60 protein-coding genes and 2 tRNA genes (2 of these 62 only partly in view) are annotated in these 54,404 nt (G+C 62.7%); 22 read left to right on the top strand and 40 right to left on the bottom strand.

Annotated features, from left to right (window positions below; translation table 11 throughout):
* The 4 genes from V1279_RS35385 to V1279_RS35370 all read right to left on the bottom strand — a co-directional run.
* A protein-coding gene (locus tag V1279_RS35385; RefSeq protein ID WP_334445406.1) for an ammonium transporter crosses the window boundary here: on the bottom strand, positions 1-376 show its 5' portion. It extends 1,067 nt beyond the left edge of the window; only the first 376 of its 1,443 coding nucleotides appear in the window; it begins with the start codon at positions 374-376; its stop codon lies off the left edge, out of view.
* A gap of 38 nt (positions 377-414) precedes the next feature.
* Positions 415-753 carry a P-II family nitrogen regulator gene (locus tag V1279_RS35380; protein ID WP_008142813.1) on the bottom strand — a complete coding sequence of 113 codons (339 nt, stop codon included), beginning with the start codon at positions 751-753 and terminating at the stop codon, positions 415-417.
* Between the two features lie 307 nt (positions 754-1,060).
* The gene (locus tag V1279_RS35375) at positions 1,061-2,368 is read right to left on the bottom strand and encodes an ammonium transporter (protein ID WP_334445405.1); all 1,308 of its coding nucleotides are present in this window, start codon (positions 2,366-2,368) and stop codon (positions 1,061-1,063) included.
* A gap of 89 nt (positions 2,369-2,457) precedes the next feature.
* Complete coding sequence (locus V1279_RS35370; RefSeq protein ID WP_028348351.1) at positions 2,458-2,796, bottom strand: P-II family nitrogen regulator; 339 nt, start codon at positions 2,794-2,796, stop codon at positions 2,458-2,460.
* Between the two features lie 245 nt (positions 2,797-3,041).
* Between V1279_RS35370 and V1279_RS35365 the strand changes: the two genes are divergently transcribed.
* Entirely contained in the window at positions 3,042-3,929 is an 888-nt protein-coding gene (locus tag V1279_RS35365) for a DUF4339 domain-containing protein (protein WP_334445404.1), read from the top strand.
* Between the two features lie 4 nt (positions 3,930-3,933).
* Here V1279_RS35365 and tesB read toward each other — a convergent pair whose 3' ends face one another.
* Positions 3,934-4,794, bottom strand: coding sequence for an acyl-CoA thioesterase II (gene tesB, locus V1279_RS35360; RefSeq protein WP_057853741.1), 861 nt, complete (start codon positions 4,792-4,794; stop codon positions 3,934-3,936).
* Positions 4,795-4,997: 203 nt separating this feature from the next.
* Between tesB and V1279_RS35355 the strand changes: the two genes are divergently transcribed.
* Positions 4,998-6,215, top strand: coding sequence for a ubiquinone biosynthesis hydroxylase (locus tag V1279_RS35355; protein WP_334445401.1), 1,218 nt, complete (start codon positions 4,998-5,000; stop codon positions 6,213-6,215).
* Positions 6,216-6,325: 110 nt separating this feature from the next.
* Here V1279_RS35355 and V1279_RS35350 read toward each other — a convergent pair whose 3' ends face one another.
* Both V1279_RS35350 and V1279_RS35345 read right to left on the bottom strand, forming a co-directional pair.
* Entirely contained in the window at positions 6,326-6,523 is a 198-nt protein-coding gene (locus V1279_RS35350; RefSeq protein WP_212417270.1) for a Trm112 family protein, read from the bottom strand.
* Positions 6,524-6,573: 50 nt separating this feature from the next.
* Positions 6,574-7,110, bottom strand: coding sequence for a TetR/AcrR family transcriptional regulator (locus tag V1279_RS35345; RefSeq protein WP_334445399.1), 537 nt, complete (start codon positions 7,108-7,110; stop codon positions 6,574-6,576).
* 77 nt (positions 7,111-7,187) lie between these two features.
* On the opposite strand from V1279_RS35345, the gene V1279_RS35340 reads away from it, so the two are divergent.
* A complete protein-coding gene (locus V1279_RS35340) occupies positions 7,188-7,538 on the top strand; it encodes a hypothetical protein (RefSeq protein WP_247522825.1) in 351 nt (116 codons plus the stop codon).
* Positions 7,539-7,542: 4 nt separating this feature from the next.
* On the opposite strand, the gene V1279_RS35335 is transcribed toward V1279_RS35340, so the two are convergent.
* Together V1279_RS35335 and trxA are read right to left on the bottom strand one after the other, a co-directional pair.
* On the bottom strand, positions 7,543-8,217 hold the full coding sequence (locus tag V1279_RS35335; RefSeq protein ID WP_334445395.1) for an LON peptidase substrate-binding domain-containing protein: 675 nt from the start codon (positions 8,215-8,217) through the stop codon (positions 7,543-7,545).
* 40 nt (positions 8,218-8,257) lie between these two features.
* On the bottom strand, positions 8,258-9,181 hold the full coding sequence (trxA, locus tag V1279_RS35330; protein ID WP_334445393.1) for a thioredoxin: 924 nt from the start codon (positions 9,179-9,181) through the stop codon (positions 8,258-8,260).
* Positions 9,182-9,678: 497 nt separating this feature from the next.
* On the opposite strand from trxA, the gene V1279_RS35325 reads away from it, so the two are divergent.
* Positions 9,679-9,753: transfer RNA gene (locus tag V1279_RS35325), tRNA-Gly, on the top strand.
* 253 nt (positions 9,754-10,006) lie between these two features.
* On the opposite strand, the gene V1279_RS35320 is transcribed toward V1279_RS35325, so the two are convergent.
* On the bottom strand, positions 10,007-10,243 hold the full coding sequence (locus V1279_RS35320; RefSeq protein WP_334445392.1) for a hypothetical protein: 237 nt from the start codon (positions 10,241-10,243) through the stop codon (positions 10,007-10,009).
* Between the two features lie 541 nt (positions 10,244-10,784).
* On the opposite strand from V1279_RS35320, the gene V1279_RS35315 reads away from it, so the two are divergent.
* The gene (locus V1279_RS35315) at positions 10,785-12,047 is read left to right on the top strand and encodes a PQQ-dependent sugar dehydrogenase (protein WP_334445391.1); all 1,263 of its coding nucleotides are present in this window, start codon (positions 10,785-10,787) and stop codon (positions 12,045-12,047) included.
* A 181-nt stretch (positions 12,048-12,228) separates the two neighbouring features.
* Entirely contained in the window at positions 12,229-12,813 is a 585-nt protein-coding gene (locus V1279_RS35310; protein WP_334445390.1) for a c-type cytochrome, read from the top strand.
* A 104-nt stretch (positions 12,814-12,917) separates the two neighbouring features.
* Here the strand turns inward: V1279_RS35310 and panE are convergent, their stop codons facing one another.
* The 3 genes from panE to V1279_RS35295 form a co-directional block, all read right to left on the bottom strand.
* Positions 12,918-13,838, bottom strand: coding sequence for a 2-dehydropantoate 2-reductase (gene panE, locus V1279_RS35305; protein ID WP_334445389.1), 921 nt, complete (start codon positions 13,836-13,838; stop codon positions 12,918-12,920).
* 153 nt (positions 13,839-13,991) lie between these two features.
* Positions 13,992-14,624, bottom strand: a complete 633-nt coding sequence (locus V1279_RS35300) for a 2-hydroxychromene-2-carboxylate isomerase (RefSeq protein ID WP_334445388.1) — start codon at positions 14,622-14,624, stop codon at positions 13,992-13,994.
* A 112-nt stretch (positions 14,625-14,736) separates the two neighbouring features.
* A complete protein-coding gene (locus tag V1279_RS35295; RefSeq protein ID WP_334445387.1) occupies positions 14,737-15,345 on the bottom strand; it encodes a DUF2239 family protein in 609 nt (202 codons plus the stop codon).
* Positions 15,346-15,494: 149 nt separating this feature from the next.
* Here V1279_RS35295 and V1279_RS35290 point away from each other — a divergent pair, with 149 nt between their 5' ends.
* The gene (locus V1279_RS35290; RefSeq protein ID WP_334445386.1) at positions 15,495-16,160 is read left to right on the top strand and encodes a glutathione S-transferase family protein; all 666 of its coding nucleotides are present in this window, start codon (positions 15,495-15,497) and stop codon (positions 16,158-16,160) included.
* 28 nt (positions 16,161-16,188) lie between these two features.
* Here V1279_RS35290 and V1279_RS35285 read toward each other — a convergent pair whose 3' ends face one another.
* The gene (locus tag V1279_RS35285) at positions 16,189-17,085 is read right to left on the bottom strand and encodes an SDR family oxidoreductase (protein ID WP_334445385.1); all 897 of its coding nucleotides are present in this window, start codon (positions 17,083-17,085) and stop codon (positions 16,189-16,191) included.
* A 100-nt stretch (positions 17,086-17,185) separates the two neighbouring features.
* On the bottom strand, positions 17,186-18,928 hold the full coding sequence (gene ggt, locus V1279_RS35280; RefSeq protein ID WP_334445384.1) for a gamma-glutamyltransferase: 1,743 nt from the start codon (positions 18,926-18,928) through the stop codon (positions 17,186-17,188).
* A 128-nt stretch (positions 18,929-19,056) separates the two neighbouring features.
* On the opposite strand from ggt, the gene V1279_RS35275 reads away from it, so the two are divergent.
* Positions 19,057-20,442 (top strand): MFS transporter, encoded by a 1,386-nt coding sequence (locus V1279_RS35275; protein WP_334445383.1) that lies wholly within the window; start codon positions 19,057-19,059, stop codon positions 20,440-20,442.
* Between the two features lie 457 nt (positions 20,443-20,899).
* Here V1279_RS35275 and purH read toward each other — a convergent pair whose 3' ends face one another.
* The 3 genes from purH to V1279_RS35260 form a co-directional block, all read right to left on the bottom strand.
* Complete coding sequence (purH, locus tag V1279_RS35270; protein ID WP_334445382.1) at positions 20,900-22,492, bottom strand: bifunctional phosphoribosylaminoimidazolecarboxamide formyltransferase/IMP cyclohydrolase; 1,593 nt, start codon at positions 22,490-22,492, stop codon at positions 20,900-20,902.
* Positions 22,493-22,733: 241 nt separating this feature from the next.
* The gene (locus V1279_RS35265) at positions 22,734-24,449 is read right to left on the bottom strand and encodes a heparinase II/III family protein (protein ID WP_334445381.1); all 1,716 of its coding nucleotides are present in this window, start codon (positions 24,447-24,449) and stop codon (positions 22,734-22,736) included.
* 160 nt (positions 24,450-24,609) lie between these two features.
* Entirely contained in the window at positions 24,610-25,959 is a 1,350-nt protein-coding gene (locus tag V1279_RS35260; RefSeq protein WP_334445380.1) for an RsmB/NOP family class I SAM-dependent RNA methyltransferase, read from the bottom strand.
* Positions 25,960-26,117: 158 nt separating this feature from the next.
* Between V1279_RS35260 and V1279_RS35255 the strand changes: the two genes are divergently transcribed.
* Together V1279_RS35255 and V1279_RS35250 are read left to right on the top strand one after the other, a co-directional pair.
* Positions 26,118-26,327 carry a DUF1674 domain-containing protein gene (locus V1279_RS35255; RefSeq protein WP_334445379.1) on the top strand — a complete coding sequence of 70 codons (210 nt, stop codon included), beginning with the start codon at positions 26,118-26,120 and terminating at the stop codon, positions 26,325-26,327.
* 74 nt (positions 26,328-26,401) lie between these two features.
* On the top strand, positions 26,402-27,001 hold the full coding sequence (locus V1279_RS35250; protein ID WP_334445378.1) for a thermonuclease family protein: 600 nt from the start codon (positions 26,402-26,404) through the stop codon (positions 26,999-27,001).
* Between the two features lie 47 nt (positions 27,002-27,048).
* Here V1279_RS35250 and V1279_RS35245 read toward each other — a convergent pair whose 3' ends face one another.
* Together V1279_RS35245 and acs are read right to left on the bottom strand one after the other, a co-directional pair.
* Positions 27,049-27,561: a L,D-transpeptidase gene (locus V1279_RS35245; RefSeq protein WP_334445377.1), complete on the bottom strand. Its 513-nt coding sequence runs from the start codon at positions 27,559-27,561 to the stop codon at positions 27,049-27,051.
* A gap of 355 nt (positions 27,562-27,916) precedes the next feature.
* Positions 27,917-29,869 (bottom strand): acetate--CoA ligase, encoded by a 1,953-nt coding sequence (acs, locus tag V1279_RS35240; protein ID WP_334445376.1) that lies wholly within the window; start codon positions 29,867-29,869, stop codon positions 27,917-27,919.
* Between the two features lie 372 nt (positions 29,870-30,241).
* Between acs and V1279_RS35235 the strand changes: the two genes are divergently transcribed.
* Positions 30,242-31,414, top strand: coding sequence for a DNA topoisomerase IB (locus V1279_RS35235; RefSeq protein WP_334445375.1), 1,173 nt, complete (start codon positions 30,242-30,244; stop codon positions 31,412-31,414).
* A 97-nt stretch (positions 31,415-31,511) separates the two neighbouring features.
* Here V1279_RS35235 and V1279_RS35230 read toward each other — a convergent pair whose 3' ends face one another.
* The 3 genes from V1279_RS35230 to tsaD are packed head-to-tail and all read right to left on the bottom strand — an operon-like array spanning position 31,512 to position 33,983.
* Positions 31,512-31,925, bottom strand: coding sequence for an EVE domain-containing protein (locus tag V1279_RS35230; RefSeq protein WP_334445374.1), 414 nt, complete (start codon positions 31,923-31,925; stop codon positions 31,512-31,514).
* Between the two features lie 2 nt (positions 31,926-31,927).
* Complete coding sequence (locus V1279_RS35225; protein ID WP_334445373.1) at positions 31,928-32,908, bottom strand: NAD(P)H-dependent glycerol-3-phosphate dehydrogenase; 981 nt, start codon at positions 32,906-32,908, stop codon at positions 31,928-31,930.
* A 1-nt stretch (position 32,909) separates the two neighbouring features.
* Positions 32,910-33,983, bottom strand: coding sequence for a tRNA (adenosine(37)-N6)-threonylcarbamoyltransferase complex transferase subunit TsaD (tsaD, locus tag V1279_RS35220; RefSeq protein WP_334446719.1), 1,074 nt, complete (start codon positions 33,981-33,983; stop codon positions 32,910-32,912).
* A gap of 144 nt (positions 33,984-34,127) precedes the next feature.
* Between tsaD and V1279_RS35215 the strand changes: the two genes are divergently transcribed.
* The 6 genes from V1279_RS35215 (at position 34,128) to V1279_RS35190 (ending at position 39,865) form a co-directional block, all read left to right on the top strand.
* On the top strand, positions 34,128-34,883 hold the full coding sequence (locus V1279_RS35215; protein WP_334445372.1) for a uroporphyrinogen-III synthase: 756 nt from the start codon (positions 34,128-34,130) through the stop codon (positions 34,881-34,883).
* A 110-nt stretch (positions 34,884-34,993) separates the two neighbouring features.
* A complete protein-coding gene (locus tag V1279_RS35210; RefSeq protein ID WP_334445371.1) occupies positions 34,994-36,196 on the top strand; it encodes a COG4223 family protein in 1,203 nt (400 codons plus the stop codon).
* An 8-nt stretch (positions 36,197-36,204) separates the two neighbouring features.
* Positions 36,205-37,974, top strand: coding sequence for a heme biosynthesis protein HemY (locus tag V1279_RS35205; RefSeq protein WP_334445370.1), 1,770 nt, complete (start codon positions 36,205-36,207; stop codon positions 37,972-37,974).
* Positions 37,975-38,070: 96 nt separating this feature from the next.
* Positions 38,071-38,146: transfer RNA gene (locus V1279_RS35200), tRNA-Thr, on the top strand.
* 246 nt (positions 38,147-38,392) lie between these two features.
* On the top strand, positions 38,393-38,965 hold the full coding sequence (locus V1279_RS35195; protein ID WP_334445369.1) for a Panacea domain-containing protein: 573 nt from the start codon (positions 38,393-38,395) through the stop codon (positions 38,963-38,965).
* Between the two features lie 573 nt (positions 38,966-39,538).
* Positions 39,539-39,865, top strand: a complete 327-nt coding sequence (locus V1279_RS35190; RefSeq protein WP_334445368.1) for a hypothetical protein — start codon at positions 39,539-39,541, stop codon at positions 39,863-39,865.
* Between the two features lie 192 nt (positions 39,866-40,057).
* On the opposite strand, the gene V1279_RS35185 is transcribed toward V1279_RS35190, so the two are convergent.
* Entirely contained in the window at positions 40,058-40,321 is a 264-nt protein-coding gene (locus V1279_RS35185; protein WP_334445367.1) for a hypothetical protein, read from the bottom strand.
* Positions 40,318-40,854, bottom strand: coding sequence for a hypothetical protein (locus V1279_RS35180; RefSeq protein ID WP_334445366.1), 537 nt, complete (start codon positions 40,852-40,854; stop codon positions 40,318-40,320). The genes V1279_RS35185 and V1279_RS35180 overlap by 4 nt, the downstream gene beginning before the upstream one ends.
* Positions 40,855-41,136: 282 nt before the next feature.
* On the opposite strand from V1279_RS35180, the gene V1279_RS35175 reads away from it, so the two are divergent.
* From V1279_RS35175 to V1279_RS35155, 5 genes are all read left to right on the top strand, one after another.
* Positions 41,137-41,514, top strand: coding sequence for a hypothetical protein (locus V1279_RS35175; protein WP_334445365.1), 378 nt, complete (start codon positions 41,137-41,139; stop codon positions 41,512-41,514).
* Between the two features lie 497 nt (positions 41,515-42,011).
* Positions 42,012-42,221 carry a hypothetical protein gene (locus V1279_RS35170; protein ID WP_334445364.1) on the top strand — a complete coding sequence of 70 codons (210 nt, stop codon included), beginning with the start codon at positions 42,012-42,014 and terminating at the stop codon, positions 42,219-42,221.
* 196 nt (positions 42,222-42,417) lie between these two features.
* Positions 42,418-42,990, top strand: coding sequence for a hypothetical protein (locus tag V1279_RS35165; protein WP_334445363.1), 573 nt, complete (start codon positions 42,418-42,420; stop codon positions 42,988-42,990).
* 218 nt (positions 42,991-43,208) lie between these two features.
* Positions 43,209-43,454: a hypothetical protein gene (locus V1279_RS35160; protein ID WP_334445362.1), complete on the top strand. Its 246-nt coding sequence runs from the start codon at positions 43,209-43,211 to the stop codon at positions 43,452-43,454.
* A gap of 142 nt (positions 43,455-43,596) precedes the next feature.
* Positions 43,597-45,024: an SEFIR domain-containing protein gene (locus V1279_RS35155; RefSeq protein WP_334445361.1), complete on the top strand. Its 1,428-nt coding sequence runs from the start codon at positions 43,597-43,599 to the stop codon at positions 45,022-45,024.
* 284 nt (positions 45,025-45,308) lie between these two features.
* On the opposite strand, the gene V1279_RS35150 is transcribed toward V1279_RS35155, so the two are convergent.
* The 15 genes from V1279_RS35150 to V1279_RS35080 all read right to left on the bottom strand — a co-directional run.
* Positions 45,309-45,662 carry a hypothetical protein gene (locus V1279_RS35150; protein ID WP_334445360.1) on the bottom strand — a complete coding sequence of 118 codons (354 nt, stop codon included), beginning with the start codon at positions 45,660-45,662 and terminating at the stop codon, positions 45,309-45,311.
* A gap of 131 nt (positions 45,663-45,793) precedes the next feature.
* The gene (locus V1279_RS35145; RefSeq protein ID WP_334445359.1) at positions 45,794-46,399 is read right to left on the bottom strand and encodes a hypothetical protein; all 606 of its coding nucleotides are present in this window, start codon (positions 46,397-46,399) and stop codon (positions 45,794-45,796) included.
* A gap of 2 nt (positions 46,400-46,401) precedes the next feature.
* The gene (locus tag V1279_RS35140; RefSeq protein ID WP_334445358.1) at positions 46,402-46,614 is read right to left on the bottom strand and encodes a hypothetical protein; all 213 of its coding nucleotides are present in this window, start codon (positions 46,612-46,614) and stop codon (positions 46,402-46,404) included.
* Positions 46,615-46,619: 5 nt separating this feature from the next.
* Entirely contained in the window at positions 46,620-47,507 is an 888-nt protein-coding gene (locus V1279_RS35135) for a hypothetical protein (RefSeq protein ID WP_334445357.1), read from the bottom strand.
* A gap of 27 nt (positions 47,508-47,534) precedes the next feature.
* Positions 47,535-48,032 carry a Bbp16 family capsid cement protein gene (locus tag V1279_RS35130; protein WP_334445356.1) on the bottom strand — a complete coding sequence of 166 codons (498 nt, stop codon included), beginning with the start codon at positions 48,030-48,032 and terminating at the stop codon, positions 47,535-47,537.
* An 11-nt stretch (positions 48,033-48,043) separates the two neighbouring features.
* Positions 48,044-48,538, bottom strand: coding sequence for a hypothetical protein (locus tag V1279_RS35125; RefSeq protein ID WP_334445355.1), 495 nt, complete (start codon positions 48,536-48,538; stop codon positions 48,044-48,046).
* Positions 48,539-49,012: 474 nt separating this feature from the next.
* On the bottom strand, positions 49,013-49,495 hold the full coding sequence (locus V1279_RS35120) for a hypothetical protein (protein ID WP_334445354.1): 483 nt from the start codon (positions 49,493-49,495) through the stop codon (positions 49,013-49,015).
* 263 nt (positions 49,496-49,758) lie between these two features.
* The gene (locus tag V1279_RS35115) at positions 49,759-51,018 is read right to left on the bottom strand and encodes an AAA family ATPase (protein ID WP_334445353.1); all 1,260 of its coding nucleotides are present in this window, start codon (positions 51,016-51,018) and stop codon (positions 49,759-49,761) included.
* On the bottom strand, positions 51,012-51,533 hold the full coding sequence (locus V1279_RS35110; RefSeq protein ID WP_334445352.1) for a hypothetical protein: 522 nt from the start codon (positions 51,531-51,533) through the stop codon (positions 51,012-51,014). The genes V1279_RS35115 and V1279_RS35110 overlap by 7 nt, the downstream gene beginning before the upstream one ends.
* Complete coding sequence (locus tag V1279_RS35105) at positions 51,530-51,811, bottom strand: transcriptional coactivator p15/PC4 family protein (RefSeq protein ID WP_334445351.1); 282 nt, start codon at positions 51,809-51,811, stop codon at positions 51,530-51,532. The genes V1279_RS35110 and V1279_RS35105 overlap by 4 nt, the downstream gene beginning before the upstream one ends.
* On the bottom strand, positions 51,808-52,026 hold the full coding sequence (locus V1279_RS35100) for a hypothetical protein (RefSeq protein ID WP_334445350.1): 219 nt from the start codon (positions 52,024-52,026) through the stop codon (positions 51,808-51,810). Before V1279_RS35100 ends, V1279_RS35105 begins: the two co-directional genes overlap by 4 nt.
* On the bottom strand, positions 52,023-52,358 hold the full coding sequence (locus tag V1279_RS35095; RefSeq protein ID WP_334445349.1) for a TSCPD domain-containing protein: 336 nt from the start codon (positions 52,356-52,358) through the stop codon (positions 52,023-52,025). Before V1279_RS35095 ends, V1279_RS35100 begins: the two co-directional genes overlap by 4 nt.
* A gap of 79 nt (positions 52,359-52,437) precedes the next feature.
* Positions 52,438-52,677: a hypothetical protein gene (locus V1279_RS35090; RefSeq protein ID WP_334445348.1), complete on the bottom strand. Its 240-nt coding sequence runs from the start codon at positions 52,675-52,677 to the stop codon at positions 52,438-52,440.
* A 99-nt stretch (positions 52,678-52,776) separates the two neighbouring features.
* Positions 52,777-53,451 carry a hypothetical protein gene (locus tag V1279_RS35085; protein ID WP_334445347.1) on the bottom strand — a complete coding sequence of 225 codons (675 nt, stop codon included), beginning with the start codon at positions 53,449-53,451 and terminating at the stop codon, positions 52,777-52,779.
* A gap of 2 nt (positions 53,452-53,453) precedes the next feature.
* Positions 53,454-54,404: the 3' portion of a tyrosine-type recombinase/integrase gene (locus tag V1279_RS35080; protein WP_334445346.1), read on the bottom strand. Its footprint extends 387 nt past the window's final position; the window shows 951 of its 1,338 coding nt (coding positions 388-1,338); the start codon falls outside the window, past its right edge; it ends in the stop codon at positions 53,454-53,456.

Raw genomic sequence — 54,404 nt, 5'->3', positions numbered from 1 at the left:
TGTTGGCGTCGACGCTGAAGGTCGCGGCTTTCGAATCCGTCGTCACGCCCATCAGGAAGGCCTTGGAGAAGCCGCCGATGAAGTCGGAACCGCCGGTGAACGCGAGGCTGTAGCCATAGAGCGTCCAGAGAAGGACGACGATGCAGACGGTGTAGAAGACCTGCATCAGCACCGAGAGCATGTTCTTGGAACGGACGAGACCGCCATAGAACAGCGCCAGGCCCGGGATGGTCATCAACAGCACCAGCACTGTCGACGTCAGCATCCAGGCGTTGTCGCCCTTGTTGACGGTTGGCTCGGCGTAGGCAGCGGTCGCGGCGAACAGGCCGACTGCGAGGGCTGCCAATCCCGCGCTATAGGGACGTTTAAACGTCATTTGGTTTTACTCCTAAGTGGTAAGGTTTGAGCGCGAAATCAGAGGGCCGCGGCATCCGCCTCACCCGTGCGGATGCGCACCGCATGGTCGAGGTTGATGACGAAGATCTTGCCGTCGCCGATCTGGCCGGTCTTGGCAGCGGAGGTGATGGCGTCGATGGTCTTGTCGACCTGATCCGAGGCGACAGCGACCTCGATCTTGATCTTGGGCAGGAAGCTCACGGCGTATTCGGCGCCGCGATAGATTTCCGTGTGGCCCTTCTGGCGGCCATAGCCTTTGACTTCCGTCACCGTGAGACCATGAACGCCGATGGCGGTCAGGGCATCCCGGACTTCTTCGAGCTTGAATGGCTTGATGATCGCCATAACAATTTTCATGGGTATTGTCCCCGCTTGGGCCCGGTTCAGACCGACCGGGCGTTCTCGACTGAGATTCACCACGCGGAGATGTTCACTACGCGGGCACAGCCAGGACCCTTAGAATCAAATGCCGTGCCAGATCGAAGCCGTTCCCTAACAGACTATGAATCCGGCCCTTTTCGCCCTTTGCGGGAATTGCACGTTCCTGCGCCATTCCGTCGCGCCCAAAGCGTAGTCAGGCTTGCCCAAATCGTGGGCAGGCGCTGTTCAGCGACGCAATCCCTGCTCAGAGGCAGTGCAAGGAAGTGGTAACGGGGTGGGTGGCCTATTGCAGCGCTTCGCCGTGCTGCGAGATATCGAGGCCTTCCAGCTCCTGCTGCATCGACACCCGTAGCGGCGCGAACATGCCCACCAGCTTGAGCAGCACAAAGGTCATGCCGCCGGACCACACCAGCGTGGCGGCGATCCCATAGAGCTGGATCAGGACCTGCTGCGCATTGCCCTCGATCAGGCCTGCGGTGCCGCCGATCGCGTTCACCGCAAAAACGCCGGCGAGCAATGTGCCGGTCAGTCCGCCAACCCCGTGGACGCCGAACACGTCGAGCGAGTCGTCATATTTGAAGCGCTGCTTGAGCCAGGTGCAGGCCCAGAAGCAGAGGGTTCCCGCGACGACGCCGATGATGACGCCGTGCCACGGCGCAACGAATCCGGAGGCCGGCGTGATGGTGCCAAGACCGGCGATGGCGCCTGAGATCATGCCGAGCACCGATGGTTTGCGCCGTGTCGCCCATTCGATCGCGGCCCAGGTCAGCGCGCCGGCGCAAGCCGCCAGATGCGTCGCGGTGATCGCCATGACCGCGCGCGAGTTCGCGGCCAGCGCCGATCCGCCATTGAAGCCGAACCAGCCGACCCACAACAATCCGGTGCCGATCACGGCAAGCGACAGATCGAATGGCGCGAGGTTCTCGCTACCATAGCCTTGGCGCCGGCCGATCACCATCGCGGCAACCAGACCGCCGATGCCGGCGGAAAGATGCACGACGAGGCCGCCGGCAAAATCCAGCACGCCCATGGTGCCGAGGAATCCGCCGCCCCACACCCAGTGCGCGAGCGGCACATAGACGAACGTGAACCAGCCGACGGAAAAAAGCAGATAGGCCGAGAACCGCATCCGGTCCGCCACCGCACCCGCCACCAGCGCCACCGTGATGATCGCAAACGTCATCTGGTACAGCATGAAAAGCGCTTCCGGTATCGTCTTCGCCGCCGGGTTGACGCTCTCCATCGTCATTCCGATCAGGAACCAGCGATCGAGCGTGCCGATCCATGGACCATCGCCGACGAAGGCCAGCGAATAGCCGAACGCCACCCAGAGGATCGAGATGATCGCAACGGCAGCGAGGCTCTGCGCCATTGTCGCCAGCACGTTCTTCTTGCGCACCATCCCGGAATAGAACAGCGCCAGACCCGGTATCGTCATCATCAATACCAGCGCGGTGGCGACGATCATCCACGCGGTGTCGGCGGCATTGATGGTGGACGTTTCGGCGGCCACGGCCGGCGTCGCGAGCGAGCTCGCCGCAAGAGTGATGAGCGCAGCATTCCCCGCTGCACGATACGATGGTGCCCCCATGGAATTCCCCCGGCGTGTTGTCGTTTCGTTGTCGTTTCTTGGCTTGCCCGTCAGCGTCGTTGCCGCCGCGCCTTCAATTCAGTGATGTCTCAGAGCGCGTCGCTATCGGTCTCGCCGGTGCGGATTCTCAGTGCATGGTCGATCGGCGTGACGAAGATCTTGCCGTCACCGATCTGTCCGGTGCGCGCGTTCGCGGTAATGACTTCGACCGCCTTGTCGGCGACGTCCGAGGCGACCGCGATTTCGATTCGGAGCTTGGGCAGGAAGTTCACGACGTATTCGGCGCCGCGATAGATTTCGGTGTGGCCCTTTTGGCGGCCGTATCCCTTGACCTCGGTCACCGTCATGCCGTGGACGCCGATGGCCGTCAGCGCCTGGCGCACCTCGTCAAGCTTGAAGGGTTTGATGATCGCGACGACGAGTTTCATGGTCAGGCCTTCATTTCCCTGGATATCTTTTGAGCACTCGGCATGCTGACCGCCCGGCGGCTCGCTGCCCACGCAAATCTGGCATCTTTCCGGGCAAATGGCACAAAAAAGTTGCAGGTAGAAGGGAAAACATTTCGGGCTGGTGACATCGATCACTGTACAGGCGGTAGGATCGTCCGCCAAAATGCGGTTTCACCGCCAGCCGTCCGGCTGGCTTCCCCCTCTCCACGGCTCAAGGGACAAAAATGTCGAACCGATCGTGGTTTTATGCATCCAGCGGCCAGCAACAGGGCCCCTATCCCGAGGCGCAGCTCCGCGACCTCGTTACCCGGGGCATGGTTGGGGCGGACACGTTGGTCTGGACCGAGGGGATGTCGGGCTGGCAGCGGGCCGGAGACATTCCCGGCTTGGTTCCCGGCGGATCAGCCCCGCCCGCTTTCGCACAGCCCGGTGGCCCGCCACAAATGGCCGGAAGCTATAGCGGGGGCCCGCTGTCGATCGATTTCGGAATCTTGGAGTTTACGTGGCGCAGCCTCGTGCTTGTGATCGGGCTCATCCTCATCATCCCGGCCCCGTGGGCCCTGGTGTGGTACCTCAAGTGGATTGTACCGTGTGTGCAAGTGCCGGGACGGCCGAACCTTAGCTTCGCAGGCGAGGCGATGACGATCGTTCCGTGGTATTTCGGGGCCCTCGTGCTCATTGTCGGCGCGGGCCTGACCGGCATTGACTTGCTCAGCAACCTGATGAGTCTCGCTCAGATCGTTCTCTACTGGCTTTTCCTGAGATGGTTCGTCGCGAACCTTGCGTCCAACGAACAGCCGCTCGGGCTCAGCTTCTCCGGCTCGTTTTGGGTCTATCTCGGATGGACCATTCTGGCGGTTGTCTCCATTATCACCATAATTGGCTGGGCGTGGGTTTACGTAGCCTGGATGCGCTGGTTTTCCCGGAATATCCAGGGCACGCGGCGCGAAGTCGTCTTCATCGGCACCGGCCTGGAGTTTCTGTGGCGTGCGATCGTGACTGCAATCGCCAGCAGCTTCATCATCCCAATTCCATGGATGTATCGCTGGATGTGGCGCTGGCTGGCGTCGCAGACTGTTTTGGCCGAAAGAGGCACGCAGGTAAACGCGTAAAACATCACTTGCGCTGGCGCACCGAGCCTTCCTGGGCCACCGACGCCACCAGCGTGCCGTCGGGCTTGAAGATCAGGCCGCGGGTCAATCCGCGGCCGTCTTGCGCGCTCGGCGAGTCCTGCGCGTAGAGCAGCCATTCGTCGGCGCGAAACGGCCGGTGAAACCACATCGCGTGATCGAGGCTGGCCGGCATCATGCGCTTGTCGAACAGCGTGCGGCCATAGCGCGCCATCACCGCATCGAGCAGCGAGAAATCCGACGCATAGGCCAGCGCGCACAAATGCAGCGCCGGATCGTCGGGCAGCTTGGCCGCGGTGCGAATCCAGACATGGATGCGTCCATCATCGATCTTCTGGCCGAAATATCGGCCGAGCTCGACCGGGCGCAGCTCGATCGGCCGGTCGGATTCGTAATAGCGGCGGATGAACTCCGGCATCTCCTTGAACATCGGCTGCTTCGACACCTCTTCCGCCGTGAGCTTTTCCGGCGGCGGGACATCCGGCATCTTGTCCTGATGGTTGAACGCGCCTTCCTCTTCCGCATGGAACGACACCATGATCGAGAAGATCGCGTTGCCATGCTGGATCGCGGTGACGCGACGGGTCGAATAGCTCTTGCCGTCGCGCAGGCGTTCGACCTGGTAGATGATCGGGATCTGCGGATCGCCGGGCAGGATGAAATAGCAATGGATTGAATGCGGCAGGCGGCCCTCGACGGTGCGGCAGGCCGCGACCATCGCCTGCCCAATCACCTGGCCGCCGAACACCCGCTGCCAGCTCGTCTTCGGGCTGTTGCCCCGGAACAGGTTCACCTCGAGCTGTTCGAGATCGAGAATGGAAATCAGGTCAATCAGGCCCTTGGACATGGCGGTGCTTTCATTTCGTGGCGCGCCTCGAAGAGGGCGAATCCGGAATCTCGTGCCAAAACCTCTGGATTCCGGGTTCGCACTGACGCGCGCCCCGGAATGACGGTCCGCTTACGTGCCCTTGTTTCGAAACCCTGTTTCGCCCAGCTAATATCAGGTAGCAAGTCTGGTCTAATGTGACGGCGTAACCGGGTAAGGATCGCATGGCGGCACAGCGAAGCATTGTCATCTGCGGCGGCGCCTTTGCCGGGCTGGCGCTGGCGCTGGCGCTCCGTCAGGGCCTTGGCGCGGATATTCCCGTCATCGTGGCCGATCCGGCCCTGGCAGTGCGGCCGAGCCGCGATCCGCGGGCGACCGCCATTGTGGCCGCGTGCCGGCGGTTGTTCGAGGCGCTCGGCGTCTGGGGCCAGGTATCGGACTCCCAGCCGATCCTCGACATGGTCGTCACCGATTCCAGGCTGGAAGATGCCACCCGTCCGGTGTTCCTGACCTTTGCGGGAAATGTCGAACCCGGCGAACCCTTCGCCCACATGGTCGAAAATCGCCGGCTGATCGATGCGCTGGTCGCCCGCGCCGAGGCTGAAGGCGTCGATCTCTGGGCCACGGCGGTTTCGACCTACGATTCACGTTCCGACGGCGTCACCGTGACGCTCGCCGACGGCAATGTCATCGAAGCAAGCCTGCTGATTGCCGCGGACGGCGCGCGCTCAAAACTGCGCGAGCGCGCCGGCATTGCCACCCATGGCTGGGACTACGATCAATCCGGCATCGTCGTTACCGTGGGTCATGAGCGGGATCATCACGGCCGTGCCGAAGAGCATTTTCTCCCGGCGGGTCCATTCGCGATCTTGCCGCTGACCGGAAAGCGCTCGTCGCTGGTGTGGACCGAGAATCGCACCGAGGCCGCACGCATCACCGCGCTTGGCGAAGCCGAATTCCACGACGAGCTGGAGAAGCGCTTCGGGCTGCAGCTCGGCGAGATCAAGGCGCTCGACAAGCCGCGCGCGTTTCCGCTCGGCTATTTCGTCGCGCGCTCATTCATCGCCGAGCGGCTGGCGCTGGTCGGCGACGCCGCGCATGTGATCCATCCGATCGCCGGGCAGGGGCTCAACATGGGCCTGAAAGACGTTGCGGCGCTTGCCGAAGTCGTGGTCGACGCGGCCCGGCTCGGCATCGATCCCGGGCAGGCCGATGTGCTCGACCGCTACCAGCGCTGGCGGCGCTTCGACACCATGGCGATGGGGCTCGCCACCAATTCGCTGAACTTCCTGTTCTCGAACGAATCGACGCTGCTGCGTACCGTGCGCGATATCGGGCTTGGCCTCGTCGATCGCGCGCCGCCGCTGAAGAACCTGTTCATCCGCCAGGCTGCGGGACTGTCCGGCGAAGTGCCGCGGCTGTTGAAGGGCGAGGCATTGTAGTTTCTCTTATCGTAGCCCGGATGGAGCGGAGCGAAATCCGGGAACGGTCTCGCAAGTCGATCGGACCAACCCGGATTGTGCTTCGCTCCATCCGGGCTACGCGATTTCCCTCACTCAATCTTCCGCGCCTCTTCCGGCAGCATGATCGGGATGCCGTCGCGGATCGGATAGGCGAGCTTGGCGGAGCGCGAGATCAGTTCCTGCCGGGTCGAATCGAATTCGAGCGGGCCCTTGGTCACCGGACAGACCAGGATCTCCAGCAATTTCGGATCGACGGTGCCGTCGAGGCGTTCGGGCGTGGCATTCATTTGCAGTCTCCGGCTAGGCGCTGGTGCTTAGCATATCGGATTGCAGCCTGTCATGACGCGGCCATCCGGACCAGTTCGTCGAGCACGGTCTGTTGCCGTGCTTTCGGCAAGGGCTGGTCCGACAGAGCAAAGCCGAGAAAAGCCCAATATAGAATTTGCGCCCGGGCGCGGGCAATCTCCGCCGATAATCCGGACTGCGCCAGAAGGCCCTCTACATAGCTCAGCCGGCGCCGGTCGATCGCCTGCACGGCGGCGCGGGCAGCGGGATCGACGCTTGCCCAGGTGCGGACTGCCCGTTCCAGCGTCAAGCGTTCGCCGAACACGCGGCGCAGCAGCAGCGCGAGCGGGTTCTCGTTGTTCGAGGCCGCCTCGACATTGGCGATGATCTGCTCGGCCGCAACTTCGTGCCAGCGCGCGAGGATCGCGGCATGAAACGCGCCGATATCGGCAAAGTGCCAGTAGAAGCTGCCGCGCGACACGCCCATCGCCTTGGCCAATGGTTCCGCCTTCAGCGCGGTGAAGCCGCGGCCCGCCAATGCTTTCAGGCCCTGGTCGAGCCAGTCCTTTGCCGACAGCTGATTGTTCATGTTCCCACCATACACTACTGTATTGACAAGCGCCAGAACGTGGCGCACAACCATACAGTAGTGTATGGAGACATCGGATGCGCGATCTCATTTTGCAATGCGCTGGCGTCGCTGGAATAGCGGTGGCCCTGATTCACGGCGTGCTGGGGGAAACCAAGGTGTTCGCTAGGGCGACCATCCAGCCGGAGAGCCTGCGGACCCTGATCCGCCTTGTATGGCAGGCGGGTACGGTGGCCTGGATCGGCGGCGGCGTGCTGCTGATTGCCGCGCCCTCGTTTGGATCGGAGAGCGCGCGGCACTGGATCGTCGTGACGATCGTCGCGGTCTACGCCTTTGCTGCCGCCGCCAATGCCTGGTGGTCGCGCGGCCGCGGCTTCGGCTGGAAAGCGCTCGGCGCCGTCGTCGTGCTCGCGGTGGCGGGGTACTGAAGCGCTACTGCAGCCCGGTGTCACCGCTGGTGCGCTTCTTGGCGAGGTCCATTTCGGTCACCGCGATCAGAATTTCGGCGCGGGTTTTCAGGTCGGGCGCCTCCAGCATCGCCTGCTTCTCCGCCGGACCATAGGGCGACATCATGGCGAGCGCGTTGACCAGTGCCTCGTTCGGCGCGCTCTCGATACCTTCCCAATCCACTTTCAGATTGTTGGCTTCGAGAAAATCCGTCAGCACATCGAGCAAGGCCGCGCGGTCGACGGCTTCTTCGCCTTTGCGCGCCACGAAATCGTCGGCATAGGGAAAGAAATCCACCTTGCATTGCCGATATGCGGTCAGTGCCGAGATTTCTTCGACCACCTTGAAGCGCGCGACGCCGGTCAGTTCCAGGATGTAGCGGCCGTCGCCGGATTCGGCGAGCTGCGTTATGCGGCCGACGCAGCCGACCCGGAACAGCTCCGGCCTTACCTCGTCCCTGCTGCGGGAACTATCCGGCTGGATCATCCCGATCAGCCTATGGCCGTCGCGTAGCGCGTCATCCACCATCGCCAGATAGCGCGGCTCGAAAATATTGAGCGGCATCTGGCCGCGCGGCAGCAGCAGCGCGCCCGGCAACGGAAACACCGGAATGATTTCGGGTAGCTCGCCGGGTCCGCGGTATTCGGCATTGATCGGCATCTGCAGTCCCGGTCAGTTCGTTGGTTCGGTGGAATACGCCTTACGAGAAGAGAACCGTCGACAGCCGCTTTCGTCCCTCGACGGTGGCTTCGTCGGCGCCGCCCCACGCCTCGAAGAACTGCACCAGCTGCTTGCGCGCGCCGTCATCGTTCCACTTGCGATCGCGCTTGACGATCTCCAGCAACTGGTTGGTCGCCTCCGAGCGCTTGCCGAGCGCGTTGAGCGCGGTCGCCAGGTCGAATCGCGCCTGATGGTCGAGCGGGTCTGCGGCGACCTTCTGTTCCAGTTCGGTCACAGGACCGACCGCCTGGGCCTGCTCGGCAAGGTCGATCGAGGCCTGCACTGCCTTGACCGCCGCGTCGTTGCGCTTCGATTCCGGCACCATCGCCAACGTCTGCTTGGCCTGCTCGACGGCACCCGTCGTCACATAGCATTTCGCCAGCCCCGCGAGCGCCGCGATATTGGTGGCATCGAAACCCAGTATCTCGGCATAGATCCGGGCTGCCGCGGCGGGATCGCCTTCCGCCAGCACGGCCTCGGCCTCTTGCAGGATCTCTGCGATATTCGGCTCGCCCGGCGCCGTCATGCCCTTGGTGAGTTTGTCGATGAAGGCGTTGATTTGGCTCTCCGGCACCGCGCCCATGAAACCGTCGGCGGGCTGGCCGCCCACGAACGCGATCACGGCCGGGATCGACTGAATGCCCATCTGGCCGGGGATGGCCGGATGCTCGTCGATATTCATCTTGACCAGCTTGACCTTGCCCTTGGCCGCGCGGACCGCCTTTTCGAGAACGGGCGTGAGCTGGCGGCAGGGTCCGCACCAGGGCGCCCAGAAATCGATCAGCACCGGCTGACGCTTCGATTCCTCGATGACATCCTTCACGAAGGTCTGGGTGGTCGTCTCCTTGATCAGATCGGGTGCTGCCTGCGGCGCCGGGCCGCCGCCCTGCTCAACTATCGTCACGGTATCCTCGCCTGATGTCTTGAGAAGATGTCTCGGAATTCGGCCGTTCTAGCACGGCTAGGAGCGAAGTTCCTCCTCCGCTAGATGGCGGCTTGGTCACAAAATTCAATCGGCAGGCGTCTTTCGGATCACCGAAGACCGGATCGGCCGGAACCCTCGGGACGTCGATGGCCCGTCGAGGCAAGCCAAGGGACTTTGCAAGGGACTTTCGATTGCGACTGCGGCGTGTGGGATGAAATGACAGGGGACGTTGGAAGGCTGGTTCGAAAATGGGCGAATCGCCCCGCGTCGCGCTGACGGCCTGGCCTTGGGTTCCCGGCGTGGGCTCAAGGGGCCGACAAAGCCCGTTTAGGCGTTGTTTCGGACCGATTCGCTCCCATTTGTTAATGAAATCGGATTATCCGCGTGACATCGGATCGCACGCGGACTGTTGCATTCACGGTCCGCATTTGGCATAGGTCTGCCGTTGACGGCGAACGTTTGCCGCCATCTCGGATGCGGGTGTAGCTCAGTGGTAGAGCACGACCTTGCCAAGGTCGGGGTCGAGGGTTCGAGCCCCTTCGCCCGCTCCAGATTTCTTCCATGGCAAATTACCGGATCATCGACAGGCCGCCTTTTGGCGGCCTTGTCGTTTGTGGGCCAACGCTCGCATAACAGACGATGGCCTTCACGACGACAAGGCGCGGTGCCGGCCCGGCCCTTACTGAACATCACCTGTTCCGAATACGGACGACCCGAACCCTTGCCGCTCCCGTGTTCACGTCACTGAAGAGGCCGGCCCAGAATCCGCTCACCGGCTTGTTCAAATAGACGTAGAGCTCGCCGTCACTTTTCGGCTTGAACGCCTCGCTCAAATACTCGACCGTTCGAGGATCGTCGCGCGTGTCGATGAAATTTTTCCGTATTGCCGGTCTCTCCGTAGCGCGTAATGACCCGTCCAAACGGACGATCGAAAGTGCGCTTGATCGGATACGCGGCAGCCAAGGCCGCCATTTGGGCCAAAGCGACGGCTGAACCCCACCAGCCATTGTCCTTGTGATGCCAGAACTCGTGCAGCGGCATGCCACCCGGGCCAGAGGATGCGCCAAGAAATGACCAGTCATCCTTGTTGCTGATCTCGAACGTATAAGTCTGCGAGGCAAGAACCTTGACCTTGGTCGACGTGGAACATTACGCGTATCGAACTCAGTTCTCACGGCACAGAGTTTCGTGCACGTGTCCGGAAGCGTGCCGTCGCGATCAGGATTTGGCCCCCTCCACTATGAAGTTGGCCACAACTGCATTGTTCGTTTGCCCATCAGGAAAAATAACGCGCGCGATCCGCTGATGTGGAACGCCGCCCACTTACGCGCCTTGCAATGAGGCGCATGCGTTCGCTCGACACGAATATTGCGGTGCAGCGGGCGCAACTGCAAATGCAGCTGCTTAGCAATCCGTCTCACAATTTGCTTTGGTCTGACGGAGCGGCGCCGCCCGCGCTTCTCACGCGCATCGAATGTGCTACCATTTTCCGGTCTGTTTCCCTTCACCAGACCAAGTTCGCCTCTCGAACGTTTCAAAATAATAACAGGCGCAGCCGCCAGGCTGCATAGGGAGTGACGCGATGAAATCGGCTTTCAATCGATCTATTCTTGCGCTCGCGGCTATCCTTGTTGTCGCAGGGGCCACCCAGGCCGACGCGCAACAAAAGGCCCTGAAGAAATACGAGTCCGGCACCAAGGACTTCTGGAACAACCCGCCGCCGGACTGGTTCCTCGGCGACGAGATCGAAGAACAAAAGGGCCTCGCTCCGCCGTCCGGACCGCCGACCGGCGCCTCGGAAGCGGAGCTGGCGGCAATGATGAAAAAGATCAAGCTGCCGGACGGCTTCAAGATCGAAGTCTATGCATCCAATGTACTGTCCGCGCGGCAGATGGCCTGGGGCGACAAGGGCACGCTGTTTGTCGGCTCGTTCGAGCTCGGCAATGTCTATGCGATCAAGGACAATGGCGGCAAGAAGGAGGTCAAGACCATCCTCAAGGGCCTCAAGATGCCGACCGGCCTCGCCTTTCTCGATGGCGCGCTCTACGTCATCGCGGTCGACAAGCTGATCAAATACGAAAACGCCGAAGCCAATCTCGATAATCTGGGCGCCGGCAAGGTCGTGTATGACGACATGCCGTCTTACATCGCGCACGGCTGGAAATATATCACGGTCGACAAGGATGGCTGGTTCTATTTGCCGTTCGGACCTCCCTTCAACATCGGCATCCCCCCGACCAGCGTCTCGCAGGTCCGCCGCGTCGATCCCAAGACCGGCAATGCCGAGATCTGGGCGCTCGGCGTCCGTAACAGTGTCGGAGGTGACATCGATCCGCGCTCGGGGCGATACTGGTTCACGGAAAACGCCCGCGACTGGGTCAGCGACGACATGCCGAGCGATAAGCTCAACATGATCTCCAAGATCGGCGAGCATTTCGGCTATCCCTATTGCCACCAGGGCGATATGCCGGACCCGAAATTCGCGATGGGTCACAAATGCTCTGAATTCACGCCGCCCGTCGTTAATCTGGGCGCGCACGTGGCGCCGTTGGGTATGAAGTTCTATACCGGCAATCAATTCCCGCCTGAGTACAAGAACAACATCCTGATCGCTGAGCACGGCTCCTGGAATCGACATAAATACCAGGGCGCCCGGATCAAGCGCGTCATCGTCGATGCCGACGGCAAGAACGCCAAGTCGGAGATCTTTGCCTCCGGCTGGCTCGAAGGCGACCAGGGCTATCTCGGCCGTCCGAACGATATCATCCTGGACAAGGACGGTTCGATCCTCGTGGCCGACGACTGGGCAGGTGCGATCTATCGCATCAGCTACAGCAAGAAGTAGAGCGCGAATTGGCAGGGGCTGCGGTTGCTCGGGAACGAGCGGCCGCGGCCTTTGTTGTTTGTGCCGCGGCATCAACACCGTCATGCCCGGACTTGATCCGGGCATCCATCAAAACAGAGATTCTTTGCAAGTGTGATGGATTGCCGGGTCAAGCCCGGCAATGACGACGGGAGGATTGGGCATGCGGACTGCACTGATCGCGATTGTATCCGTTGCTTTCGTCGCTTGCGGTTCGGCCACGCACGCCGCCGATATCGCTGCCGGCAAGGAAAAGGCCGAACTGTGCGTCGGGTGCCACGGCGAAGGCGGCATTTCGCAGATCGAGAACATTCCCTCGCTGGCGGCGCAGCCCGATCAGTTCATTCAGTGGCAGCTCGTGTTTTTTCGCGCCGGCACGCGCAAGAACGAGCAGATGCAGCCAATCGTCGAGCAGCTCAACAACGAGGACATCCGCAATCTCGGCGCCTATTTCGCTTCGCTTGAACCGCCGAAAGCGCCCAAGCCCGATGACAATCCCGAACTTTCGAAGAAGGGCGCGCAGGCCGCCGCCGGGCGACGTTGTGCTTCATGCCACACCGATAGCTACGCCGGCACCAAGGGGGTCGCCCGCATCGCTGGCCAGCGCGAGGAATATCTCGTCAATGCGCTACGCGAGTACAAATCGGGTATGCGATCCGGCGGCGCCATGGCCGCGATGGCGGATGTCGCCTATCCCCTCAGCGAAGAAGAGATCGAAGCGCTCGCGCATTATCTGGCGTATCTCTGACAGTGGCGTAGCCCGGGTGAAGCGAAGCGCAACCCGGGATAATCCGACCAGCGCGAACGAATATCCCCGGATTACGCTGCGCTTCATCCGGGCTACGGGTCCAACTACCCCCGCTGTTTCTCGTACGCCTTGAGATGGATGTAAGCGATGCGCAGCTTCGGCACCGGAATCTTCGCGGCGTCGGCGCGCACGACGAGATCGCCGACCACATGGTCAGCCTCGACTGGCAGGCCTGCTTTGATGTCGCGGAACATCGAGGCGGTCATCGGCGAGCCCTCGGTTGTCAACAGGCCGCTGGTGCGCTGGAAGAACGGGCCGGTCGGCTCGTAACCCGACGCCTTTGCAATCGCGCTGCATTCATCGAGCATGCCGAGCAGAAAATCCTTGCCGCCGGCGACCGCCAGGATGTTGCCGACCGAAGTTCGCATCAGAGAGGTCGACGCCGCGAGCGAAGCGAGGAAAACCCACTTCTCCCACATGTCTTGCATGATGTGCTCACTGGCCACGGCGCCGAACTTGCCGCTCTCGAACACTTTCGCAATCGCACGCACCCGCTCCGACATAGCGCCGTCGCGTTCGCCGAAACTGAGCGACTGCATCGGCGCGAGCTGGACCACCTCGCGGGCGTCGTTGAGCGTCACCGCGATCGCGCAGAGGCCGCCGAGCACGCGGTCAGCTCCGAACTTCTCGTCCAGCACGTTGAGGTGCAGCATGCCATTGAGTAACGGGATGATCGCCGTTTTCGGCCCGACCGCGGGGGCAAAAGACTTGATCGCGTCTTCCAGGTCGAACGCCTTGCAGCTCAGCAGCACGACGTCGAATGTCTCGGCGAGCCTGTCGGCCTGCACCGTCGGCGGGCTCTTGAGCGCCACGTCGCCGGCGGGACTCTTGATGACGAGGCCTGCACTTGCGAGTTCGGAAGCGCGCTTCGGCCGGACCATGAACGTCACGTCGTTTCCTGCCTGAAGCAGCCTGCCGCCGAAATAGCCGCCGATGGCGCCGGCGCCGACCACGAGAATACGCATGCGATAGCTTCCTTTTGTTATTGGTCTTGGAACGGGCGAATGGCGAGTAGGGAACGGCGAATAGGAAGGCCGCGCGTCATCCTGCCACTCGCTATTCGCTATTCACCATTCGCTTATTTACCACTTCTCGCCAAACAGTCGAACTAGGAGTGGCTATTTTCCCGAGACCATTTCCTCGACTTCGCGAAGTTGCTCCTTGCCGAAAAACATTTCCTTGCCGACGAAGAACGTCGGCGAGCCGAATGCGCCGCGCTCGACGGCGGATTGGGTGTTCTCGATCAGCCTGGCCTTTACATCGGCGTCCTGCGAGCGCGCCAGCAGTTTTGCTGCATCGAGGCCGGACGCGGCCAGCGCCTTGGCCGCGACTTCGGGGTCATCCATTTTCTTCGGCTCCACCCACATGTGATGAAACGCCGCCTCGACATATTTCTCGAACACGCCTTCGAACTGGGCCGCCACCGCCGCACGCATCAGGTTCAGCGTGTTTACCGGAAAGAACGGGTTCCAGACATAGGGCTTGACCCCAAAGCGTTTCAGGAAGCGCTCGGTCTCCAGCGCATAGAATTCGCGCTTGTTCCTGATGCCGGCGAGCGTTTCGGCGGGCGACTTGTTGTTGGTGGCCTTGAAGATGCCGCCGAGCAGGATCGGCACATATTCGAACTTCACCCCGGTACGCTTTTCGATCGCCGGAATCGCTTCGTGGCTAAGGAACGCATTAGGGCTGCCGAAATCGAACAAGAATTGCGGATTTGAACTCACGGCAGTCTCCCTGATGTTTTGGCGCATTGTGGCGCAAGGTAGGCGGCGCGTCCACGGTATTATGACGATCGTAATATCGTGGGAATGCGCGACTTGCCCGACGTCACACGAGCCGCTGAATCGGTCGGCGACGCCGCGCCTATGGCTCGGCGCGATCGCTGAAGGCGAGCTTGACGACGTGATCGCGGATATCGTCGGGCCAGCTGGCGACGAGACCGACGAATCGCCGCCGGTCATCGGCGAACAACGCCCGCGACGCTTCCTCGAAGCCGGCAAAGTTGCCGGCCATCACGGACATGAAGCGATAGGCGGCATCCCTTGCTGCTCGGGCGCGATCCGCATCGCCATTGGCGCGGCGCGCCTCGTCCACGAGCTTGCGCAACGCGACTGATGCGCCGCCGGGCTGCGACCCCAGCCATTCCCAATGGCGCGGCAGCAACGTCACCTCGCGCGCGACGACGCCGAGCTTGGGGCGCCCGCGCCCGCGCGGCTCCGCTGCCGCGGTCTTTTCAGTCGCGGCTTCCGGACCCGGGGCCGGTTCTGGCAAACGGGCAATGACATCGCGTTCGGTGCCGCGAAGATCGAGATCGATCGGCTGGCCGGTGGCGTCAGCGAATATGATGATCGGCGGCGCCGCGGGTCTCCGCGAGACATTCATGACGGCAATCGCGACCTCGGCGAGCGGGCCGTTCGCCAGGCGTTGCGGGCCCATGAAGGCCGTGAACTGGGGGCGGGTATTGTCAACCATTGGAGATAACTCTGGATTTCGACAGCCTATATTTACCCGGGTAAATTAGATTGTCAATATCACCCGGGTAAATGCTACGCTGCTCTTCAGGCCGTCTCGACTTTCCGTTCCCTGGCTGGCACCAACGGCCGCCAATTGAAGGGAACGCCATGCTCACGGTTCATCATCTCAACAATTCCCGCTCGCAGCGCGTGCTGTGGCTGCTCGAAGAGCTCGGCGTCGACTACGAGATCGTCCGCTATCAGCGCCAGCCGGACATGCGGGCGCCAAAGGATCTGCGCGCCATCCACCCGCTCGGCAAATCGCCCGTCATTACCGACAACGGCAACACCATCGCCGAGTCCGGCGCGATCTGCGAATACATCATCGGTACCTATGGCAACGGCCGCCTGATCCCGCCGCCGAACACGCCGGAGCGTCTGTGTTACACCTATTGGCTGCACTATGCCGAGGGCTCGGCGATGTCGCCGCTGCTCTTGAAGCTGTTGTTCACGCTGATGCCGAAGCGCGCGCCGGCCCTGCTGCGCCCGCTGGTGCGCAAGGTCTCCAACACGGCGCTGACCACGCTGGTCAATCCGCAGCTCAAGCAGCACATGGATTACTGGGAGGGCGAACTGGCAAAAGGCGAATGGTTCGCCGGCAGCGAGTTCACCGGCGCCGACATCCAGATGAGCTTTCCGCTGGAGGCGGCCGCGGCGCGCGGCGGGTTGGAGCAGGGCCACCCCAAAGCGATGGCGTTTCTCGAACGTATTCACGCCCGCCCGGCCTATGTGCGCGCGCTGGAAAAGGGCGGGCCGTATGTGGTCGGGCGGTGACGGCATCGTCGTTCCGGGGCGCGACCCTCTAACGCGACGTCTGCGCGGCGCCCACCGAGGGCAGCGCCTGCACGGTGACGCCGGGTGGCGGCACGTCGTCGTCGGGGACGAAGAAATCCGACATCAACGGCACCGAGCGATCGACGCGGTAGTGTTCGAAATCCCTGACGCCGCTGGCGTACAGCACCTTGTCGTCGATGCAGAACTGTCCGGTGAACTCCCGCGCCGGCCTGGTCAGGATCGCGTGTGCGGCATCGCCCATGATCTCGGGCGTGCGGCTGGCGCGCATCATGGCCTCGCCGCCGAGCAGGTTGCCGACCGCGGCGGTGGCGATGGTGGTACGCGGCCACAGCGCGTTGACCGCGACGCCGGCGGATTTCAATTCGCCAGATAGCCCCAGCACGCACATGCTCATGCCGAACTTCGCCATCGTGTAGGCGGTGGAATGCTCGAACCATTTTGCCTTCATGTCGAGCGGCGGTGACAGCATCAATATGTGCGGGTTGGCCGCCTTCTTCAGATGCGGGATGCAATATTTCGACACCATGAAGGTGCCGCGGGTGTTGATCCCCATCATCAGATCGAACCGCTTCATGTCGGTTCCCTGCGAATTGGTTAGGCTGATGGCGCTGGCGTTGTTGATGCAGATGTCGATACCGCCGAATTCGGCGACGGTCTGCTCGATCGCCGCGATTACCTGCGCCTCGTCGCGGATGTCGCACAGCACCGGCAGCGCCTTGCCGCCGGCGGCGCGAATTTCCTCCGCCGCGGTGTAGATGGTGCCTTTGAGTTTCGGATGCGGCTCCGCGGTCTTGGCCGCAATCGCGACATTGGCGCCGTCACGCGCGGCACGTAATGCGATGGCCAGCCCGATGCCGCGGCTGGCGCCGGATACGAACAGCGTCTTGCCTTTGAGGGATGTCATGATGAGAGACTCCAGTTAGGGACGCGCAGGGGGAGGGAATGACCGAGCAAGACTTAAGCTTATGCCCGCATCAAGCAAATCGGCAATCCGTCGCGGTCCCTCACTGCCCCACCGCGGCCGCCCCCCTGGTGCGCGGATCGGGGGCGCCGAGCAGGCCGTTTGGCGTGACGGCGATCGAATTGACCGAGGTCTGGCCGAGCGGCTCGATCACCTTGTGACCTTTCGCCTTCAACTCGGCCAACACCTCGTCGGAAAAGCCGCGTTCCACACGCACTTCGTCGGGCAACCATTGATGATGCACCCGTGGGGCCGCCACGGCGGCGGCGACGTCCATCTTGTAGTCGAGCACGTCGATCACGACTTGCAGCACCGCCGAGATGATCCGGCTGCCGCCGGGCGAGCCCGTGACCAGCACCGGCTTGCCATCCTTGAGCACGATGGTCGGCGACATCGACGATAATGGCCGCTTGCCCGGGCCAGGCAGATTGGCTTCGAAACCGACCAGGCCAAAGGCGTTCGATGCGCCGGGTGCCGCGGTAAAATCGTCGAGCTCGTTGTTGAGCAGCACGCCGGTGCCCTCAGCGACCAGACCGACGCCATAGGGAAAATTCAGCGTGTAGGTATTGCTCACCGCATTGCCGCTGGAATCGACGACCGAATAATGCGTGGTGTTGCTGCCCTCACGCGGGCTCACCGCCAACACATCGGCCGCCGGTGTTGCGCGCGCAAGGTCGATGCCGGCGCGTTGCCGGACCGCATACTCCTTGGTGATCAGCACATTGACCGGCGCATTGACGAAGGCGGGATCGCCGAGATAGCGCGCGCGGTCGGCGTAAGCGCGCTTCATGGCCTCGATCATGACATGCAGCGAAGGCGCGGAGCCTTGCTTCATCTCGGGCATCGGAAACCCTTCGATAATGTTCAGCGACTGCAGCAGCACCGTGCCGCCGGAGGAGGGCAGCGGCATCGACACGATGTCGTAGCCGCGATAATTGCCGCGCACCGGGCTGCGGATCACCGCAGAATAGGATTTGAGATCGTCCACCGTCATGAGGCCGCCGGCATCGCGGACGGCCTTTGCCAGCCGTTCGGCGACCGGCCCCTCATAAAATCCGCGCTCTCCCTGATCGGCGATGTCAGACAGTGTTGCCGCTAGATCTGCCTGGATCAGCCTGTCGCCCTCCCGCAGCGACGTGCCGTCGCTGCGGGAGAACGCTTTCGCCGAATTCGGCCAGCGTGCCATGCGGCGGTACATATCCGACAGCGTGTCGGCCATGTCGTCGGCGACCACAAAACCGTCGCGCGCCAGTTCGATGGAGGGTTTCAGGATTTGCGCGAGTGTGAAACGGCCGGAGCCATATTTCTCCAGCGCCACTGCCAGCCCCGCTACCGTGCCGGGCACGCCGATACCAAGTGCGGAATTGCGCGACTTGTCGGTATCGGGTTTGCCGTCCGGCCCAAGAAAAATATCGCGCGTGATCGCCGCCGGCGCGGTCTCGCGATAATCGATGGCGACATCCTCGTTGCGGCCGGCCGAGTGAATCACCATGAAGCCGCCGCCGCCGATGTTTCCGGCGCGCGGGTAGGTGACGGCAAGCGCAAAGCCGGTGGCGACCGCGGCATCGACCGCGTTGCCGCCCTGCTTGAGGATATCGGCGCCGATCTGCGCGGCGAGCCTTTCCTGCGCCACCACCATGCCATGCTCGGCTGCAATGGCGCGAACGGTGGAGAGATCGGGGGGCGCGTAAGAGCGGCGTTCCTGCGCAAAGGCCGTCGCCCCGCAGGCAAACGCAAGTACGAATGTGGCAGCTACTCGGCGCCACCGGATTGAAAAGACCGCCATCGAAAATCCGCCGCAGTTGGAGCCTGTGTGACGCCTGGCAACAGCCCCCAGCGCCGGTGACGCATGCTATATGGGTTTGGATTCAACGGGCAAAACGCATCGAGACACTTTTGAAGGAAATTCCTCACATGACGGTGATCGCTTCCGAGGCAGCCGGCGCCGAAATACCGCGGGAATATCCGCGCCGCGCCGCCGTCATCAGCTGGATATTCTTCGATTGGGCCGCGCAGCCTTATTTCACGCTGATCACCACGTTTGTATTTGCGCCCTATTTCGCAGGCTTCGTCGCGCCGGATCCGGCGCGGGGGCAGGCGCTGTGGGGATTTGCCACCGCCGCCGCCGGCCTGATGATCGCGCTGCTGTCGCCGGTATTGGGTGCGATTGCCGACGCCAGCGGCCGCCGCAAGCCGTGGATCGCCGGCTTCGGCTCGCTGCTGGTGATCGGCGCCTGCCTGATGTGGTTCGGAAAGCCCGGTGACCCCAGCGTCATCGCGCCGCTGCTGCTCGCCTATGCAATCGCGAGCGTCGGCGTCGAATTCGCCACCGTCTTTAATAACGCGATGATGCCGACGCTGGTGCCGCCGGATCGAATCGGGCGATTGTCCGGCACCGGATGGGCCACCGGCTATATCGGCGGCATCCTCAGCCTCATCCTGGTGCTCGGCTTTCTGGCGGCGAATCCCGACACCGGGCGCACGCTTTTCGGCCTGGCGCCGCTGTTCGGTCTCGATCCCGTATCCCACCAGGGCGATCGCATCACCGGCCCGCTGACCGGCATCTGGTTCATCATCTTCGTGTTGCCGATGTTTCTGCTGACGCCGGATTACCCGGCCAAGCGCCCGATCCGCGAGGCGTTGCGCGAAGGATTGAGCGGGCTGAAGCGAACGCTCGGCGAATTGCCGAAGCAGAAATCGGTGGCGACATTCCTGCTTGCCAACATGATCTATACCGACGGGCTGGTGTCGTTGTTTGCCTTCGGCGGCATCTACGCCGCCGGCACTTTCGGCTGGCATACGATCCAGATCGGGACGTTTGGAATTCTGCTGGCCATCGCCGGCACCTTCGGGGCATGGCTCGGCGGCAGGCTCGACGACAAGCTCGGATCCAAGCGCGTCATCGCCGGCAGCCTGCTGATCCTTCTGTTCGCGCTCGGTGCGATTCTGCTGGTCGACAAGGACTCGATCCTGTTCGTGAAGGTCGCGCCGCCGGTGCCGGGCGGCCCGCTGTTCTCCGGCGCCGCCGAGCGTGCCTATCTCGTGCTCGGATGCCTGATCGGCGCGGCCGGCGGCCCGCTGCAGGCAGCGTCGCGAACGCTGCTGATACGCCTCGCACCGAAGGATCGTATCGCGCAGTACTTTGGATTGTTCGCGCTGACCGGCAAGGTCACGTCGTTCATCGGCCCGCTCCTGATCGGCGCGGTCACCGCTGTTACCGCGAGCCAGAAGGCCGGCATGGCGTTGCTGGTGGTGTTCTTCGTGGCAGGCCTGGCGCTGCTGGCGCGGGTGAGGGAGTAGTCTCTCAACGTGTCGTCCCGGCCTTGCGCCGGGACCCATACCGCGTGATCTTGCGATTTTGCGCTGGAGTCAGTTGCGCCATCGTCGATTATGGTCTCTGCGCTCGTCGCCCCTGCGAACGCAGGGGCCATGCGGCGCGGACCGCGCAATGGGCAGGACGGAAGCCGGCTTTGCTTCAGCAATCTACGCTGGTCGTTGGTTAACACAGGGCGTCTGCGACCGCGCCTCACCGATGGATCACGCGGTATGGGTCCCTGCGTTCGCACTAGGGCATCTACACATCTTCTGGAGTCTTCTCAAAGAGTTACCGCGAGAATGCCGAGAAATCGCACGTCAGCGCTAGGCTAGACGCAAGAAATTCGGTCGCAGGTTAACAACCAAGTCCTTGATCTTGAGTCAGTTTTTCGACTCGAAAGATGTGTAGATACGCTAGTGCGTTCGCAGGGACGACGAGGGCTCAATGCCTGAAATGCCGCACGCCCGTGAACACCATGGCGATGCCATGCTCGTCCGCCGCCTTGATCACTTCCTCATCGCGGATCGAGCCGCCGGGCTGGATGACGGCGGTGGCGCCGGCTTCGATGCAGGCCAGCATGCCATCGGCGAACGGGAAGAACGCGTCGGAAGCTACGACCGAGCCCTTGGTCAGCGGTTCGGCGAGCTTCGCGTCGGCCGCGGCATCCTGCGCCTTGCGCGCGGCAATGCGCGCGGAATCGACCCGGCTCATCTGGCCGGCGCCGATGCCGACGGTGGCGAGATCCTTGGCGTAGATGATGGTGTTCGACTTGACGTGCTTGGCGATGCGGAACGCGAATTTGAGATCGCGCAGCTCTGCGTCGGTCGGCGCGCGTTTGGTCACGATCTTGAGCGTGATGTCGTCGACGACAGCATTGTCGCGGCTCTGCACCAGGAGGCCACCCGCGACGGTCTTTGCCGTGAGGCCCGGCGCGCGCGGGTCGGGCAGGCTGTCGGCGAGGAGAAGCCGGAGGTTCTTCCGCTTCGCGATGATCGCGATGGCCTCTTCCGTCGCGTCAGGCGCAATGATGACTTCGGTCAAGATTTCCGTGATGACGCGCGCGGCTTCGGCGTCGAGCGTGCGATTGACGGCGATGATGCCGCCATAGGGCGATTGCGTATCGCAGGCGAACGCCTTGCGATACGCGCTGACCAAGTCGGGACCTTCAGCGACGCCGCAGGGATTGGCATGCTTGACAATGACGCAAGCCGCGGTGCGCTTCGGATCGAATTCGCCGATGCATTCATAGGCCGCATCGGTATCGTTGATGTTGTTGTAGGACAGTTCCTTGCCCTGCAACTGTCGCGCGGTGGCGACGCCCGGCCGCTTGTCAGGCGTGCGATAGAATGCGGCGGTCTGGTGCGGGTTCTCGCCGTAGCGCAGCGACTGGATCAGCCGACCGCCGAAGGTGCGGTAATCCGGAGCGTCGTTCTTGAGCTGAAGGGCGAACCAGTTCGAGATCGCGGCGTCGTAGGCGGCGGTGCGGGCATAGGCCTTGGCTGCGAGGCGGCGGCGCAGCGAAAGCGTCGTTGCGCCCTTGTTGGCGGCGAGTTCGTCGAGCACGGCCTGATAGTCCTGAGCCTCGACGACGACGGCGACGTCATCGTGATTTTTTGCCGCCGCCCGGATCATCGCAGGACCGCCGATATCGATATTCTCGATGCAGTCTTCATAGCCCGCGCCTTTGTCGACGGTTTCCTCGAACGGATAGAGATTGACCACCAGCAGATCGATCGGCGTGATGCCGTGCGCTTTCATTGCGTCGGCATGTTCCTTGTTGTCGCGGATCGCGAGCAGGCCGCCATGCACCTTGGGATGCAGCGTCTTGACCCGGCCATCCATCATTTCGGGGAAGCCCGTCAGCTCCGAGACGTCCTTGACCTGTAACCCAGCCGCCGCGATCGCCTTGGCGGTGCCGCCCGTGGAGACGAGCTCGACGCCATGTCCAGCGAGCGCCTTGGCAAATTCGATCAGGCCGGTCTTGTCGGAAACGGACAATAGAGCGCGGGTTACACGGCGCGGATGGTCGGTCATGGCTTAGTCCTGTGTGGAAAGGCCGCCGGGTAGCACGGTTTTGCGGGACATGAAACCGCCGTCGACGTCGATTTCCGCCGAAATTGAAGGGATCGTCATGGCCGGGGCATAGCCGTCCGAAAGGACGGCGTCGCTTCCGCTCGCCTATGCCCGGCCATCCACGTCTCACTGATTCACCGGGGCCAAGACGTGGATGCCCGGGACAAGCCCGGGCATGACGAAATAGCGATGTCTGATACTCCTATAGCGGCAACTCCGGCTCGCGGCGCGCATTGCGCCGGGCACTGGTGCCGGCCGCCGACGTACTCGAGCGCACAAAGCTCCAGCGGACCGAGGAGGCGTGGCGGGAATCCTGCCGGATCACGATCTGGGCGGTGCGGCGGGGGCCGTCATTGCCGGCCAGGAACACGCTGTCCTCGAGGTCGACCTTGTCGTCGAGCGCCTCGAAGGTCCAGACGTCGCGGTTGGGCAATACCAGCATCGCGCCGCGTGCGTCGCTGAGGCGGCTTGCCTTCACCGCGGGATGCAGATGAAAGCGCAGGGCAAAATCGGTTTCGGCGCCCTTGATGCGCGCTCCCGGCGCCGGCGAGATGGTGTCCTCGCCGTCGAGTCTGCCGCCGTCTTGAGAGATCATCAACACCCTGCGGTGCAGGACGCCGAAGCGCGCGAGGTAGCCGTCATGTGACGTGGTCAGGAGATCGCCGTCGGCCATGGCCTCGCGGTAGCTTTCCACATTGGCCGGGCCGCTGAAGACGGGCGCGCCCTGCAGCAGGCGCTTCATCGCGGACAATTCGATGAACTGGCACGAGGACGTGTCGTGATAGGTCAGGGTCGAATGCGCCGCGGTGCTGCGCGCAAAGCTGCGCCAGTTGTCGCGGCCGGTCGAGGGCATGCCGCAATTGACGACGATCCGGCTCGGTCCGGAAGACAATTCGAACGAGAGGCAACCGGCATGCGCTTCCTGGCTGACATTCGGCGGCGGCGGCGGCCCGCTGTCCATGATGACGGTCGTCGTGCCAGCATCGAGGCGCTGGAAGCCGGTATGCGGCATGTTCGACATCGGCACGCCGTGGGTGTCGTCATAGGCGAGCAGCGTCGCCACCAGGTCCGAAGGCGCGTTGCTCATGCCGTTGAACAGCGCAAAACTGCCGTCGCCGTGACGGAAGAAGCGCAGCATCGGCATCATGCGGTCGATCGCATTCAACAGCGCCGGCGGCGGCGCGATGTTGCGGGCGGCAAATGTCTGCCGCAGCGGCAGCAGGTCGCTGAGCAATTCGACCAGCGCGCCGGGATTGCGCGAGATGTGCCCGCCGTCCGGCATGATCTGCCGCTGCAATTCGTCGGAAAGCCGTCGCGTGGCGGAACGGATGTGACGCGCCTGATTGGCCAGGCACAGCGAGGCGTAGCAAAGCGCCATCAGGACCTGCAGCCGCGGCACGCCGTCGGCGATGTCGAGCATCGCATAGCGCAAGTAGCGAATCTCGCGGGTCAGCCCGCGCAGATATTTGCGATAGAATTTTCCGTCGGTGTCGCCGAGCACCAGCGGCGCCTGCGACAACAGCGAGATCACGCGGCGCGCCAGCACGTCGGGGCGGCGCTCGAGCGGCCGCTTGCGCGCCGGATTCGAGATCCAGTCGTCGACCAGCGAGCGGGCATTGGCGCGGGTCAGCGCGGTATCGGCGGCGCGCAGGTGGCGCAGCCAGCCGAAGCCGAGCAGGGCGACTTCCCAATCTTCCGACGGCGGCTCGAGGTCGAAGATCGAGCGGCCGTGGCAGGTTACGATCTTGCCGGCGAACACGAAGCGGCCGGCATAGATCTCGGCGGCGCGGGTGGCGTCGGCGGTGCGCAGATCATGCGGCGCGATGATCAGCCGGTCGGCGCGGCCGGGCCACAGCCGCGACACCGCCACCGTTGCGCCGGTCGCACGCGCGATCACGGTCCGCGCCGAGCGGCTCATGATAAGCGTCGAGATGCGTCTGCGTTGAGCGACCGACACGCCGTGCCTTGCTTAGGGAGGGAGGGGTATTCTGGCGAATCCTTTTAATCCGGAAACGCCGGGATGACACCATCTTGAAAACCGGCGAATCACCCCCGGGTCGGCGAATTGCAGTTTAAAATCAGGATTTAACCAGCCGCGCGGCGTAAAATCCATCCAGCCCGCCGAGCCGGGGATCGGTATGGGGCAAATGGCAGGGCAGGGTCCGTAAATCGCCGTTTGCGGTCACGATCTCGCTGAGGCCGGCGACTTCGTCGGCTTCGACCGGCACGCGGCGCATGCCGGATTCGGTGGCCAACAGGGACGCAATGGCTTGCTCGCCTTCCTCCGGCTCCAGCGAACAGGTGCAATAGACCAGCGTTCCGCCCGGCTTGAGCAGCGCGACCGCCCGTTGCAGCAACCGCTTCTGCAACGCTGTCAGTGCGGCAATATCAGCCTCCTGCCGCAGCCAGGCCACGTCGGGGTGACGCCTTATGGTGCCGGTGGAGGTGCAGGGCGCGTCCACCAGCACGCCGTCAAAGCCTCCATCGCCGCCGCCCGGCCACTCAGCGGCATCGGTCACCACGTCGTCGGCCCGCAGCGAAAGCCGCGCCAGATTGTCGCGCAGCCGTGCCATGCGCGCCGGCGAGCGGTCGACCGCGGTCACGCGCGCGCCGGCTAGTGCCAGTTGTGCGGTTTTGCCGCCGGGCGCGGCGCAGAGGTCGACAATGGTCTTGCCGCCGACGTCGCCGAACAACCGTGCCGGCAGCGCGGCGGCGGCGTCCTGCACCCACCAATGCCCCTCGGTGAAACCGGGCAGCATGGTCACCGAACCCTGCAGCAAGGTGCGCACGGTGCCGGTCGGCAACGTTTCACCGTGCAGGCGGCTCGCCCATTGCGCCGCGTCTGATTTCACGGTGATGTCGAGCGACGGTTCATAGCCGATGGCGAGCGCCATCTCGCGCGCCGTGGTCTCGCCATACGCGCCGATCCAGCGCGCCAACAGCCACGGCGGAATATCCAGGTTCTGCGGTTTGACTTCGTCGATCAGCGGTTGCCCCTCGCGGGCGCAACGGCGCAGCACCGCGTTGACGAGGCCGGCATATTTCGCGGCGCGGCGGTCCGATTGCACCAGCCGCACCGAGAGATCGACGGCGGCATGATCGGGCACATCCATCCAGAGAATCTGCGCGGCGCCGATCAGCAGCGCGCTTTGCGCGCGCGGCGCATCCGTCGGGACGCCGCGATCGAGCAGGCGCGACAACAAATGGCCGAGCGTGCCGAGCCGCCGCAGAATCGTCGCCACCAGCCGCCGCATCAATGCGCGGTCACGATCGGCCAGCGTCTTCAGGCCGGGATGCGCGCCGACGCCGTCGAGTTGCTCGTCGAGGGTGCGATGCTTGTGCAGCACGCCGTCGAGAATATCAGCCGCGATCCGTCGCGCCGCGAGGCCGGGCACTTCGGAAGGTACTGCGAATCTGGAAGGTGGCATGAATCAGCAATGTCTCGGAAAGCGGAAAGGTTCTGGCTCATGCCATTGGAATGAAACCCGTTTGGCATGCGAATATGCCAAATGTAAGAATCGCCACAGACAATTTCACGATTGTGATGTCATCTGTGCGCCCATCCCTGTGCTATGGGAGAATCGCGATGACCGATAGTCCCTCATCTCCCGCGCAAACCGCGGAACGCAAGAAGCTGACGCCCGCCGCCGAGCGCGCGCTCGCCGAGGCCGAAGCCCGTCGCAGGGCCGCCGAGGCCAGCGCCACGCCGCAGCAGAAGGAGTTTCAGGGCCCGAAGGGTCCGGAACCGACCCGATATGGCGATTGGGAGCGCAAGGGCATCGCGTCGGACTTTTGAGGCCCAAGGGATAGTAAAAGGGATAGCAATGGGCTCTTGCCGGATGCCCCGACTCAGGCCCTTAGTCCCGGAATATGCCCCCATACGAAAGAATAAATGCTTATCGGCCCCCGCGCCGGGGTCCCTGGCGCCGCTGGTTTTCGGCGGCCCTGCCGTGGGCGTTCGTGTTTTGCGTGGCGGCGGGGACGATGCTGCCGGTGCGGGACTGGGTGCGCTGGCCCTGGTCGCATTCCCTCGACAGTCAGGCGGCGCGCGATGCCGAGACCATCTGGAAGCGCGCCGGAAGTCCGGACACGCGTCACGCCGTCGACGTCATCCGCACCATCGATGGCGACACCTTTGAGGCGCGGGTTCACCTGTCGCCGGGCCTCGATCCGACCACGCGCATACGCCTGCGCGGCATCGACGCGCCCGAGTTGAAGGCATCGTGCCCGCAGGAGCTGCAGATGGCCGAGGCAGCTACGGGCGCGTTGCGCGCATTGCTTGGCGAAGGCGACGTCCGGATCTTCAATATCGGGCCGGACAAATATGCCGGCCGCGTCGTCGCCGATGTTGTAACCGGGCGCACGGGAAATGTTTCGACGGCGATGCTCGCTGCTGGTCATGCCCGCAGCTACGGCGGCGGCCATCGCAACGGCTGGTGTGCGAATGCGGGCCAAACGCTGCCCAAATAAAAAGCCGCGCAATCGCGCGGCTTTTTACATTCAATCTCATCGGTCGATCAGCGCATGACCGTCACGGTCGTTCCGACCGGTACGCGTTGATAGAGATCGGAGATGTCGTCGTTGAGCATCCGGATACAACCATAGGATACGAAGCCGCCGACCGAGCCCGGCACGTTGGTGCCGTGAATGGCATACTCGCCGCCGGCGAGCGTCATCGCCGCGACGCCCATCGGGTTGCGTGGCGAGCCGCCGGGAATGACGTCGGGCATTCCAGGCTTGTCGCGCCTGACTGCGCTCGGCGGCGACCAGGCCGGATTGAGATACTTGCCGTCGATCTTCGTGGTGCCGGACCACTGCTTGCCGGCCTTGCCGACGCCGACCGGATAGCGCATGGCGCGGCCGGATTCGAGAATGAGATAGAGCCGTCGCTCGTGGGTCTTCACCACGATCGTGCCCGGCGCGTAATCGCCGCTGATGTCGACCAGTTCCGGCCGCGCCTGCGCCGCCGACGACATAACGATGCCCGCCCCGATGGTGGCGGCCAACGCCACCGCAATCCTGATCGACATTCCCAGCTCCACTCTGCCCGCCCCGTTCAGGGCCCTCAAATGTCCTTTCAAGCCTTGGCGTTTCAAACCCTGGCGTTTGAAGCCCTGGCGGCCCGCTGTCTCGCCCGTGCATTTTTAGTTTAGTCGCGCGAATTAACCGGCTGGTTTCGATACCGGCCCTCAAAACTGTTTTCGACGGGGGGAACAATGAAAATGTTCGAAATAAAGTAAATGACTTGAAAACAACACATGGCAGCGAAAAGCCCGCCGGAGCGGGCTCGCCACTGACAACCGCGTGAGCGCGACAGACATTGCCGCCAAATTCGGCAGCTGCCCTGTCCCGGGTCCCCGGGACGAGAGGCCTGCTCTGGTGGCCTTACGCCGGCGCACCCTTCTTGTTCTGCCGGTTGTGCACGAGATCCTCGACCACGGCGGGATCGGCGAGCGTCGACGTGTCGCCGAGGCTGGACGGCTCGTCCTCGGCGATCTTGCGCAGGATGCGGCGCATGATCTTGCCGGAGCGGGTTTTTGGCAGGCCCGGCGCGAACTGGATCTGGTCGGGCGAGGCGATCGGGCCGATGTCCTTGCGCACCCAGGCGACCAGCTCTTTCCGCAACTCCTCGGTCGGTTCGGTACCGGTCATCAGGGTCACATAGGCGTAGATGCCCTGGCCCTTGATGTCGTGGGGATAGCCGACCACGGCCGCTTCCGACACCTTGGCATGCGCGACCAGCGAGCTTTCGACCTCGGCCGTGCCCATGCGATGGCCGGAGACGTTGATGACGTCGTCGACGCGGCCGGTAATCCAGTAATAACCGTCGGCGTCCCTGCGGCAGCCGTCGCCGGTAAAGTACTTGCCCTTGTAGGTCGAGAAATAGGTCTGCTCGAAACGGGCGTGATCGCCATAGACTGTGCGCATCATCCCCGGCCAGGACTTGATGAGGCAGAGATTGCCGGATGTTTCGCCTTCCAGCACCTTGCCGTCGGCATCGACGATCTCAGGCACCACGCCGAAGAACGGCCGCGTCGCCGAGCCCGGCTTCAACTTCGTGGCACCCGGCAGCGGCGTAATCAGGATACCGCCGGTCTCGGTCTGCCACCAGGTATCGACGATCGGGCAACGCTGGTCGCCGACCACGCGGTAGTACCATTCCCAAGCTTCCGGATTGATCGGCTCGCCGACGGTGCCGAGCAGACGCAGGCTCTTGCGCGAGGTCTTCTTCACCGGCTCGTCGCCGCTCTGCATCAGCGCGCGGATCGCGGTCGGTGCGGTGTAGAAGATGTTGACGTTGTGCTTGTCGATGACGTTCCAGAACCTGGAATTATCAGGGTAGTTCGGCACGCCCTCGAACATCAGCGTGGTGGCGCCGTTGGCGAGCGGTCCGTAGACGATGTAGCTGTGGCCGGTGACCCAGCCGACGTCGGCGGTGCACCAGAAGATGTCGCCATCGTGATAGTCGAACACATATTGATGCGTCATCGCCGCGTAGACGAGATAGCCGCCGGAGGTGTGCAGCACGCCCTTGGGCTGGCCGGTCGAACCCGACGTGTAGAGAATGAACAGCGGATCTTCCGCGTGCATATGCTCGGCCGGGCATTCCGTGGTCACCACCTTGGCGGCGTCGTGGTACCAGAAATCGCGCGACGGATTCATGTCGACGGCAGCCCCGGTGCGCTTGACCACGATCACCCAGTCGACGCCGCCGGCCTTTTCGATCGCCGCATCGACATTGGCTTTCAGCGGCACCTTCTTGCCGCCGCGCAGCCCCTCGTCGGCGGTGATGATGACCTTGGACTGGCAGTCGGTGATCCGCTGCGCCAGGCTGTCCGGCGAGAAGCCGGCGAACACTACCGAATGAATGGCGCCGATCCGCGCGCAGGCCAGCATCGCATAGGCAGCTTCCGGGATCATCGGCAGATAGATGGTGACGCGGTCGCCCTTCTTGACGTTTCGGGTGCGCAGGATGTTCGCCATCTTGCAGACTTCGTCGTGCAATTGGCGATAGGTGATGTGCCTGGACTGCGAGGGATCATCGCCCTCCCAGATGATCGCGGTCTGCTCGCCGCGCTTCTCGAGATGCCGGTCGATGCAGTTCCAGGCGACGTTCAGGACGCCATCCTCGAACCATTTGATCGAGATATTGCCGGGGGCGAAGGAGACGTTCTCGACCTTGTGAGGGGCCTTCATCCAGTCGATGCGCTTGGCCTGTTCGGCCCAGAATCCGTTGGGATCGCTGACCGAACGGGCATACATCTCGCGGTACTTGGTGTCGTCGATAAAGGCGCGCTTGGCCCAATCCGCGGACACGTCGTAAATTTTCTCGGACATCTTGACCCTCCCACTCATTGCGGCGCCGCATACGCTGATGGGCGCGAGCCGTCCTGATTGTTGCAACGATTATGCGTCGCGGGACGATGCCCGGACAAGGCGGAAACGTCTGCAACCTTGGTCGTTCGTCCGGCCGCCGGCCTTGTTCCTGATCAAGAGCCGACATTTTCAGGTTTTGGTGGAGCCCAAAATCAACGTTATCGCCGGAATGGCTCCCATGATCGGTATCTAATAACCGTTAATGACGGAATCGGGACTCGCAAAGCGGTTCATTACCCCCTAAATGGCCTCCCCGGGGCCGGACGGCCCTCCGGAACCAAGCCACAACAACAGGCATTGCCGGCAGACAGGTGGAGCAAGGCGATAACGGTCATGATGGATCAGCAGAGTTTCGAGGCTACGCGGCCCGTTTCCGCCGATCCCGCCGTTGCATTGGCCGAAGCCCTCGGGCAACTGCCCAAGGTAACCGTCAAGGCGCCACTCAAGCCGGCCGCGGCAAAGCCGCACATCGTCGCCAAGACCTCCGTCGAAGAGCTGGCCCAGGAACTCGGCCTCAGGCTCGGCGACCAGACCGGCCTGACCATTCGCCGCATCAAGCGCGGAAAAATATATTCATTCGTTCGCGCCAACGGCACGCAGATCCGTCACGTCGGCACCATCCGCCGTCTGCATTCGATGGCAGTGCCGCCGGCCTATCGCGATGTGCGCTATTCGGTCGATCCGAACTCGCATCTGCAGGCCGTCGGCATCGACGCGGCCGGGCGGCTGCAGTACCGCTACCATGTCGATTGGGAAAAGGTCCGCGAGCAGCGCAAGGCGCATCGCCTGGCGCGGCTGGTGGCGGCGTTGCCAAAAATCCGCCGCAACGTCTCGGCGCATCTGTCCGGTGACGAGCCGACGCGGGAGTTCGCACTCTCGGCGGTCATTGAGCTGATTGCCCGCACTGCGATCCGGCCGGGCAATGAATCCTATGCCCGCCTTAACGGCACCCGCGGCGCCACCACGCTGCTGAAGTCCAACGTCATGCTGGAAGACGACAGCCTCGTCCTGACCTTCAAGGCCAAGGGCGGCAAGGCCGTGCGCAAGGAATGCGACGCCGCAAAACTGGTGCGCGCCATCGGCATCCTGCGCACCGTGCCGGGCAAGCGCATGTTCCAGTATCGCGACAATTCCGGCACCGTCCGCACGGTCTCGACCACGACCGTGAACGGGTTCCTGCGCGAGATCGCCGGCATCAAGATTTCGCTGAAGGATTTCCGCACCCTCATGGCCTCCGCTGTGGTGCTGGAATCGCTGTCGCGGATTACGCCCGCAGCAAGTGAGCGCGGCCGCAAGAAGCAGGTGCTGGACGCGGTGCGCGCCGCGGCGGATGAGCTATCGAACACGCCCGCGATCTGCCGCAAGAGCTACGTCCACGACACCATCGTCACCGCGTTCGAGGACGGCATTCTCGAGCGTTTTGCCGCGACGATGAAGGGCTACCGGACGCAAGCCAAGCGCGAGGCGCTGCTGGCGCAGGTGGTGACGGCAGCGGCGGCGGTGTAAGGCCTCCCGTCATGCGCGGGCTTGACCCACGCATCCATCCAAAAAGATTCTTTTGAGATGATGGATTGCCGGGTCAAGCCCAGCAATGACAAGTGGGCTACAGCCCGCCCATCTTGCAGACCATCTTCCACTCTTCCGCCGTCACCGGCTGCACCGACAGCCGCGAATATTTCACCAGCGCCATGTCGCCGAGCTTCTTGTCGGCCTTGATCGCGGCCATCGTCACCGGTGTCTTCAACGGCTTGTCCGCCTTGATGTCGACGCAGACGAATTTGCCGGTTTTGTCGGAAGGATCGGGATAGGCCTCTTTGATAACCTCCGCGATGCCGACGATCTCCTTGCCCTCGTTGGAATGATAGAAAAAGGCCTTGTCGCCCTTCTTCATGTTCACGAGGTTCTGCCGAGCGGTGAAATTGCGCACGCCGGTCCAGGCTTCGCCCTTTGCTCCCTTGGCAACCTGCTGGTCCCATGACCAGCTTGAAGGTTCGGATTTCACCAGCCAGTACGCCATCGTCATTCCTCCGCCTTGAACGGCCGCGTCAGCAGGCCTTCGATCGCGGCGTCGATCGTCACCTTGCCGCTCAGGATCGCTGCGACCGCATTTGATACCGGCATATCGACGTTTTGCGAAGCGGCCAGTTCGATCAGGACCGGCGCGGTGAACTCGCCCTCCGCGAGCCTGTCGCGGTTCGGCGCTTCGCCGCGGCCGAGCGCGATGCCGAAAGCAAAGTTGCGCGATTGCAGGCTTGAGCAGCTCAGGATCAGGTCGCCGAGGCCGGAAAGACCCGCCAGGGTTTCGCCGCGTGCGCCGCAGGCGCGGCCGAGCCGGGCGAGTTCGCTGAAACCTCGTGTCGTGAGCGCCGCCAGCGCCGAGGCGCCGAGCTGCCGGCCGACGACGATCCCGGCCGCGATCGCCAGCACGTTCTTGGCCGCGCCGCCGATCTCGACGCCGCGGACATCCGTGGTGTGATAGGGCCGGAAGGTTGACGAGCCCAGCGCTTGCACCAGATCGCTCGCCAGCCTTTCATCCCGTGCGGCAAGCGTCACGGCGGTTGGAAGGCCTCGCGCCACGTCGTCGGCGAAATTCGGTCCCGACAGGATCGCAGGAATTGCATCCGGTATGGTCTCAGTGATGACCTCGGTCATGAACCGATGGGTGCCGCGCTCGATGCCCTTGGCACAGGCGACGACGGGTGTCGCAGGCTTGAGGTGCGGCGCGAGCGTCGTCGCGGCTTCGCGCAAATTTTGTGCAGGCGTCGCAAGCAGGATGATGTCCGCGCGCGCCGCTGCAGCGATGTCGGCAGTGACGCCGATAGCCCCGTCAAGGCTCACGCCGGGCAGCTTTGGATTCTTTCGCGTCGTCTGCATCTGCGCGGCGCTTTCGGCGTTTCGCGCATACAGCACCACTTCGCGGCCGGCCCGCACCGCGGCGCATGCGAGCGCGGTGCCGTATGCGCCCCCGCCGATCACCGCTACCGAATTAAGGGACGCCATGTCAGAATCCTGCGCGTGTGTTGGCGAAGCCCGCCGGCGCGGTCGCGTTGGCGTCGAGCAGCCAGCGCGCGCGGGGCGGCGCATCCATCGTATCGGTCAGCCCGAGCGCCATCCGTTCCGCGCCGGCCCAGGCGATCATCGCGCCGTTGTCGGTGCACAGCGCCGGCGGCGGAATGATCAGCGTGGTCTGCGCTTTGGCGGCGACGTCCTGCAACGCACCGCGGATGGCGTGATTGGCCGCAACGCCGCCGGCCGCGACCAGTGCGCGGGGCGGGCCGAACTGTTCATGAAACAGGCGCAGGCCCACGCTCAGCCGGTCCGCCGTCGATTCCAGCACCGCGGCCTGGAAGCCGGCGCAGAGATCGCTGACGTCCTGCGGTTCCAGCGGCGTCATGCGGCTGGCTTCGTTGCGAACCGCCGTCTTCAATCCCGACAGCGAGAAATTCGCATCCGGCCGCCCGAGCATCGGCCGCGGAAAGGCGAACCGTTTGGCGTCGCCGCGCACCGCGGCGCGCTCGACCTCCGGTCCGCCGGGGTAGGGCAGCGACAGCATCTTTGCGACCTTGTCGAACGCTTCGCCCATCGCGTCGTCGACGGTGGTGCCGAGCCGTACATATTTGCCGACGCCGACCACGGCCACGATCTGGGTGTGCCCGCCGGACGCAAGGAACAGGCAATAGGGAAAGGCGAGCGCGCAGGTCAGTCGCGGCGTCAGCGCGTGGGCCTCGAGATGATTGACCGCGATCAGCGGCGTGTCATGCACCATCGCGATGGCCTTGGCGGTGGTGAGGCCGACGATCACGCCGCCAATCAGGCCGGGGCCGGCGGCGGCCGCCACCGCCGAGAGTTGCGCGAAACCGACATTCGCGCCCTTCATCGCTTGCCCGACGATGCCATCGAGCAGGTCGACATGGGCGCGCGCCGCGATCTCCGGGACCACGCCGCCGAAACGGGCGTGCTCCGAGGTCTGCGAGCGCACGATATTGGACAGAATCTTGCCGCTGCCGTCGCGCTGGCGTTCCACCACGGCCGCCGCGGTTTCATCGCAGGTGGTCTCGATACCCAGCACCAGCATCGGCGTGTCGTTGTCCAATTTGATCCCTTATTTGAACCCTTGCGCTGTCGCAAAAAACAACGCTTCCGTAACCGGGTAGCATTACGAGGTGACGGCGTGCAATCGCTTGAGTGTGCCGAAATCGTTTTGGCGGAGATCTGAAATATGGCCGTTCTCGTCACGCGCCCGCATCCGGATGATGAGACGACGGCCGAGGCGCTGCGCGCGCGGGGGTTCGATGTCCTGCGCGCGCCGATGCTGCGGTTCGAACCGGTGCCGTTCCAGGACGATGCGGACGCGACCTACGGCGCCGTCATCGTCACCAGTGCCAACGCACTGCGTGCCACCGCACCCCATCTTGCCGACAGCCGGTTCCTCAAACTGCCCCTGTTCGCGGTCGGAGAAAATACCGCAGCCGCAGCGCGCAATGCCGGGTTTGGCGACGTGATCGCATCAAAGGGCGACGCCGGCGCGTTGCGCGATCTGGTGCTGGCACGTGCGAGGTCGAAGCAACTGAAGAAAGCCAGCCCGCTATTGTACCTCGCGGGTGCCGATCTCGCACGCGATCTCGCCGGCGAACTCGGCGAGAGCGGCTTTACGGTCGTGACGCACACCACCTACCGGATGGTGCCCGTGCCCAGCCTGCCGCGGGAAATATGTGACGCCTTTGTGGCGCATGAGATTGAGGCCGTGCTGCATTATTCACGGCGCAGCGCGCGGGCATTTCTGGAGGCGGCCCGCTCCGGGGGCGTCGAAATCTCGGCACTGGCGCTGCCGCAATGCTGCATTTCGGCGGCCGTCGCCGCGGTCTTGCGGGATGCCGGCGCGACCCAGGTCACGGCGGCGGCTTCGCCGGACGAAAATGCCCTGTTCGAGGCGCTGGGCCGGGCGTTGCAACCGCGGCCGAGCTCTAATCTTTAAGTCTGAGCATGGTCTTATCGGAAAACCGGTGCTGCCACTGCCGGATCATGCTCTAAGACGTCCCGATTCTGCTAAGTTCCGGCACCTAACCACCAGAGGGAACCGCTGTGATGGTCGATGACAGGCCCGAAGACACTGGATCGCTGCCCGAGTCGGGCCGGCCGAAGCGCGAGCCACCGACCATCGATCTCGACGCGACCGAAGTGTCGAGCGAGACGAAGAGCTCTGGCGAGGCGCCGCCCGAACCCGAGCCCGTGGCTGAGCCCGCGCCCGAGGTCGCCAAAGCTGCAGTTGAGAAGTCTCCAGTTGCAGCAGAGCCGGCCTCCCGGCCTGTCTCGCCCTGGATCATCGCGCCGGTCTCCGGCGCGGTCGCGGCTGCGCTGGTGATCGGCGTCGGCTGGTTACTCGGCTGGCCCGCGATTCAGCCCGCGTCCGCGCCGCCTGCCCCACAGCTCAGTGCCGCCATCGACGGTCTCTCCGCCCGTGTCGCCGGACTGGAGCCAAAGGTCGGCAAGCCGGTACTCGATCCTGCGGCTGCCGCGCGCACCGAGGCCCTGGAAAAAACAGTCGCGGCGTTGCGCGCCGAGCTCGCGGCAACGCGGGCGCAAGGCGAGAAGCTGGGGTCCGCCATCAACGATGTGAAATCAGCCCCACGTGGCGACGGCACCGCGTCTGTCGATCTCTCCGGGATCGATGAGCGCATCGCGAAGATCGAGAGCCTGATGCGGGCGCAGAGCGCCGAGATCGCGCAGCAAGGCAGCAAGCTTGCCGGCGCCAAACCAGCCGACGACATGGCGCTGCGCCGCCTCGTGGCGGGAGCACTGCTCGATGTGCTGGTCCGGATCGGCGATCCCTATCCGGCGGCGCTCGCCGCGACCAAGGCGCTGGCGCCCAATCCGGACGTCCTGATGCCGCTCGATCAGTTTGCGGAAAAGGGCGTGCCGAACGCCGGCAGACTGAGCACGGAACTGCTGGCGCTGGTGCCGAAGCTGATGCCGGCCGCCCAGCAGAGCACCGCCACGACCGGCACGGGCATCGTCGAGCGTCTGCAGGCGGGTGCCGCCAAACTGGTCAAGATCGAACGCACCGATACCGTCGGCAATGATCGCGGTGCCGTGGTGGCGCGGATTACCGCGGCTGCGCTGCGAAATGACTCCCACGAGGCGCGACGGGAATTGAAGACGCTGGAGCCGGACGATCGCGCCGCGGCGCAGTCCTGGCTTGAACGGGCCGATGCACGCGACGCCGCGCTGGCCGCATCCCGTCAATTTGCGGCCGATGCCATGGCTGCGCTCGCCAAACCGGCGCAATAAGGATTTCGATGGTCCGGATCATTCTGTTTCTGTTGCTGATCGCGCTGGGAGCGGCCGGCGCGGCCTGGATTGCCGAGCAGACCGGCGATGTCGTGCTGTCATGGGGCGGCTATCGCGTCCAGACCACGCTGCCGGTCTTCGTGCTGGTGCTGGGTATCGTCGTCGTTGCCGCCATGATGATGTGGGCAATCCTGCGTGGCGTGTGGCGCACGCCGGCGCGTATGCGACGCAACCGGCGCGAACGGCGTCAGGCCCGCGGCCGGAATGCGATCACGCAAGGGCTGCTGGCGATCGGCCATGGCGATTCCACGGCGGCCCGCGTCCATGCCGAGGCGGCGCGGAAACATGCGGCGCACGATCCGCTGGCGCTGCTGCTGCATGCGCAGTCGGCGCAGCTCGACGGCGACCGCGAAGGCGCGCAGCGCGCTTTCCGCGCCATGGCCGAGCGCGAAGACACGCGGCTGTTGGGCCTGCGCGGCCTGTTCATCGAGGCGCAGCGCGCCGACGATCCGGTTGCCGCCGTCATGGTCGCCGAGGAAGCGCTGAAACTGTCGCCGTCATCGTCATGGGCCTCGCATGCCGTGCTCGGCTTCTGCTGCGCCAAGGGCGACTGGGCCGGCGCGCTCAAGATCCTCGACAACAATCAATCCGCCGGGCTGATCGACAGGGCGACCTATCGCCGGCACCGCGGCGTGCTGCTGACGGCACGCGCGCTCGAACTCGAAAAGGTCGATCGCGATTTGTCGCGCGACAGCGTGATGGAGGCGGTCAAGCTGGCGCCGACGCTGGTGCCGGCCGCGGTGCTGGCGAGCAAGTTCGAGAGCGAAGCGCATCAGATCCGGCGTTCGATGCGTCTGGTCGAGACGGCGTGGCTGGCGCAGCCGCATCCCGATCTGGCGGATGCTTACGCGCATGTGAAGCTCGGCGATTCCGCACGCCAGCGGCTGGTGCGGGTCGAGACGCTCGCGGCGAAGATGCCCGGCCACATCGAGGGGGCGCTTGCGATTGCGCGCGCCGCGATCGACGCGTCGGAGTTTACAAAAGCGCGCGAGGCGTTGGCGCAGTTCATCGCAGCACCTACGCAACGGGTGGCGCTGTTGATGGCGGAGCTCGAACGCACCGAACATGGCGATAGCGGCCGGGCGCGGGCATGGACCTTGCGCGCGGTGCGCGCGCTGCACGATCCGGCCTGGACTGCGGATGGCTATGTCAGCGATCGCTGGCGGCCGGTCTCCCCGGTCACCGGCAGGCTGGATGCCTTCCAGTGGCAGACGCCGGTCGCGGCGCTGCCGTCCGACAAGGGGGTCGCGATCGAATCCTCAGCCTTCGAGGAAGCCATGCTGGCGACCCCCCGCCGGGCCGTCGTGCTCGAGCCGCCAAAGGACGTCAACGAATCGGTTGCCGAGCCCATTGCCCCCGTTACGCCGGCGCCGCCCGCCGAGCAGGACAATGCGCCTCCTCCGGCTGCTGCCGCCGAGCCGGCTCCGGCCGAACCGACCCGCCCCGAGGCGATCCCGGCCGAGCCGGTCCCCGCGCCAGCGCCAGCCCCGCTGGCCGAACCGGCGCCAAGCCGGCCGGCCCCCCTGTTCCGCTCACGGCAGGATATTCCGAAGGCGATTCCGACCCCGATTCCGGCCGTGATTCCCCTTATTCGAGCGCCGGACGATCCCGGGGTCGACGACGAGGGCCCAGCCGACGAATTCGCGGAACAAATCGGCACGCCCAAGGCGCAGGCCGGCGGCTGGCGCGGATTTTTGTCACGCTGGGGCGGCAACTAGGTTTTTTTAGGCCCGCGTTTTTCTTGCCAATCGGGGCCGTCCCCGATATCAGGTGCGGGCGTTTTCCGGGTCACGCCCGAACGCCGTGTTTGGTCCGCCGCAATAGCTCAGTTGGTAGAGCACGTCATTCGTAATGACGGGGTCACAGGTTCGAGTCCTGTTTGCGGCACCAGCCTTTTCAAGCACTTAGCCAACTTCGCAGGATCTCCGAAAAGCCCCGTGTCGGCACTGTGTCTGCAAACCGATTGCCGCCGCTGGGCGAGAAAAACGGCCGCTCCGGTTCCCTGCTCGACTTCGTGAAGGCACAAAATCCGGCACATTTACGTTGCTGAAATGTCGCTTCCGTAGGGTTACCGGCCAAAGCGCGACTCAGGCGGAGTCATTTGCCAATGACAAGTCAAGCACCATATGCGAATCTATGACCATGGAACATTCCGAGCTCCGCTTCCAATTCGACGAAAAAAAGGGCGTCGAGGCGCTGACTTACGTGGCTTCGAAATGGCCGGAAATCACGGCGTTCTATGCGTCCAAGGTCCTGTTTTACGCCGAAAAATATCACCTCAATCGCTACGCGCGACCGATTGTGGCTGATACTTTTATCGCCATGCCTAACGGCCCGGTACCGTCGACTATCTACAACTTCATAGAAGGCGAGCTGGATCAAGCGGGGGATCCGGACGCAATAACGCGAGCATTCATTGTCACGAAAGAGCGTTATTCCCGCATCCGCGCACAGCGCCAGCCGGATTTCGAGGCTCTCTCGCCGAGCGATCTCGAATGTTTAGATGAAGCGATTGCCTTCTGCAGGCCTTTCGAAAAGGCTCCACGGGGTTTTTCAGCTCTTTCGAATTTGACGCACCTTGAAAAGTCTTGGCGATCGGCTTCGACAAACGGACCTATGTCATACGAAGCAATGATCGACGATGATAATCCCGCTCGCGATCAAATCATCCAAGAAGCAGCCGAATTCGCAGCATATGGTGTTTTGTGAATGTTGGGCACGTTTACGTCGTTAACACGACGTTGGCGCGTCCGACAAAGGACAAGATCACTATTTGCATCTGTGCAGCTGACGATTTGTTTTTCTGGATCAACACCGACCCACGTCCCCACGGGGTTGGCCAGTTCGCTCTCGAAGCAGCTGACCACGCAGCGCTGACACACGCCTGCCATCTCGATTGCTCAAGGGCGACGACGTTTCTTCAGAACGAAATCCGCGGCGCTAAGCACCGCGGGGCCATCTCATCAGATCTTGCGACACGCATTGTGCAATATCTCACCGACAATCCGCCCAAAACACTTACGCCGCGATACCTCAAACTAGCCATCGACAATCTAACTACGCTGATTTGAGATAGTTGGGCCCCTGGGAATGCGCTTTTGCTGAGTCTAGGAAGCCCGCCGGTGAGCCCGGATCTTGCGGGCTGCATGTGCCGGTCGATCGGCGCCAGCGCATGGGCGAGTCTGTGCCGCCGGCGGCATCTCACTTTGGAAAATGAAGCCGGGGCCGAAACCCGAAGGACAGACCTTCCGTACCTTGGGGACAACCCACGGAGGTGCAATCATGGCTGCGGAATATCTGATCCTGACGCGTTTGGCTCAACTCACACTTGGAACCCTGATCGGCTGCCTTTGCATTTATTTCGGATACAGATTGTTCGCGCAAATTCCGGTGACCGTCACCAATGACGGACAGTTCAAGATGCCGAAGATTGGAGAGGCAAAGTTAAAGGTCGCCCCTGGGATATTTTTTGCGATTTTAGGAACAGCGGTCGTTTATTACAGCATCAATCGCTCGATCGAGTTAAAGATCTCTCCTACAGCCACGAACGTCGCGCACGCCGGCATCTGCCTGAATGAGATTGACTTCAAGTGCAAACCACCTCTCTAGGGACAACCTGTGCCCTGCACCGCCTCTCACTCAGAAATCGGCGAGCTCACGCTTTTCCCAATGCGGGTGGTTTAGCTCGTTGTGGCGAAGGGTCGCGCAGTTGGCCCGCCAGCGTGAACCGGCGGGCGTGAAAAAGCCGCCCGGGGTGAGCCGGGCGGCCTGTCGTTTTCAGCGAGGGCGCGGCGGCGCGCGCTATGGCTCCAGCGGTTTTTTGCCGTGGTAGGCGGCGTAGTAGTCGGCCTTGAGCGTGTCCAGCATTTCGGACGCATGCGCCACCGCGAAAACCAACTCGCGGTCGTCAGTCCTTATGTTCATCACCGCCTGAGCGGCGATCTTCGCCATGCTTACGCAATCGCAAATCCTGGACTCGAGATCGCGGAAGGCTTGAGAATGGAGTTTGTCCATCTGGCTTTCCGTGATCGGCCGATCAGCTATCGGAAACTCGACAACGTTCATGATTGCATCCCCTGCCGAATGATGGCCTCGACCGCCGCCGCGATTGCGTTCGCGAGCGCACCCGCCGCCGTTGATGCAGTATCATCATCCCAACAGATCACCTCCGGCAAGTTGACCGTGTCCTGCTCATTGAGAAGCGGCTCAACGTATCTGCAGAGGGCCGCGACACCGGCGAGCGTGGTGGACTTGGTATTGACAAGGTCGCTGCCGGTGTCTTCCAAACGATCCCATGCCTCTTCCACCGCGGCCTTAAGACCGGCGAGTTGCGTCTTCTGCTCGTCGTTCATGTTGAAGTCGTCGAAGGCAGCGCGAACATCCACGACCGCATCATGCGCGGCGACAGCCTGCTGGTGCTTGCCGATGGCGGCGTAGATCGGATCGACCGCAGACGCGTCCGCCAGGGCAGCAGCGGGGATTGCAGCGGCAACGGCGCCGCCGGTAGCGATGGTGAGTAGGCGCCGCCGCGTCGGGTCGACGGGAAGTGCAGACGTGTTTGTGGGTGGCGTGCTATGCACGCGTTTAGCCTGGGTCATTTGGAGGGCCATCCTTTTTGGCTCGGGTTAGAGCCGGGGTGGAAGTGTCAGCTTCCACTCGGCTCGTTTTTAGGGTACAACCTAAATTATGAAGAAGTCAATAAAGGTTGCACCTAAAAAACGGCGCGGTCGTCCCGCAACCGGGAAAGACCCGCATATTGCCGCGCGGATGCCGACCCCATTGATTGCCGAAGTAGAGGCATGGGCGGCGGCGAATGACACCACTCGTTCGGAAGCGTTCCGCCGCCTAGTAGAGCTGGGGCTAATGAAGGCGAAGGGGAAATGACGTGGCGCAAGCACATGACCGCGATTGGTTTTGGTGGAACTGCTCTCCTACTGCTGGCGTTTGTGGTTCTCCTGCATGGCCCACCCGCGCTCCAATATCCTGCGATTTTCGTCTTGGGAGTCTACGTACTGGCACTTGCAGCAATGGTGTTCTACGCCGCTTGGCTGGGTGGTAAGCATCATTCGGATTGGCTATTCGCGAACGTCTACCGGCTTCCTTTGACAGTCGTCGCATTGATCATCGCCGTCGGTTGTGCGCTTCTGTTTCAGGACGGAGAGGAAAGCCGATCGGCCCTTACCGTTGCTTCTGTTGTGGGGGTTGGTCTAGCTGGGGCGCTGTACGCGCGCCTAAGGAGACGACAGCCGAAAGCATGAAATCTCGCGGTGAGTCTTAACTGACATCTGCTGCTTTGCTTAAAAAACAATTCCCCCTCTCGAGGAAACGTGCTCGACTGACCGGAGGACGTTTGCAGCGCGGAGGATTCCGACCGTGCTCCGGACATTGCTAATCCTGTGCTCACTCTGCCTCTCGGTCTCGGCCTGTGCGAGCGGCCCCCATGTCGCCGACATGCCGCATTGGATGGGCGGATTGCCTCCGGGTGCGCCGCCGCGGCCCGGCACGCCCGAATACGACGCATGGCAAGCTGAGCGGGCGAGGGAAGCCGCGAGGCCAAAGACCGGCAATACAAACCAGCAGACCCGCTGATTTGGTTAAAAATCCATCCCCTTTCGGGGCGCTTTCGCGTTTCCGCAACCAGCGGTATGGCCGAGCAACCGTGATCGCTATGGCCTTCATCCTGATCGCCGCTATTGTTATCGGTGTTCTAGGCAATCCCTGAGCTTGCGCCCTCTCTCACAAATGGAGAAAGCCTATGGAAATCCGAATTGGTTGGAACGACGTCGGGGATCCGACAAGGGCGGGCGACTATAAATTCCGTGACGGCACCGTCACTCTGACCGACGAGCAGATCGACTTGTGGATAGCCGCGCCGGCGGGATATTTCGTCGCCACGCAGTCGTCTGATTCTAAGCCCGACCACGTTCGATATTTGGTTGGTGAGTTCTACGCTCCAACAGCCTGATGATTCTCGTGACCATGCGCGTGATTGCGCCGGCAGATGCAGAGCCTGAGTCGCGGCCGGTCAATGGCTGAAGAAAGTTGATCCACCGTCATTGTCACGGTCATCCCCTTGCCCTCGCCCTCGGGTTGCGGAAAAACTCGACCGGTCGACATGAGGGCCAACGGCCAAATTGATTGACGTAAGGGGCGGCATAACCATGACATGGGCGATATTCAACGACGCTCACCTAGCGGCGATTGGTGAGATTCTGACAACAGGATCAGAAACCCTTGTGGCTGTCCTTGGCGGGTCCCTTCTGGAGGAAGCGGTCGAGCGCACATTGGTAGAAAGGCTGCGGAACGATCCCAAGGTCATTGAAGACCAATTCAAGCCGGACATGCCACTTGGCGCTATCGGGCCGCAGATCGAATTGCTGTACCTCCTAAACGCCATCGATCGTCCGACGCGCGACACACTCAAAGGCATCGCTCGCATCAGGAACGTTTTTGCTCATAACCTGGGCGCCTCATTTGCTTCCGAGGACACACTGAAATACGTTGGCAAGCTGGCGATCCATAAGGGCAGAACCTACTACCCCAATCCCCGCATTGGTGGGGATAGCAAGGAAGTAGTAGAACCCATCGACAGCAACAGGACACTGTTCCTTGTGAACCTGAAACTGGCGTTATTGGATTTGATGCGAGACCGCGTCAGCCATCGGCTTCATTCCAACGAGATGATGAGCCCCGAGGAGATTAGGGCTCAGTTTCAGGAAGGGCAAACAGGCTAGATCGCCGGCGCCGATCTGTTCGCTTGATGCTGACCGAGTTCCAGAATTAACCTCCGCGACGAACATCAAGCTTAACACTCGAGTTTCGTTGCGACCGATCCAGACAAGCGTGACAGCAGTCGCGCAGATGGCGACTAGTCCCGCCTGTGTACTGCGCGATTAGGGGCCCGCTTGTCCCCACGGGCGGCCCCGCCCTCATTTTTAAAAAAGCTTTTTCCGTGCCCTGGTCGACACCGTTCGAGGATCCCATCGTTCTACCCGACGGCCGGCAGCTGCTCACGCTGAAGGACGCGGCAGACTACATCACGAAGCTATCGAAAAAGGAATCCGACTTGCCGGAATGGCAAACGGCGATCGAGGTCCTGATGCTGGTGTCGCGAGGCGGTCCGACGATGCTGGCGCGCATCGGGGTCATGAAGGCGCTGAACCGTCATGTCGAGCGGGTGTTCAATCCCGGGCGCTAGGATATCCATTGGGGACACCGCAAGCTGACGCGCGATCAGTAGGTTCCGAGAAAAGGCCTGGTTGTGAATAACTCATCGCGCCCTTAGCGGTAAATCCATAAAGCGTTAGCGTGCTTTCCGATTCGCACCCGGAGATAGAAACATGGCTGGCCCGAAAACGTTCATCTCTTACAGCTGGACATCCCCAGCGCACGAACGATGGGTGATGGATTTGGCCACAGAGCTGGTCGAGAAAGGGGTGCAAGTAATCTTGGACAAGTGGCACCTCCGCGAGGGGCACGATGCGGTACAGTTCATGGAATCGATGGTCGTCGACCCAGAGGTAACGAAGGTAGTTATCGTTTCGGATAAGCGCTACGCGGAGAAAGCTGACAAGAGACGTGGCGGCGTTGGCACCGAATCGCAGATCATGTCCGGAGAAATTTACAAGAAAACCGACCAAACGAAATTCGTGGCAGTGTTATCGGAGTTAGACGAGGACGGCGCCCCTTGTCTGCCAACCTTTTTGGGCTCCCGAAAATACATCGATATGAGCTCGGATGATCGGTATGCGACCAATTTCGAGCAACTGCTTCGATGGCTGTACGACAAACCAATGTTCGTGATGCCGACGCTCGGGGAAATGCCGGAGTTTCTGAAAGAGGACACACTACCAAGCCCGACACGATCAAAGGCAAAAAGAGCCACAGAACTGACTCGCAACAGTGCGGCATCCGCCCCGGTCGCGATGAATAACTACCTCGAGTCCCTCATTGCGGCTCTAGAAAATTTTCGAATAGACCCGAATCACAAAGACTTCCCCCAAGCGGTCTTAGACAGTATTGACGCTTTTCTCCCTTATAGAAACGAATTCATCGAGTTCATGTTTGCCGCTGCGCCCGAGTCAGGGCCAAAGCTTACTCAGGTGTTGCAAAGGTTTTTCGAAGGCGCCATTCCGTTCATGTCAAAGCCTCCCTCGGTGAACAGCTGGAAGCAGTGGGATTTCGATAACTTCGTTTTTATTGTCCACGAACTGTTTCTCTACTCCATCGCAATCCTTTTGCGATACGAGCGCTTCGAAACTGTCGCCGAAGTTTTCGATTTTCGTTTTTACGTAAAGAATGATCAGAAGCCCAACGAGGCGATGCAGCCTTTTTCGATCATCCGACAACCGCTGAGGTCACTCGAAGCAAAGCAGCAAGAACTCCGCCGCGTCTCTCTGAGAGCCGATCTCTTAGAGAAACGCTCTCATGGTAGTGGCCTTCAATTTGAAAGCATCATGGCCGCGGATTTCGTATTATTCCTGAGATCGGCAATCTCCGAAGACGACTACCATTCGTGGTATCCGGAAACGCTCCTGTATTCTTATGAAATGCACGGGCCCTTTGAAATTTTCGCGCGGGCGGAATCGGCCACTTACTTCAAACGCCTGTCACCTGTCGTCGGAATTGCAAACAAGGAGGAGCTGGAGACCTTACTCGGCACCTTTTCCGTGGATGGTCGGGCTGGCCGCTGGCTGCCTCGCTGGAACTATCATTCGCTCAACCTCTCAGGTTTATCGAACGTTGCAAAACTTGCATCACGACCGTGACCCTTGTGGCCCAAGGTGGCAAAAATCAGCCGCAGAATTCGTGAAATAGCACCCCAAGGTGCGATGTCGGAGAGCCAACCTGTGCCCGCGCCGATTAACGCTCTTCGTCGGGGATGCACACTTGTAAGGCGCGATCGCGCGCAGCCGTAAATTTGATCATGCGATCCGGCGGGGCGTAGCGGCCTTTACGGCAGGATCGATATTTCAACGAGGCTTCCAGCTTCCGAATCGGCGAACCCAAGTGTTTCGTCAATAACGGCGGGCTGATCGAAACTCCGTGCGCGCTAGACCTTGAACGCCAGAGTTCCGTGCAGTGCAACAGATCCGCCGGTTGGCATATCGCCGAAAGCGACCACCGTCGCGGTTTGGCCGGATCCGGCAATCCCGAAATCGATGATGTTCGAGTTTGCGGCTAGGCGGGCCATTACATTGGTGTAGTTCGCCTTCGTGATTCCCTGCCAGAACGCGGGGCCATAAACGTTCTGGTTAGAGACGTTCTTCGAGGTGAACGGAAGGCCGGTGATCTGGGCAGCGCCGCTCGCCGTGGTATGCGTGAACGACGAGGTCGTGATCAGGAACCCGGCCGTCACCAGGTTGCCAATGCGCGTGTAGAAGCCGACCTGCACCGAATACGCCACGCTGAGATTCCCCGGCGTGGCGAAGGTGAGCACCGGCGTCCATGTGCCCTCGACGTAACGAGGCCATCGGCCGGCCTTTGCCTGTGATACGCGGAAGCATCAGGTGATCCTCGTTGGTTGTCCTGAAGCGACTAGGAACACTCTGCTGGAGGCGATTGATCATTGCCAACGCACGGTGGCGCGCTTAGGTGAGGCGCCGGACATTCGCCTTTTGCCCGCGCCGCAGCCTCTTTTGATCTTTTTATCGCCGCGACTTTTGAGGCGTTCCGGGCAATCTTTTTGATCTGCTTTTCGGTGAGTTTGAGCTTGCGCGCTGCCGCGCCGCGCTTGCCCAGCTCGCGCATCAGTTCGCGGCGGGTCTGCCGGTTATGGTCGGCCTGTGCGAACTTCACCTTGAGCGCATGCGATTCCGCAGTGAGTGCTCCGCCACGTTTCGGCATGAGAACGAGATCGAAGCCCGCAGGGAAAAGAGCTTCAACGAGTAACTGAATCATCTTCCAACTACCTTGCCGGCCATGCGGACGGTCCGCATGCAGCAAGTGCTGATAGTGGCCGTCATTTAGCCCGGCCACTTCTTCAAGTTGCCAACATGGCCAACCGACAGCTTGCCGCATCCTCTCGATCTCGAGCATGAGAGCCCGATACGCGGGTGTTGCCCGATCGACGATGATGGGGTCGCGGCCGTTATGCTTGAGCAGCGGATCCGGAGTTGCGATTTTCAATTGTGCTGCTTCCATTGTTAGCCAACCCCGAGCAATGATGTGCGACCGCCGCCGAACGAGCCGGTCAGGGAGCGAATGCCGAGCCGGCGGGAACGCAGCAGTGTCTCGGTCTGCAACTGATCCTGCGTCTCACGGATCCGCCACGCCGCCGCGCGGGCCTGCTCATCCTGCTGCTGCTTCGCAACTGCTGGATCTTGCTTGGGGACGTCAGGCTTGAAGAAACTCGCCATCGTTTTTATCGTCGCGTCCCGCCGCCCGGTGCGGCGACTTCCTTCCAACTTCCCGGGCCCGGGTTTCTGCTCACCCGACCCTTCAGCCGCATGCCCATCTCGTCGTCGAGGACATCAGGAAATTCGCCCGGTTGAAGCACTTTGGTTTCGGGAAGCTTCGTGCTGGAATCGAAACCCCACTGACCACGGGTCCAGCTTGGCCCATCCATGAACCGTTCCATGCTGCTCTCGATCGGGCTCGGAACCCTCGGGCCTCGCTCAAGCATGCGCGGCGATTTTCGTGCGAGTTGTCTCGCATCCCAATCGGCACAACGCTCGATGCGGTCATACCGATAATGGTGACTGCCCGGCAGCCAACTCAGCCAGCGGTCGAAGTAGCAAAGCAGCGACTGGCCCATTTCCTGCGTGTGCTCGACGCCGCCAACACCGAAATTGTGCTTCCGCGCATGATCGAAGATCGGCGAGGCGGCGATTTCCCCGCGCTGAATGAGGAGCTCGCGGGCCTGGTCGAGGATGTCGTCGATCGCATCGTCGACGGCCAGCAGCCGGTCGGTCGCTTCGGACAGCTCCACCTCGCGCTGCCTGCCGAGGTCTTCCGCTTCGCGCGCCTGCAAATCGCCGCGCAATTGCTCCATGGCGGCAATAACGAGGTCCAGGTTTTGCAGGGCGCCGCGCGCGGATCCCTCTTCGGCTTCGATGTTTTTCAAATTCGCCTTGGCGGACGCGTCGCCAAACTCGGCCGCGGTCGCGAAGGCGCGCCGGCGTTCGGTCCCGGAATCGAGAACGGCCTGCAGGCCGGCGCGTTTGGCGGTGAACTCGCCGATCAGCTTGCGGGCCTCGTCGGAAGTCTTCGGGGTCGTCGGGGTCTTCGTGGTCTTCGTGGTGGTGCTCATTGGTTTCGCTCTCATTTGTTCGCAGGATCAGTTGATGCCGTGTTCGGTGCCGCGCGCGTATTCGTCACTTTCGATCGGCCCCGCGATGTTGGAGAGCCATGCCGAGATGTTGCCCGAGGTGAAGTTCTCGGTGCCGACCGTGTACTTCACGCAGACGTAGCGCTTGTAATCGCCGGGCGGCAGCCCAACGCCCCTGGCAATCCAGTAGCCCGTCGCGAGCGTCGCTTCCGCGATCAGGTTGGATCGCCAGTGCACCGTCGGCGTGCCGTTCGACGTGTCGGCCGAGCTCTCGACGGTTACCGTGAGCGTGGCTGCTTCGCCGGCGCTGTCGAGCACCGTGTCAACCCGGACGTAGAGGTAGAGCGGCGTGCCGGCGATGTTCGCCGTGGTGTTTGCCGTGGGCCCGCCGGGACGGCCCGAGCCAACCGCGCCGCCCGACGGGAGCAGGTCGTACACCTTGGTCGAGATCGCGGTCGCAGTCAGCGCCTGGGCGTCCGAGAGAGTTTCGTTTTTGTCGGTGAGCATCGGTCTGCCTTTCAGGTCAAATCGAGTTCATGGATTTTTCGCCGCGCGGTCGCTTCCGGGTGGTGGGGTAGCGGCGTCGTCGTTTGGCGCGATGAAACGGCCTGTAAAGGGCCTTCCGACGGGCCTCGTTTACGGTCGGGATGCAAGGCGGCGCCACGGGCCTCGTGCGTCTGGCGCAGACCGACATAGTGCCGCAGCCGCGCGGCCTCGTCGGCGTCCGGCAGCCGCGTCAGCGTCAGGATGCCCTCCTGGTCGCCGTCCTGATGAACGGCCGTGAAGCCGGCGAGTTGCTTCTTCACGACGGTCCAGCCCATGGCAGAGCCACACCCAACGTAGGCGGTGAACGTTCGATCGCAGGCGCGGATGTGGCCGCGTGAGCCTGCAATGATCCAGTCACCGCACTCATCGGTGCGCACCGCGCTCTTCGCGCCGTTCAAGGCGATGAGTAACCCGGAGAGATCGGCGCGATCCGCAATCCGCAGACGGTGAAGGCCAGATCGATCCATTTCAGGCCTCCATTTTGGCGATGGTTTTCCGGGGAAAATTCTGGAAACCCGATTGTGCGGTGCACACGATGCTTTTTCTGGGATCGTTAGGCCGGGACCCGGGTCGGGCGGCGAAACCGTGAATTTTACCCGGCGGCTTCGTGTGGGCGCGCGCTGGGCGCGAGGTATCCCGGGGGGCCTCGAAAATGCCGACTGCTCGGGCCTCGCATGCGGGCGCGCTGTCTCTACCAGAGTGAAAGATGCTGATAGAGGGCGCGCGCGCATACCCTTCCGAAATCGCCGGCTGGCCGCTGCAAGCCGCTGGCTGGACTCCGCTGGCCCGGCAATCGCCACGCCGGTCAGCACCGATCGGCACCGCCCTTGATTTGTGATCACAGGGTCGAATGTCGGAAAGGTCTTCAATTACTGCGGTTCTCGCATGTGCTGGCTGGCGTGTCTGCACTGTGTCGGCAGATACCGTTGCCGCGGGCCCGGTCATCGGTCGCCCTCGCGGGTCGACACACCATCGATCGTTCGCACGGTGTCGCGCGGATCCGGGCCACTCAAATCAATGACATAGCCAACGCTGACATCCAGGCCCACGTTGACCTGGAACGGGTCGCGCGGCGGTGTGATGCCCTCAATCCCGAGCACATGCTTTGAGGCCTCCAGCGCGGTCCGCTGCGACGGGCTATCCAGCAGCTCGACCAGGCGCGCCGTTGCGCGGACTTTGCCCGTTCGGAGGTATTTCCGGCACGTTTGTTCCAACAAAACGCGCGTTTCTTCACGCCCGAGCATGGTGCACAGCCATTCCTCGGAAACGCCGACACGCTGCGCGGCAAGCTTTTGCGTTCGGCATTCGCCTTTTGCGAGAAGCTCAACGGCTTGAACGATTTTGGGCGAGATGCGTCGTTTGCGGCGCTTGATCTCGCGTTGTGGATTGCTATCGGCGGATATGGCGGTGCTTGTGCTGGTCATGAGCCACGATGGTTCGGATCGTGGGGGAGTTCCAACGCACGGTAATTGTTGAACCGGCCTCACGGATAACGATGACCGGTCTATCGGGAGTGTTTCAACGAGGGGGAGCCTTAGCGACCACCGTTGGAACACGGCACGGAATGCGCGCGAGGGCGCTTCCAACCGCATGGGGGGTATGGGGGGTTGGAAGCAGGGCGTTGGCAGGGTGGTCCGGCCAGTTGGTAGGGTAGTTGGAATAGCGGTTGGCATGGTGGTTCGCAGCCCTATTCTGCGGTTGGTAGGGTGGTTGGTAGGGGTCCGACAACGAGGCGAGCGCGTTGTTTGGTGGGTGGTCCTGTCCGTTCGACGGCGATCTCGCCGGCGGCAAGTAGCCGCTCCATCGCGTTGGCAAGGGCCGAGGCGGTGCAGCCCTCGGCGGATGGCATGGCGGCCAATTCCTTTGGCGCGTAGCCAGCGGCCTTGCTCGGCGTCACGTGGCGGCCTTGCGCGTTGCGCTCGGCAAGCAACCTGAGAAACAAGTCATCCACCTTGCGTTCGGCGGCGGCCGCCCGTGGGCTCGGGGCGGTGCCTTCCTGCACATAGCAACCATCTTCCCAACGCAGCCGTACCTTCTCGCCTGGCGGGCCGTAATTGGTTTTCATGATCTCGAGTTCGCGGCCTTTGGTGCCGTTGCCATTGTCGACCGATCGCAGGTAGGAAAACGCTCGGACGGCGTTCTGCCAGTCCATGTTGCCGGCGCGGCCGCTTCCATTGGTCATGCCTGAGAGGCTGGGGTGGTCGAGCAACACCACCGAGCAATTGATCTCGCGGCAGATGCGGCGAAACATGCTGACAAATGTCCGGGCGTGCACGCGGTCGAGATAGTTGCCGCCAAGCGTTGCGGCGTTGCTGTCGACGATGATCAGCACGGGCCGGATTTGCCGGGCGGCCTCGAACAACGATTCGAAAAGCGGCGTCGGCGTAATTGGACATGTCGGCTTGCCGGTGCCGAGAATACATTCATCGGGCTCGGCGAAGTGAAAATGCAGGTTTGTGATGTCATCCGCGTGAAGCCCGCGGCTGACGGATACCCTGGCCAACCGCCGGCGGATTTCGTTTTCAGGTTCTTCGCCGCTGAAAAAGATCACCGGGCCCGCTTCGCAGGTAGTGCCAAGCCAGTCGCCAAGGTCGCACGCGACCGAAACGGCAAGCTGCATCGAAATGGTTGTTTTGCCGCCGCCACCGTCGCCCGACAAAATCGTGACGTCATCTGCGGGGATCCTGTTCGTCGCCAGCCAGCGCATCGGCGGAATAGGGATGCCGCGCCAGTCCGGCGGGCATGTCAGACGAAGCGGTGCGCGCACCTGTGCCGTGATCGTCTCGGGCTCGGTGATTGCCTCCCCGTACGCCGGCAAGCCGTAGTCCTCGGGGCTGCTTGGCATCGGCGCGTCGTCCTGCGGCGACGCATGGTCGGCAACCACCGCGGCAATGGCGGGGACCTTTAGGAATGTTTCCTCGGTGATGTGCTCTTCGCGCGCTAGCATCGGCGGGCCTTCCAGAGTTTGAACAGTTCGGGCGCGTCGGCTGGATGGTCGGCAAGCCAGCGGGAGAGGTAATCGGGGTCGTCCGTGCGCACGACGTGCCAGAATGCTTCGACGGTCGACTGCGCAGGCGCGTAGGGCTCGCGGCGCGCTGATGGCTCGGGTCGTACGGCTGGCCGTCGCTCGCCCGTGTGGCGCCAGCGGTCGCGCGGGTCGGCAAGCTCCCATTGCTGCACAAGCTCGGCCGCGCGCAGCATGATCTCGGCTTCGCAGCCCTCGGCCAATTCATCCGGTTCGGCGAGATCCGGGACCAACGAGGCGGCGGCGATTGCCTCGCCCATAAGGTTTTGCACCGCGTCCTGGCCGATAGCGGCGATCAATCCCGATCGCTCGGCGACCGTCTGCAGTTCGTCTACGGCATCACAAATCAATAGATCGCCGTCGGCCATCATCCGCGCGCGGCTGGCGCACAGCGCGGCAAAGTCCGCTTGGCTCGGGGCAAGGATTGCGGCAGTCATTCGGCCGGCGCCTTCTCGTCGATCAAGCCGAGGGCGATTGCGCGGGCTTCCGCATTCACGATCGCGCGCGCGAGATCGGGCAATTTGCCGATGCCCATCGCGATGCCTTTGGTGGTGGGCCGGTCGATTCCGTCGGCGCCGGTCGCATAAACGCGAACGTTGATCAACGCGTGCCCTTCATATTCCGAAAGGGTGACGTGCACGGATTCGGCGCGTCGGCGGTTCTTCCAGAACTTCGCAACCGTGATCGGCTCGGCGAGTGTCGGTTTTTCCGTCATGGCGTCACCGCCTTTTCAAGCGGAAGGTCGCGGCGGGTCCAGCCGCACAGACGTGCGGTAAGATCGGCAACGCGGGCCTGCGTCAGGTCCAGGCGCAGGAGCGCTAGGTCGCGGCGGAAAGCTGGCGGCGGTTCTGCAAGCTGGCGCTCGGCCTCGAGCATTTCACGACGCAATCGGCGCAGCTCGTATAGGGGATCGGATGTGCGAACCGTCATGGTGCAATCCGATCCAGCGCAGCGCCGATCGGGCTTGCGGCCGTGCCGCGGATGTCGCGCTTGAGGGCGTGTCTGATCTCGTCGAGCGGCGCGCCATACTGCAGCGCGAGGCTTGCGAGGATTGCCGCGTCGCTCATCAGGAAGTCGAGCAGGCTGTTGGCGCGATCGGCATTCAGGAAAACTTCGCCCACGCGGCCGTCGGGATAAAAGCCGATGGTCATCGTGAAGCTGGTGCCGCCGAGCTCGTACGCGAGCGTTTCGGATGCCCTGCGGTTTAGATGGCGTTCGCGTTGCCGTGCGTTGGGCTTGGGGGCGGCTTGATCTATTTCCACGGTAGCAATCTCTCAGGGTTGCGCTTTTGGTCTGCGAAAACAACGAGAGCCGCCCCTTTCCCCGGGGGCGGCTCATTTCTTACGCGGCGTTGGAATCGGTTTCGCCCTTGGCCGCGCGCTCTTGCGCCTTCAGCCACTTCTCAACGCTCGGGATGGAATAGACGACGTCACGACCGACGCGCGTGACCGGCGGGCCGCGACCGTCTTTTTCCCATGCGATCAGGGTGATCTCGGCGTAGGGGCGGCCACGCAGGCGCTCGCCCAACTCTTTCGCCAGTTGCTTACGGGGGATGTAGTTCGCCGCAAAATCGGTTGCCATCGCACTGCCTCTGTCTCGTTATCGTTGAGACAGAATGGCGATAGGGCGCTTGGCCGTACACCTGAACAACCGGCCGAAAAAACGGAGGTTTTGCAGGTACTACTTTTTCTTACGGGCTCTCTGGATTTGGCTTTCGATCATCTTTTTGTCGGCTTCCGTGAAGTCAACCGGACAAAAACCCAAGGGGTTAACGCAAGCCAACCGGAAGGCCGGGCGACCTTGTCGCTTGCCACCGTGTGCCGCGTCAAAGGCGGCCTCGATGTCGACAAGCACGCGCCCGAGCAAATCGGAGTCCGGGCGGCCATCCCTTGCGCCTGGGGCGTCGCCCGAATGGATATCGTCCGCGCGCAACTCGAAAATCACGGCCAGCGCCGACGGCTCCGAACGAAATGGGCTGTAGGGGCTCGCCTTCTCGGCCACATGCCGCCAAGCGTCCCGCGACATGCTTTTAGCCGCGGCGGTGATTTCCTCAACCGCCGCTTTCAACCGGTCTATTTCGGCCTTGAGGTTTACATTTCCGGCTTCAGGGTCGCCCTTCAATTTCAGCGCGATAACCGCGCGGCGGCCGATGCCGACAATCCTTTCCATGGTTTGGGTGCGCGTGGTCGCGGGGACCATGTCGCCGATCGCGTTAATCTGTTCATCTGAATACGGCCACGGCCATGCGGCGCTGACGTTTTCAACCAGCCGATCGAGCGGCACGTTTTGTGTGACCGATCTCGACCAGCCCTTCGGGGTCCATTCTTCCACCGGCGGCCATAGAGGGTCGGCCATGGCTATGCCGCCCGCTCGGTTACTGGCACGTCGGCGGCGGTCGGGTGCAGGATCCGATCGACCAGCGCCGACAGCGCTTCGAAAGCTGCGCGCTTCTCGTCGAGGTATTCGTGGCGGTCATACGTCTCGCGCACGCCGCCCATGACGTGCCCAAGCGCGCGCTCGGCGTGATCGGTTGGCACCTTGGCGCGGCTCATGAGGCTTCGCGCGGTGCGCCGAAGATCGTGCAGCGTCCAATTTGCCATAGGTTCGCGGCCGTCGCGCTTGCGGATCACGGCAATCGTCTTGTCGAGTTCGGTCTTGGCTTTCGAAAAGCCGCTGAACGCCACCTTGCCGTCGCGCTCCATTTCGCCGTCGGGACCGCTGACACTGGTGGAAAACACAAACCACGAATTGCGCGCCCTGGGGGGCTTGTCGCCGATCAATGCGCGAGCGGCGGCGGTCAGCGGTATGGCGTGATCAATCTTGACCTTGTAGCGGGCGCCCGGGATCGTCCAGACGTCGCCCTCAAGTTCGGACGTGTGCATGTCTGCCGCCTCGTTGCGGCGGGTCGCGGTCAAAAGCAGCATCTTGACGAAAGGCGCGTAGCACTCGGGCGCGTCGACGATGTCGAGCGCTGCCCAAAGGTCCCGGATCTCGTCATCGGCGAGGATGCGCTTTGCCGCGCGCTCCTTCGGCTTGGTGCGGGCCATGCCCTTGACGATTGGGGGCTGAAAATCGTCGTCGCGGGTTGCCCACCAGTTGAACGCCTTACGTACGAGGGCCAGCACGCGGTCAGCCATGACCGGGCCGTTCTCGTCCTCGATCTCGTCGAGCATGTCGACCACGTTCGAGCGGCGAAGCTCATAAATCCCGATGGTGCCGATTCGCGGCTTTACCAGCCGGTCAAAGGTCGCCTCGATCTGGTCCGCGGTTCGCAGCTTGGCCTCTTTCCTGGCGTAGCGTTCCACAAA

Source organism: Bradyrhizobium sp. AZCC 1610 (assembly GCF_036924515.1).
In the GTDB taxonomy this organism is placed as follows: domain Bacteria; phylum Pseudomonadota; class Alphaproteobacteria; order Rhizobiales; family Xanthobacteraceae; genus Bradyrhizobium.
This window is presented reverse-complemented; position numbering and strand designations above follow the sequence as displayed.

Excerpts from the sequence above, each read along its gene's own strand:
- V1279_RS35115 (WP_334445353.1), bottom strand. The coding sequence starts at position 51,018 with ATGCTAGCGCGCGAAGAGCACATCACCGAGGAAACATTCCTAAAGGTC.
- V1279_RS35105 (WP_334445351.1), bottom strand. The coding sequence starts at position 51,811 with ATGACGGAAAAACCGACACTCGCCGAGCCGATCACGGTTGCGAAGTTC.
- V1279_RS35180 (WP_334445366.1), bottom strand. The coding sequence starts at position 40,854 with ATGACCCAGGCTAAACGCGTGCATAGCACGCCACCCACAAACACGTCT.
- V1279_RS35265 (WP_334445381.1), bottom strand. The coding sequence starts at position 24,449 with ATGAGCCGCTCGGCGCGGACCGTGATCGCGCGTGCGACCGGCGCAACG.
- V1279_RS35315 (WP_334445391.1), top strand. The coding sequence starts at position 10,785 with ATGAAATCGGCTTTCAATCGATCTATTCTTGCGCTCGCGGCTATCCTT.
- acs (WP_334445376.1), bottom strand. The coding sequence starts at position 29,869 with ATGTCCGAGAAAATTTACGACGTGTCCGCGGATTGGGCCAAGCGCGCC.
- V1279_RS35345 (WP_334445399.1), bottom strand. The coding sequence starts at position 7,110 with ATGAACAATCAGCTGTCGGCAAAGGACTGGCTCGACCAGGGCCTGAAA.
- V1279_RS35295 (WP_334445387.1), bottom strand. The coding sequence starts at position 15,345 with ATGGTTGACAATACCCGCCCCCAGTTCACGGCCTTCATGGGCCCGCAA.
- V1279_RS35165 (WP_334445363.1), top strand. The coding sequence starts at position 42,418 with ATGACATGGGCGATATTCAACGACGCTCACCTAGCGGCGATTGGTGAG.
- V1279_RS35155 (WP_334445361.1), top strand. The coding sequence starts at position 43,597 with ATGGCTGGCCCGAAAACGTTCATCTCTTACAGCTGGACATCCCCAGCG.
- V1279_RS35250 (WP_334445378.1), top strand. The coding sequence starts at position 26,402 with ATGCCCCCATACGAAAGAATAAATGCTTATCGGCCCCCGCGCCGGGGT.
- V1279_RS35365 (WP_334445404.1), top strand. The coding sequence starts at position 3,042 with ATGTCGAACCGATCGTGGTTTTATGCATCCAGCGGCCAGCAACAGGGC.
- V1279_RS35100 (WP_334445350.1), bottom strand. The coding sequence starts at position 52,026 with ATGACGGTTCGCACATCCGATCCCCTATACGAGCTGCGCCGATTGCGT.
- V1279_RS35125 (WP_334445355.1), bottom strand. The coding sequence starts at position 48,538 with ATGGATCGATCTGGCCTTCACCGTCTGCGGATTGCGGATCGCGCCGAT.
- V1279_RS35375 (WP_334445405.1), bottom strand. The coding sequence starts at position 2,368 with ATGGGGGCACCATCGTATCGTGCAGCGGGGAATGCTGCGCTCATCACT.
- V1279_RS35225 (WP_334445373.1), bottom strand. The coding sequence starts at position 32,908 with ATGGCGTCCCTTAATTCGGTAGCGGTGATCGGCGGGGGCGCATACGGC.
- V1279_RS35285 (WP_334445385.1), bottom strand. The coding sequence starts at position 17,085 with ATGACATCCCTCAAAGGCAAGACGCTGTTCGTATCCGGCGCCAGCCGC.
- V1279_RS35290 (WP_334445386.1), top strand. The coding sequence starts at position 15,495 with ATGCTCACGGTTCATCATCTCAACAATTCCCGCTCGCAGCGCGTGCTG.
- V1279_RS35130 (WP_334445356.1), bottom strand. The coding sequence starts at position 48,032 with ATGCTCACCGACAAAAACGAAACTCTCTCGGACGCCCAGGCGCTGACT.
- tesB (WP_057853741.1), bottom strand. The coding sequence starts at position 4,794 with ATGTCCAAGGGCCTGATTGACCTGATTTCCATTCTCGATCTCGAACAG.
- V1279_RS35340 (WP_247522825.1), top strand. The coding sequence starts at position 7,188 with ATGCGCGATCTCATTTTGCAATGCGCTGGCGTCGCTGGAATAGCGGTG.
- V1279_RS35275 (WP_334445383.1), top strand. The coding sequence starts at position 19,057 with ATGACGGTGATCGCTTCCGAGGCAGCCGGCGCCGAAATACCGCGGGAA.
- V1279_RS35380 (WP_008142813.1), bottom strand. The coding sequence starts at position 753 with ATGAAAATTGTTATGGCGATCATCAAGCCATTCAAGCTCGAAGAAGTC.
- V1279_RS35205 (WP_334445370.1), top strand. The coding sequence starts at position 36,205 with ATGGTCCGGATCATTCTGTTTCTGTTGCTGATCGCGCTGGGAGCGGCC.
- V1279_RS35230 (WP_334445374.1), bottom strand. The coding sequence starts at position 31,925 with ATGGCGTACTGGCTGGTGAAATCCGAACCTTCAAGCTGGTCATGGGAC.
- V1279_RS35110 (WP_334445352.1), bottom strand. The coding sequence starts at position 51,533 with ATGACTGCCGCAATCCTTGCCCCGAGCCAAGCGGACTTTGCCGCGCTG.
- purH (WP_334445382.1), bottom strand. The coding sequence starts at position 22,492 with ATGACCGACCATCCGCGCCGTGTAACCCGCGCTCTATTGTCCGTTTCC.
- V1279_RS35215 (WP_334445372.1), top strand. The coding sequence starts at position 34,128 with ATGGCCGTTCTCGTCACGCGCCCGCATCCGGATGATGAGACGACGGCC.
- tsaD (WP_334446719.1), bottom strand. The coding sequence starts at position 33,983 with ATGCTGGTGCTGGGTATCGAGACCACCTGCGATGAAACCGCGGCGGCC.
- V1279_RS35135 (WP_334445357.1), bottom strand. The coding sequence starts at position 47,507 with ATGAGCACCACCACGAAGACCACGAAGACCCCGACGACCCCGAAGACT.
- V1279_RS35120 (WP_334445354.1), bottom strand. The coding sequence starts at position 49,495 with ATGACCAGCACAAGCACCGCCATATCCGCCGATAGCAATCCACAACGC.
- V1279_RS35170 (WP_334445364.1), top strand. The coding sequence starts at position 42,012 with ATGGAAATCCGAATTGGTTGGAACGACGTCGGGGATCCGACAAGGGCG.
- V1279_RS35370 (WP_028348351.1), bottom strand. The coding sequence starts at position 2,796 with ATGAAACTCGTCGTCGCGATCATCAAACCCTTCAAGCTTGACGAGGTG.
- V1279_RS35245 (WP_334445377.1), bottom strand. The coding sequence starts at position 27,561 with ATGTCGATCAGGATTGCGGTGGCGTTGGCCGCCACCATCGGGGCGGGC.
- V1279_RS35090 (WP_334445348.1), bottom strand. The coding sequence starts at position 52,677 with ATGGCAACCGATTTTGCGGCGAACTACATCCCCCGTAAGCAACTGGCG.
- V1279_RS35175 (WP_334445365.1), top strand. The coding sequence starts at position 41,137 with ATGACGTGGCGCAAGCACATGACCGCGATTGGTTTTGGTGGAACTGCT.
- ggt (WP_334445384.1), bottom strand. The coding sequence starts at position 18,928 with ATGGCGGTCTTTTCAATCCGGTGGCGCCGAGTAGCTGCCACATTCGTA.
- panE (WP_334445389.1), bottom strand. The coding sequence starts at position 13,838 with ATGCGTATTCTCGTGGTCGGCGCCGGCGCCATCGGCGGCTATTTCGGC.
- V1279_RS35350 (WP_212417270.1), bottom strand. The coding sequence starts at position 6,523 with ATGAATGCCACGCCCGAACGCCTCGACGGCACCGTCGATCCGAAATTG.
- V1279_RS35335 (WP_334445395.1), bottom strand. The coding sequence starts at position 8,217 with ATGCCGATCAATGCCGAATACCGCGGACCCGGCGAGCTACCCGAAATC.
- V1279_RS35085 (WP_334445347.1), bottom strand. The coding sequence starts at position 53,451 with ATGGCCGACCCTCTATGGCCGCCGGTGGAAGAATGGACCCCGAAGGGC.
- V1279_RS35190 (WP_334445368.1), top strand. The coding sequence starts at position 39,539 with ATGGCTGCGGAATATCTGATCCTGACGCGTTTGGCTCAACTCACACTT.
- V1279_RS35185 (WP_334445367.1), bottom strand. The coding sequence starts at position 40,321 with ATGAACGTTGTCGAGTTTCCGATAGCTGATCGGCCGATCACGGAAAGC.
- V1279_RS35145 (WP_334445359.1), bottom strand. The coding sequence starts at position 46,399 with ATGGAAGCAGCACAATTGAAAATCGCAACTCCGGATCCGCTGCTCAAG.
- V1279_RS35195 (WP_334445369.1), top strand. The coding sequence starts at position 38,393 with ATGACCATGGAACATTCCGAGCTCCGCTTCCAATTCGACGAAAAAAAG.
- V1279_RS35235 (WP_334445375.1), top strand. The coding sequence starts at position 30,242 with ATGATGGATCAGCAGAGTTTCGAGGCTACGCGGCCCGTTTCCGCCGAT.
- V1279_RS35255 (WP_334445379.1), top strand. The coding sequence starts at position 26,118 with ATGACCGATAGTCCCTCATCTCCCGCGCAAACCGCGGAACGCAAGAAG.
- V1279_RS35355 (WP_334445401.1), top strand. The coding sequence starts at position 4,998 with ATGGCGGCACAGCGAAGCATTGTCATCTGCGGCGGCGCCTTTGCCGGG.
- V1279_RS35320 (WP_334445392.1), bottom strand. The coding sequence starts at position 10,243 with ATGCCGCTGCACGAGTTCTGGCATCACAAGGACAATGGCTGGTGGGGT.
- V1279_RS35300 (WP_334445388.1), bottom strand. The coding sequence starts at position 14,624 with ATGCGCCAAAACATCAGGGAGACTGCCGTGAGTTCAAATCCGCAATTC.
- V1279_RS35260 (WP_334445380.1), bottom strand. The coding sequence starts at position 25,959 with ATGCCACCTTCCAGATTCGCAGTACCTTCCGAAGTGCCCGGCCTCGCG.
- V1279_RS35140 (WP_334445358.1), bottom strand. The coding sequence starts at position 46,614 with ATGGCGAGTTTCTTCAAGCCTGACGTCCCCAAGCAAGATCCAGCAGTT.
- V1279_RS35310 (WP_334445390.1), top strand. The coding sequence starts at position 12,229 with ATGCGGACTGCACTGATCGCGATTGTATCCGTTGCTTTCGTCGCTTGC.
- V1279_RS35210 (WP_334445371.1), top strand. The coding sequence starts at position 34,994 with ATGGTCGATGACAGGCCCGAAGACACTGGATCGCTGCCCGAGTCGGGC.